This window comes from Microbacterium sp. NPDC055910, from assembly GCF_042271185.1.
GTDB lineage: Bacteria > Actinomycetota > Actinomycetes > Actinomycetales > Microbacteriaceae > Microbacterium.
The window spans coordinates 1-56,027 of record NZ_JBHJZS010000019.1 but is presented as its reverse complement, the minus strand read 5'-3'; the positions used below and the strand labels follow the sequence as shown (position 1 = coordinate 56,027).

Here is a 56,027-nt window from a genome sequence, read left to right as displayed (position 1 = left end):
CATCGTGATCACGGTCGCCTGAGCCTCGGAGGGCGCGATCTCGCCCACCTCGAGGTCTTCCGCGACGGATGCACCCTGCGAGACGACGTCGACGGTGGCGACGAACAGCGGCCAGACGCCGCGTACCTGCCGTTCGAAGGTGCGGGACTCGCCCGGTGCGATCTCGGTGATCGTCTCGGGGTCCAGCGTGCGTGCGAGCCAGCCGAAGGGACCCGAGACGGTGGCGAGCGATTCGACGCCGAGGCGCACGTTGCCGGTGTTCGAGACCTCGTAGGTGAGGGTCAGCGTGCCGGGCTCGAACGGGTTGATCGAGCCGGTGTAGGTGCCCGAGACGCTCGTCGTGAGCGCGGGGGCCATCTCGCCGGTGACGCGGGTCATGACGCGGAAGCCGACGCGGGACTCGACGCCCACCTCGCCGCCGCTGCGGATGCTGGCGGCCACGCCGGCGGGGTGGTCGCCCGGCGTCGCGTTCTCGGGCACGGTGATCGTGAAGGGAACGATCGCGTCGCCGCCCGAGGGTACCTCGATGCTGTCCTGGATCTCGATCCAGGTGCCCGCATCGACGGACTCCTGGTCCGAAGTCAGCATGTTGAACCGGCCCGTGGCCGTGAAGTAGCCGTCAGCGGCCGTGAGCTGGAACGTCACGGTCTCGCGGCTGAGGTTGCGCACGAGGAGGTGCTCTTCGACCGTCGAGCCGGGGTCGAGCTCGAGCTCGACCCACGAGCGACCGTCTTCGCCGACACCGTCGCTGGGCCGAACCATCCAGGTGATGGTGTCGTCTTGCGTGTCGGCGGCAGCGGCCGTCGCTGCGGGCGCGAACGGCACCGCGAAGAAAAGGAGTGCGAGTGAAGCGACGATCAGTCGTCGAAGAAAGCGTTGCATGAGACCTCGGGGGGAGTTTAGTCGGTCGCACGCGGAGAGGCCGCACCCGTGGGTACGGCCTCTCGCGTGTCGAGGTTTTACTCGAACAGTGACAGGGTCATCACCGAGGTGTAGCTGCCGGATGCGGCGGCCGATGCGGCGACCTTGAGGGTCAGGTCGGCGGTCGCGTCCCAGGCTCCCTGGTCGTAGGTGCCTTCCTGGTCGACGTTGGCGTAGAGCAGTTCCTGGTCGACGAGGCCGGGGCCTTCGTCCAGGACGCCGGGGACGTCGCCGCCGACGGAGACGGCGCCGTCGGTGTCCTGGGCGGTCTGCGGCGACCAGCCGAGGTGCTCTGCACCGATCGAGTTCGCACCGGAGGTGAACGCGCTGGCGGTGCCCATCACGTACCAGGGGGTGGTGGGAACGACGGCGCGGGTGTCGGTGACGGTCACGGTGGGCAGGGTGCCGGTGAACGAGCGGACCAGCGGGTCGCCCGAATCCTGCTCGGTGAGCGAGGTGTCGTTCGCGGCGACGCTCATGGCGAGCACGCCCGAGGGGTAGCGGTCGGTGACCTCGACGTTGATGTTCACCGAGCCGTCGTCGACGACCTCGTCGGCGGTGGCCACAGCAGCACCGGCCGAAGCCAGCAGCAGCGTGCCGAAAGCCATCGCGCCCACACGGGTGGCAGTCATTTTCTTCATGGGTATGTTCCTGTTCTTCGGGTCGTGGATCGGGTGATCCGGGAGTAGAGCTTGCGCTGAGCTCCCCGGGGTCGGATGCGGACACCCGACCCCGGGGAGACTATCGGGATGGGTTAACTTGCGGGGAACGCGCCGAACGGAGCGGTCTTCGTCTCGGTCACCGTCTCACCGTCGATGGTCCACGTCGTGGTGACCGTGGCCTCGCCGGCCGGAGCCGATGCGAGACGGGTGTTCATCGACACGGACACCGTCTTGCCGGGGGCGACGTTGGTGAACGTCTTGGTGCCGTAGGCGGTGGTGATGACGATGTTCGCCGGGACGTGCTCGTTGTTCGTCGCCGAGACCGACAGGTAGACCTTGCCGGCGAGGGTGCGCGGCTCGGTGCTGGTGTCGAACGTGGTCAGCGAGTCGGCAAGCTCACGCAGCGCGTCAGCGGCAGCACCCGAACCGGCCGCGACAGCGGCAGCCTCGAGAGCGGCCTTGGCCTGCGTGGTGCCGCCAGCCTCAGCAGCAGCGATCTGCGAACGCACCGTTGCCAGAGCCTCGCCCGACAGCGTGCCCGCACGCTCAGCCTGATCCACGAACGACTTCGCCACGTTGTAGCTGGCGTCGTGCGAGATCTTCGGCTGGTGCTGCGGGTTGAACTCGTCGATCTGGTACTCGGCAGCAGCCGCCAGCTCGTTCGCGCTCAGGTGCTCGCTCGGCGTGAGTGCGAGGCTGTCGAAGCCACGACCGATCTCGGAACCGAAGACGTGACCGTTGTACCAGTACGCCGACCAGTACCCGGCCAGCGTCAGGGCGTTGGGGTTGATCGGGCCGCGGTCGAAGTAGCCGATCTCGACCGGGTTGGAGCTGTCGGTGAAGTCGAACACCGAGAGACCACCCTGGTACCAAGCCTGGACCATGATGTCGCGACCCGGAACCGGAACCAGCGAACCGTTGTGCGCGACGCAGTTCTCCTGCGCCGTCTGCGGTGCGGGCATCTTGTAGTAGCTGCGGAACTCGAGCTTGCCGTCCACGATGTCGAAGATGGCGTTCGCGCCCCAGTTGAGCGGGTCGATCGCGCGGCAGCGAGCACCGCTTCCGCCGCCCCACTCGTCGGTGAAGACGACCTTGGTGCCATCGTTGTTGAACGTGGCCGAGTGCCAGTACGCGAAGCGCGGGTCGGTGACCGCATCGAGGCGAACCGGGTTGGCCGGGTCGCTGATGTCGATCAGGATGCCGTTGCCCTCACAGGCACCGGCAGCGAGGCCGATCTCGGGGTACGACGTGATGTCGTGGCAGGCGTCCGCCGCGGAGGTGGACTGCATGCCCTCACCGTGGCTGCCGCCGGGCCACAGGCCCGCGGGGCTACCCGTCGCCGGGTCGCTGAAGATGCGGGCGTGGTTGACGATCGCCGCACCGGCCGGGTTGGCCAGCGGAACCTTGATGACCTCGACGAGGAAGCGCGCGCCCAGGATGGGGTTGCCCTCGGCGTCGAGCTGCGACTCGATCGTGTTGCCGGCGACGTTCGTGCAGCCGCCCTCGACGTTCGTCGTCGTCGTGCGGACGCCAGCGGTGCCCGAGACGTAGACGTAGACGTTGTCGGCGTCATCGGCATCCTCGACGACCGTGTGCGTGTGCGAGCCGCGGCACGTCTGAACGGCCGTCACCTGGAACGGGTTGTTGATGTCACTGATGTCGAAGATGCGGACACCGCGGAAGTTCTGCGGGTCGGTGACAGGAGTGTTGCTGGCCGATCCGCAGTCGAGGCGGCCGGGGGCCGATTCGACCGACATGAACAGCAGGTTGCCGTAGACGGAGACGTCGCCCTGTCCACCGGGACACAGGAACGAACCCGTCAGCGTCGGCGCTGCGGGGTTCGAGATGTCATAGATCTGGAAGCCGTTGTAGTTTCCGTTGATCGCGTAGTTTCCGGTGTACGCCATGTCGGAGTTGTAGTTGCCGAAGCCTTCGGGCTTGGCCTGCGTCGAGAGCAGATCGACGTTGCTGGCGGCGGTACCGGCGTCGTACAGGCCGGGGGCCAGCCCCTCGCGGGGGTCTGTCGGGGTGTCGGCCGTTGCGACGGTGGCGGTAGCCGTCACCATCGACATACCGAGGGCGACGGCGCCCACGGTGGCCAGTGCGCGCGCCTTCCAGCGTGCGCGTTCGGGTCGTGTGTTCATGCGGAGAGTAGGCCTTTCAATCGTCATCGATTTGTTGCGTCATTGCGTTGGCCGAAGAGCACTCCGCAACCCGAGACCGGATCGCGGTGTGCGCTTCGCATACTTCACGAATATGCAGTTATATGTAGGGGAATCTATAGGTCTGCTGGGAACAGCGCTACCCACAATGCGATTCCCTGTCATATAACCGATGATGAATCGAACGCTCGAAGACGAGAGGTGCAGGACGATGGCGCGATGGACCCGGCTGATTTCGACGGGTGCGGCGCTCATGCTCGCGGTCGGCCTCACCTCCTGCACGAGCGAGGCTGAGGCGGCACCGACATCGACGGCGCCGGTCGTGCAACTGGGGGGTCCGGGCGAGCCGAACCGCACCCTCTCGCCCGAAGAGGCGGCCGCGATCCAGGGCCCGCCCTATGTTGAAGAAGACGTCGTCTTCGTCCGCGACATGCTGCACCATCACTCGCAGGCGATCATCATGACCGACCTCGTGGCCGAGCGCTCCGACGACGAAGAAGTCAGGATGCTCGCGCAGCGCATGGCCATCGGTCAGGAAGAAGAGATGCGCCAGATGGAGTCCTGGCTGCAGGACCGCGGCGAGCCGGCTCGCGATCCGGATGCCGGACACGATGCGCACGCCGGCATGCCGGGCCTGCTCACCGAGGCCGAACTCGACGCTCTCGCCACCGCCGAGGGCAAGGCGTTCGACCGGATGTTCCTCGAGCTCATGATCAAGCACCATGAGGGTGCCGTCACGATGGTCGTCGACCTCTACGCGTCGGGCGGTGGCCAGGAAGTCGCGATCGACACGATCGCCCGCCACGTCGAGGGCGACCAGAACATCGAGATCAAGCGCATGCAGGGAATGCTCGCCGACCGCTCCTGACGGGTCCGGCCAGGGCGCGGCATCCGATAACGCTCAGACGTGAAGCCAGGCTCGAGTCTGGGGAATGGCCAGCGCCACGGCGAGCGCGATGACCGGAAGCCACAGGGCGGTGGCGCCGGCGAGTGAGAAGGCTCCGGCACCCGCGACGGCGCCCAGAGCGATCGCCAGCCACAGCACCAGGTGACGCGCCCATGCCCACGGGGGTCCGCCCTTGAGCGCGGCGACGAGGGCGGTCGCGAACTTGACGAGTGCGCCGGTCATATAGGTGATCCCGAACGTGACTTCGCCGCCGCGGGCGAAGACGGTGTTGAGCGCGCCCATCGCCGCAGCGAGCAGCGCTCCGGTCACCCACGTCCAGCCGGGGATCGAGGTGGCAGCTGCCGCGGTCATCCCGACCAGCACGAGGATGAGCACACGGGTCTCGCCGCGCATCCGACCGCCCGGAAGGCTGGTGCCGATCATCGCACCGACGACGAACGCCGCGATGAGGAGGAGGGCGGTCCCCGCGGCGACGAGGCTCGCCCCGGCGAGGTCGACACTCGCGCGCGTCGTGTTTCCGCTCATGAACGAGACGAAGTAGCCGCCGAGGTAGACGAACCCGAAGCCGTCGACGAACCCCGCGAAAGCGGAGAGCACCGCGGCTGCCGTGAACGTGCGACGGCTCAACGATCGGACCATGCGTTCTCTCCCCACCGGGCTTCCCTCAGAGGGGAAAAGCGAAACCCCCGCCATGTAGAAGCTAGGCGAGGGTTTCTAGAGTGACTGTAATGATCACCCGTGTGGCTCCGACGGGCGTCGATCCCGTGACCTCACGATTTTCAGTCAGATTTGCGCCTCATCGCCTGGATTCGTCGGCGCTCACACTCGTGCAGTTCCGGTGATCTTTGTGATCTATGTGATCACCTCGATCGTCGTTCGCGCCGGGAGTTGTGGTCAAACTGTGGCCAAAGGGGTCAGCCGGCACGCGAACGCCACGTTGTTCCAGGAAGCTAGCCATGCGTCGAAGCTCAGCGAAGGATTCGGCCACGCGGTTGCGGAGATGCCCCAGATCGTTGAAGCCGGCGAACTTACGATTGATCTGAAGCGCCCTCGCTAGCGATTCCGTATGGTGCGCCACTTCCCGTCGTTGCATTTCATAGCTTCGAAGCGCGACCAGGGCAGCGGTTTCTTCAGGCGTCTCCGCGTTCACATCCATGAATAGTTGGTGCCCCTCGAACGGGAGGGACAGCCATTCGAGGAAGTCGATCGCGGACATCGTCGCGATCTCCTCACTGACTCCTGGAATCCCTGTCGGCTCGTAGGGACGGTGGTGGTCGACGAGGATCTGCTGTGGTGCAACGCCCAATGCTCTGGACAGCTCGAGAAGCTCGACGACTGTCAGATCGAGCTTGCGCCCCAGCTCGATGTTGCTGACGACCTTCGCGCTGAGGCGTGCGTTAGGGATAGCGGCAGCTAGCTCGCGAACGGATCGGAATCCGCGACGCAGACGCAGATCTCGGATGCGCTCACCGATCGAGCGCGCAAACGAATCTTTCCCCGATTCGGACCAATCCATCCCTCCATGGTGTCTCACACTTCAGACGTTGTCATCGTCGAAGCAAGTGCTCACAGAGAACGAGCACAACGAAACGAAGGGGACATGATCATGGATGACTCACTACTCACGCCCGCGGAAGCTGCCCTCATCGCCGGAATGACGACTGGCGCGCTGGCCCAGCTTCGCTACCTCGGCAAGGGGCCCGACTTCTACAGGCTGGGACCTCGAACGATTCGCTACGCGCGTTCTGAAGTCGTGGAGTGGATCCGCCAGAGCCGCACCACGGCGAGCGGCAGGTGACCCGGTTGGTTACTCAGATACCTGAGCTCGCGGACGCGCTCGATTCTGCTCAGCGGGCTATTCGCCGATACTGCGTCCTGCCGGACGCGGCGTCGTATGACGCAGTGACGCTGTGGGCGGCCGCATCCCACGTGGTTCCCGCCCTAGATGTTGCACCGAGGTTGGTGATCCGATCAGCCGAGAAACGATCGGGGAAGACGCGCTTGCTCGAGGTGCTGAGCCTGCTGGTCAACGACCCTGTGCGATTCGCAGACGTCAGCGTTCCGTATCTCTTCCGACGCATCGAGAAGGCAGGGGACACCCCGCCGACGTTGATGCTCGACGAAGCGGACGCGATTTTCTCAGCGGGACGGCCGAGTGAACGCTCCGAAGCCCTCCGCGGGATCCTCAACACCGGATTCCAGCGGGGTTTCGTATACGGCCGGGTCGAGAAGCCAAACAATCAGCTGAAGGAGTATCGAGTCTTCGCCCTGGCAGCGATCGCTTCGATCGGCGCACTGCCGGACACTATCGAAGACCGAGCGATAGTACTCACTATGCGTCGGCGTTCGGGAACTGAACCCGTTGAGCAGTTCCGGCTTAGGGACGCAGGGGAGTACCTCGCCGTAGTGCGCCATCGCCTGCATCGTCTGCTCACCGACCACCAAGATGAGATAGCCGGTGTCCGCCCCGAACTGCCGGTGGAAGACCGCGCAGCTGATCTTTGGGAGCCGCTCGTCGCAGTGGCCCATCTCGCAGGAGACGAATGGATCAATCGCGCCTGGGCAGCAGCAATCACCATGGTCGAGCAAGCGCGGGAGGACGAGAGTTCCGCGAACGTCGGCTTGGCGCTTCTGGAAGCCACTCGCGAAGTACTCAACTCGTACCGCGATGGCGCATGGATCGGCAGCGTCCAGCTGGTCGAAGCCCTCAGCACGGTGCCCGAATACCGCGATTTGGCGAGCGCGCTGGGAGTCGCGGGAGTCGCTCGGGTACTTCGTCCATACGGAGTCCGACCCGCCAACCATCGTGTCGGGGAGAGCGTGCGAAAGGGATATCGACTCGTCGATCTTCGTGACGCATGGATGCGGTACCTCCCCTCTGCGCTTTCGCCCGCTACAGGAGCTACGCCGCTACTTCCGCAGAGAGATCAGGAGGAAGCAGCCACGCGACAAGCTACACAGCCGCTACGCACCGCTACCCACGAAGCGAATCGAGGGCAAGGGAATGCGGAGCATCCCGCGGCAGCCTCTGTTTCCCACATCGAAGAGGTGACGCATGTGCGGTCATGAACCCTGCGGAGCAAGCTATACGGTTAGGGCCCCTAACTCGGCTTGTCTGTCCAGTCGAAGTTTCTCCCGTTCGCTGCGCTGGGCATGGAGAGCATGATGGTCGACCGCGCAAGCCAGAACCGCCGACGGCCGAACGCACCCGCCTCGCGTCAGATTGTTCACAAGGTGAAAGTTAACGAGGAGGAAGAGGCCGCACTGGTCGCTCGCTCCACGGAGCAAGGCGTGACCGTTGCCCGACTACTCGTCGAGTCGGCACTTTCACCCGAGCCCGGCGAGACGGCCACCGATCGAAGGAATGCTCTGGAGATGTTCTTCCGTATCGAGCGACTCATCTCGAACATCGCAAGCAACGTGAATCAGATCACGAGAGTAGCGAACACTACGGGCAGCACCGATCTGTCATCTCTACGCGAACACCTTCAGCAAGCGAAGGCAGCGTACGAATCCATTGATCGATGCGTCGAACGGTTCTCCTTATGACCGGGACTGGGCGACCGAAGCCCAGGAAGGTCTCTTTCTACGTCGATCTATCGCTCGATGAGCGTATGCGGGCGGCCATGCTCAACACGATGGTCGCAGAAGGACACCGCTCCCTGTCGGACTTCTTGAGCAACGCCGTGCTCTACGAGCTTGCTCGTCTTGAGGCGCGGTACAACTCGGGGGAGCCATTCGTGGTCACTGCTTCGGGCTCGGTTCCTCGGGGCCGACCGCCGGCGCTTCGGGCGCGGTCGAGAAGTGTCGGCGATTGAACACGGTCTCGTAGATGTCGTCACTGATGAGGCCGCGGCGCGCCGCGTCGGCGATCTCCGACCAGGTGCCAGGCGGATCGACGATCAGCGAGTCATACCCGTCGGTATGGCCGCCTTGCACGTAGGGGAACCGCGTGAGTTCGTCCACGAGCTGCGCCCGATCGATGAACCTGGCGGCATAGCGCTGGCATATCTCGTACGGCGTCGCGCCGGAGAATCCGTCCAGAGGCATTGTCACCATAGCGGCCGTGCGGAGTGCGCTGAGCACTGACGGCTGGGCCATCCCGAGCCATCTGGCGATCTCGCGTTGGCTGTATCCGTGCTGGTCGAACCGGCGCAGCTCGCGCCGGTAGTCCAGCTCAGCCATCTCTTTCCGATGGCGCGCGGACACCGCCGCACGGGCCCAGTCCGGAACCTCTGAGATCGCCATATCTATCACCCCTGATAGGGAATTCTATCTCGTCCATAGTGATCACTATCGGACGAGTGCTCGTCGCACGCTAGAAGTTCCGACCCCGAGCACGCGCGCGATGCTTGCCCAGCTCTGCTGCCCGGTACGCATGCGCTCGGCCTCAGCAATCCGCTCGGGCGTCATCACGCTCGGACGGCCGCCGACACGACCCTGACTGCGCGCGTAGTCGAGACCGCGGAGGGTGTTTTCCCGGATGGTATCGACGCGGAGTTGCGCGAACACCGCGACGATGCCGTAGAGAGCTCGGCCCATCGGCGTGGTCGTGTCGATCATGGGCTCGGTGAGGCTGACGAGGTTCACCTGCCGCGCGTCTAGGTCCTGCAGCGTCTCGATCAGGATGCGTTCACTACCGGCGAGACGGTCGAGACGTCGCACTTTGAGAATGTCGCCCGCTCGCAAATAGTTCAAGCACTCGAGCCATTGCGGGCGGTCCGTGGAGCGGCTCGATTCGCCGTGGTCGACGAATACCCGTTCACAGCCGGCGGCGCGCAGCTCAGCCTCCTGAGCGTCGGGGTTCTGCTCGCGCTTGGAGACTCGGGCGTACCCGACTTCGTGTGCCATGCCGAAAACGCTACAGCCGAGGTATCGGGGCGTTTAGGTTTCGGCAGGGGGTATCGGCAGGCCACGTGCCGGCGTGTCGCGCAGGTGATCGAAATCGGTGGCAAGACCGTCGAAATCGATCGATTTCGGCTGTCTCACAACTAAGGGTTAGTACCCGGCAAGTTGCGAGACATAGATGTGAGACACCGCACATCCCGGAATCCGGTCGACTGTCTCCTGATCCGATGAGACGCCCCGTAACCGTAGGGTTATGAGACATCGGCCGTGGCGCACATCGGGCGCGCGGCATCTTCGCCATGGGGTAACCGCGTTCTTAGCGGCGACAAGCGGGTCACGCTATGCTCTTTCCATGCGTTTCGCCGTTTCGTCCTGGTGGTGGCTGCACAAGCAGCCGTAACGCACACGCGCGGGCTGCACGGCAGCCCGCGAAATTCGCGGTACTAACGTCCGTGTAGCTCCCTGAGTATCGGAGCAGACATGGACTCATTCACCGCCACCGCCGAACGCATGCCGGAGTTGCGCGCCTCAATCTCGGCGCACCCCGAGCATTATCGGGTCCTTACGGGCGAACGACCCACTGGACAGCTTCATCTCGGTCACTACTTCGGGACAATCAGAGAACGAGTGCGGCTGCAGATCGCCGGAGTTGAGACTTTCGTCATCCTGGCTGACTATCAGGTCATCACCGATCGAGAGTCTGCGGGCAACGTTCGTGAGAATGTCTACGGAGCGGTCCTTGATTATTTAGCAGCGGGCCTGGATTCACAATCGACAACGATCTTCACTCACTCAGCGGTACCGGCGCTCAATCAGCTTCTGCTCCCGTTTCTGAGCCTGGTCACGGAGGCCGAGTTGCATCGCAACCCGACGGTCAAGGCTGAGCTTTCAGCCTCAGGCCGCGCGCTGAGTGGGCTACTTCTCACCTACCCGGTCCACCAGGCTGCGGACATCCTTTTCTGCAAGGGCAACCTCGTGCCAGTAGGGAAAGACAACCTTCCGCATGTCGAGGTCACGCGAACGATCGCGCGCCGATTCAACGAACGATATGGCGAGGTCTTCCCAGAGCCAGTCGCGCTCATCACCGATGTGCCCGAGCTGCCGGGACTCGACGGCCGCAAGATGTCCAAAAGCTACGGCAATGCGATCGCACTAGGTATGACGGCGGACGAAACAGCAACAGTAATCAAACGTGCCCGCACCGATTCTGAACGCACCATTGCCTACGATCCCGAGAACCGGCCCGAGGTTGCTGGCCTTCTCTCAACAGCGGCGATCGTGCTCAGCCGAACTCCGGAGGACATCGCCGCCGAGATCGGAAGTGCTGGTGCGGGCGCGTTGAAGGAGTTCACGATCGAGGCGGTGAACGAGTTCTTGCGGGAACACCGAGCACGCCGCGCTGCCCTCACGTACGCCGACGCTGCAACGGCGCTCCGCGAGGGCAACGCCCGTGCCCAATCGATCGCACAGAGCACTCTCGACGAGGTACGAGCGGTGATGGGGATGCTGTACTGAACCGGCCGCGCCTCGAATCTGCTCGCCGTCCTCGGTGAGTCCCCGACCGGGCGCATGTGTCTCGTAACCTCCCTGTCGCATAACCCATGCGCTATGAGACGCCGAAGCTTCGAGACGATCAGATGAACGTGCTCAACGCGTGCCGGTAACTGTCGCTGTTCTCACGTGTTGCAGCGGTCAGGAGAAGTGCGTTGTCGTTGATTCTGCGCGTGAATTCACCCGAACAAGGAATGGTCACGATCTTCGTCAAGCCTGCACGCCAGGCCGGTATTAGCGCTGGTAGATCGCGCCGCTCGGGTTGGGCTTGGAGTTGCGTCGTCATCCCGGCCAGGTGCGCGTCCATTCCACGTTGGAACCAGGTGCTGTGCGATTCGTCGTCGAACGCACTGTCTCCAAAGTGGTCGCGCCAGTCGGGTCCCATTATTCGGTGGAGGAGATCGGCGCGTTCGGTCGAACCGTCCGCGGTGTTGTGAAGCTCGTCGAACAGTCGGGGGTCACTATGCTGACCCGCGTGCATCACGGCGGCGTGCCAGATGCCGGGCCACGCTACCGCCCATTCGTCGCGAGTTTTGGCGGTGACCGCAGAATCCTGAACGGTCGCAGGCGTGTCCAACAGCCGCGGAGGGAGGTCTTCACCTTGTGGCTGCAATTCATGCGCCTCCCGGATCCAGAGCAGCTCCAGGAGGGTGTTGGGCCGATCCTCAACGGTGATCGACATATCGTGCGGCCACGGGTTGCCCGGCATCGGTGCGCTGGATCTCATAGTCCCCACTTTCAGTTCCACCCATCCTTGCCGTCTCACGATCGCGAAGCAACGAACCGCAGAATCGACCTAGGCCGTGTTGATAAACGCCTTCGGGTGCCTCGTGGGCGAATCTTGAACCGTGTTGCGTGATGTGATCTCGGATGAGGCGTGGGCTGTGATCGGGCCGCTGTTCCCGACTGCGAAGTCGACGGGTCGGCCGCCGGTGGATCGGCGCACGGTGGTCGAGGCGATGGCGTGGCGGTTCCGGACCGGGGCACCGTGGCGGGACGTGCCGGAGCGGTTCGGGAACTGGAACACGATCTACAAGAACTTCAACCGGTGGTCCGAGCAGGGCGTGTGGGCGCGGGTGCTGGAGAAGACGCAGTCGCTCGCGCAGCAGTCCGGTGATCTGGATTGGGTCGCGTCGATCGACTCCACGATCGTGCGCGTGCATCAGCATGGTGCGACCCTTCCGCGCACCACGGGGGGCATTGTCGAACTACAAGAAGTTCGGTGACGAGCCGCCCGATCATGCGATCGGCCGCTCCCGTGGCGGGTTGACGACGAAGAATCACCTGGTCTGCGACGGGAAGGGACGCGCTCTCGCGTTCATCCTCACCCCGGGGCAGGCGGCGGACACCAGCATGCTGCCCGCGACGCTGCGCGAGATCCGCGTCCCCGGCGCGAGGGGTAGGCCACGGTCGAGGCCGGACCGGGTGCTCGCGGACAGGGGCTACCCATCGAAGGCGAACCGGGCCGGGCTGCGCGAGCGCGGGATCGCGGCGACGATCCCGGAGCGTGAGGATCAGATCGCTCACCGACGCAAGCGGCGCGGCCGGCCGATCGACTTCGGTGACGAGCAGCGGGCCCGCTACCGCGGCCGTAACGTCGTCGAGCGGTGCTTCAACAAGCTCAAGCAGTGGCGCGGGATAGCGATGCGCTCAGACAAGCTCGCCCGCAACTACCACGCCGGCCTCTGCCTCGCCGCCACTCTGCACTGGCTCGGCAGCATGTCGGCTCCGGAGCGCATCGAGGGAGATCAACTCGCGGTCACGGTATCCTTGTGAGCATGATGACCAGCCAGGCCCGCGTCGGCCGCTCCCAGAACGGCGATCTGGTCGTGCGCTGATCCGCGCTCCTCCTTGTGTGAGTGACCCAAACTCACCCACACGACACAAGGAGAATCATGACAGCACACTTCAACCACACAATCATCGCCTCGATCGACGCTGCCGAAATGGCGGAGTTCTATCGTGACCTGCTCGAAGCCGACGACGCGCCCGCATGGGGCCCGTTCGTCAACGTCCAGATCGCCGGCGGGGTATTGCTGCAGTTCGCAGCCCCGCCGATGGAGTTCCCGCCGCAGCACTACGCATTTCTCCTCGAAGACCCGCACTTCGACCGTGCATACGCCAAGATCACTGACTACGGCTTCGATCACTGGGCAGACCCCCAGCGCTCCAAGCCCGGAGAGATCAACCACGAGCACGGCGGTCGAGGCGTCTACCTCCTCGATCCCTCAGGGCACTATCTCGAGCTGATCACCCAGCCGTACCTCTGACCCGCAGCGGGCGCGACGGAACATTCGCTCCGCCCACCCTGATGCTGACCGGGGGCGGGGCCGGCTCGAAACCCCGGCCCCGGTTTAGCAACACGGCCTAGTCCCGAAGCCGACACTTGTGTCTCGCAACCGACCTGTCGCATAAGGCATGGGTTGCGCGACACGACCTCTCAATCTGCCGGAAACCCTTGCCGTTTGATGGTTGTGACGACCGTTTGCGGCAGGCGTTCCGAGCCTTCGCGTTGGCTCGCGCCGTAAACGATCGTTTCTGGCAGGCGCCTGACTCATTCTGTCGTGTCGGCGATCCGATCCTTCCTCGCTGGCTCCGTGGCGCTATTCCGATAGCGGAAACGGAACCTCTCGTGGACAGTCGCACGTTCTGCGGACATGTACTGGGTAAAGCTTCTCTCAGAAAGGCGTCACCCTCATGAACGACCTCGATCTTGAAACCCGGCTGCGTGCCGCAGCACCGCCCGTGTCCAGTCCGATGGGGCTGGGAAGCCACACCACCCGCATCCTGCAGGAGGGCCGTGCACGACGGGCGCGTCGAATGCGCGTCTGGGCCGCAGGCGTTGCAGCGTCGGCCGTGATTGTCGGAGGTGGAACGGTAGCCGTCGCCGGCAATGGGATGCAGACACCTTGGGGCTGGACAGCGGACAACGTGTACCAGTTCCCCGGCTCGAACGGACAAACGTGCTTCGCCGGACTCCTAGTAAAGCCGGACGGTGTTGCCGATGATGCGGAAGTAGTCGTGGTCGCCCGCGAGTTCGTCGCCAGTCTCGACCTTGAAGCCCTTGACACCTCAGCAGCGACCGCAGAGTTTGAAGCGGAAAACGACCAGCCCTTCGACGATGGCACACCGGGCATCGCGCACTATACGGCAGAGGACATCGCGCAGTCGGCGATGCATCAGACGGTCGCGGAGCTTCTTTTCGAGGAGTTGGAGGACCGGGGACTGTCGACTTCGCAGGAGGAGGGTTCTGTGAGCCTCTTCAGCCAGACTCAAGGATGCCAGTGACCAGCAGGAGTGAGGCGGCGGTGATCGACGCACTGGTTCGAGACAATGCGGACGATCTGCTTCGATACTTCCAGCGCCGCCTCCTGAACGATTCCGACGCCGCTGAGTCTCTGGGTGAGCTACTGTTCACCGCCTGGAAGCTGCGGCGGCGAGTGCCCGCCGACCCGACACAGGGACGGATGTGGCTATTCACCACGGCCCACAACATCCTGCGGAGCTCCCGCCGCACGTTGGCACGTCGGTCCGCGGCGGTTGAACGCCTCGCGAACGACATGCGCCTTACGAGCACCCACACGCGGGACGACGCCGCTATCGAAGTCCGCGACGCAATCAACCGTTTGCCGGATGAGGACGCCGAACTCGTCCGGCTGATCTTCTGGGATGGGCTTGCCTCCCACGAAGCAGCCGCGGTTCTCGGAATCAACGCATCCACTGCCCGGTCCCGGCTCTCACGCGCAAAGCAACAACTGCGAGTAGCGCTGGAAGAAGACGAGCGCGAGGCCAAAGGAGTCATCGATGTACGAACCGCGCCCGTCTGATCTGAACCTGCCGGCCACTGAGCCGATCCCAATAGCAATGCCACAAGTGGCCGCCGACCCCGGCACCGTTGAGTGAGGCGTGAACTGGTGATCGCCGCCGAAAACGTCTGCCACTTCGCGGTTGTGACGACCGTTTGCGGCAGGCATTCTGCGCCCTGGCGCTGTCTCTCGCCGTAAACGATCGTTTTCGGTGGTAGCCCGGGCACGACATCAACAGCGAAGTCGAGGATGATTGAGTCGTGGAGATTGAGCTGCTTTATATCGCTGGTTGCCCCAGCTGGGTTGAGGCTGGCCGTCGTGTTTCTGAGGCGCTACGAGAAACAGGCCACGACGAATCGGAGGTTCACTACCGACTCATCCGGACGGAGGAGGACGCGGGCGCAGTCTCGTTCGCGGGCTCCCCCACGATCACCCTGGATGGCAACGATCTCTTTCCGGGGTCGGGGCGAAGCAATGACCTCGCCTGCCGTATTTACAGCACCCCTGCTGGGCTGGCCGGGATGCCAACGGTTGAACAGATTCGAGAGGCGCTCTCCGCTCATGGCGACTGACGAGGACGTTGCATGCACGTGCTGCGGGCGACATTTGCCACGCAAGAAGCTGCACTCACTCGGAGACGATCGCGCTTTCATCTGTCGACGATGCGGCTGGTGGGTGGCTCTGCGCCTACATCGCGACCGCCCGCCTGCCTAGGCGTGAACTCACTCAACGGCTGCCGACGGCGATCACGCCGAGGTAGAGGGCGAGTTGATGGGTGTCCCACCACCGCGCAACGGAATCTCACTCGGTGCTCTCATCCCCGTCGCGGATCATGAAAACTGCTCCGGTGATCGCTGCGGCGAAGATCACGATGTCGGCGATGTTGCCGATGAACCAGTTTCCGTAGGCGAGGAAGTCCACGACGTGACCCCGGGCGAATCCGGGGTCGCGGAAAAGGCGGTCGCCTGCGTGTGAGGCGGCAGCGCCGCCGAGCGCGCCGATGACGATCGCCCATCCCACGCGTTGCACTCGGAACGCGAACACGATCGCTGTGACCGTGGCGGCGACAGCGAGCAGCGCGAACACCCAGGTGAAGCCTTCCCCGAACGAGAATGCCGCTCCGGGGTTATAGGCGAGCTGCAAACCCAGCAGGTCACCGATCAGCGGGATGCGCTCACGCTCGGTGAGGGTCGCTTCGGCCCACACCTTCGTTCCCTGATCAATCAGCACGACAACCACGGCGATCAAGAGCGCTCCACCAGTGAGCTGCCGCCGCGTCGACGACAGCTTGCGCGCAGCGGGCGGATGAGCCTCTGCCTGGGAGAAGGTCATGCGAGCACCTCGAGCAGACGGACGATGACCCCAGATTCGATCAGGATGAACAGGCCCAGACCGATGAACACGGCCGGTACGAGCCAGTGCTCGACGCGCTCCAGCCCCTCCGTGACAGCCTTGTTGGTGCCGATCAGGCGGCCGGCCGCGCACCAGACCGCGACGAGGATCAGGAACACGACGATCATGATCGCGACGTCGCTGGGGGCGCTGGTGCGGAAGATCGGTGTGTAGAGGGAGATGTTGTCGGCCCCGTTGGCGATCGTGATCCCTGCGACGCCCCATAGTCCGACGGCGGTGATCTTGGAGTCATCATCATCATCGTCATCGCCGTTACGGCGCAGGCCGCGAATGAGCGTCCAGATGCCGATGCCGAGCGGGATGAGTCCGAGGAAACCGACCCATTCGTCCGGGACGATGGTGAGACCGAGAGCGGCGATCACGCTGATCACCACGAGGGTGATGAACCCGAGATACTGGCCCGCGACGATCTGCCACGGCCGGGGCTTCCCTCGACTGGAAGCGAGGAACAGCACGGTAAGCACGACAATGTCGTCGATGTTAGTTGCCGCGAACAGGCCGATCGCTGAACCGATGGTCGCGAGCATCAGCTTTCCAGTCGTGGCGTGCGGGTGCGTGCGGCACGCAGGCCGTTAAGGATCACGATGACCTCCGCGACCTCATGGACCAGGACGACAGCCGCCAGCCCCAGGACCCCGAACAGTGCCAGCGGGAGCAGTGCGGTAATGATCAGCAGTGACAGGATGATGTTCTGGTTGATGATCCGTCGACCGCGGCGGGCGTGATCGAACGCCCGCGGGATCAGGCGCAGATCATGACCGGTGAAGGCCACGTCGGCGGACTCGATCGCTGCGTCGGATCCGGTCGCGCCCATCGCGATGCCGATGTCCGCGGACGCGAGGGCCGGGGCATCGTTGATGCCGTCGCCGATCATCGCGACCGGCCCCGCCTTCGACAGTTCCCCGATCGCGGTCGCCTTATCCTCAGGACGCAGTTCCGCACGCACGTCGCTGATCCCGGCCTGCGCGGCCAGTGCACGAGCGGTGCGGGCGTTGTCGCCGGTGAGCATCGTCACGCCGACGCCTTGGTTGCTGAGTGTTCGGACAACCTCGGGGACTTCCGGGCGCAGTTCGTCGCGGACGCCGATCGCGGCGACGGGGGTTCCGTCGCGGTGGACGATGACGACGGTCATGCCCTGCTCTTCCAACTCCGCAACCCGCTCCGCGAGGTCGCCGGCGTCCATCCAGCGGGGACTGCCGACGGTGATTCTCGATCCGTCGACGGTGCCGACAATGCCGTGCCCGGCCTGCTCGGTCACATCTGCAGCTGCGGGAGTCCCCGGCGCCGCGGCAGTGATCGCTGAGGCGAGAGGGTGCGTGCTGTGCTGCTCCAGCGCGGCCGCCCATGCCAGCGCCTGCGCTTCGGTCACGCCGTTCGCCGTGAGCACCGCGGTGACCGCGGGCTCGTTGCGGGTGAGGGTGCCGGTCTTGTCGACCGCGACGTGTCGGACCGTGCCGAAGCGCTCGAAAACGGCGCCGGACTTGATGATCACGCCGAACTTGCTCGCCGCACCGATCGCGGCGACGACCGTCAGCGGTACCGAGATCGCCAGCGCACACGGAGAAGCGGCGACCAACACGACAAGCGCGCGGGTGATCCACACCTCCGGGTCACCCAGCAGCGACCCAATGATCGCGACGAGCGCAGCGAGAACCAAAACTCCGGGCACCAGCGGGCGGGCGATCCGGTCCGCCAGACGGGCACGCTCGCCCTTCTCCGTCTGCGCTTTCTCTACCAGCTCCACAATCGTCGTGAGCGAATTGTCGGTGCCCGCAGCAGTCGCCTCGACCTCCAGGGCGCCGGCGCTGTTGATCGCACCGGCCGACACCGCATCGCCGGGCTCGACCTCGACGGGGATGGACTCCCCGGTGATCGCGGAAGTGTCCAGGCTGGAGCGGCCAGAGCGCACGATCCCGTCGGTCGCGATCCGCTCACCCGGGCGGACCACCATGATCTGGCCGACCGTCAACTCTCTCGCCGGCACCTGCGCGGAGATACCGCCCTGCAGCACTGTCGCTGTCTCCGGCACGAGCTTCAGCAGTGCCCGCAGGCCACCGCGGGCACGGTCCATTGCCTTGTCCTCGAGCGCCTCAGCAATCGAGTACAAGAACGCCAGAGCTGCAGCCTCCTCCACGTACCCGAGGATGACGGCACCGATCGCGCTGATCGTCATCAACAGCCCGATGCCGAGCTTGCCCTTGAACAGCTTCCGGAGCGCACCCGGAGTGAACGTCGACGCACCCAGCAGCAGACCGACCCAAAACAGCACCAATGCCGGGATCTCGAGCCCAGACCACTCGAAGATCAGACCGGCCAGGAACGCAACGCCGGAGAACACCGGCACCATCACCCCGCGGTCTCTCCACCACGGCCGCTCGGCCTCTTCTATCTCTTCGCCCGCCGTCGCGGCAGGCTCGTGCTCGCAGCCACACGCCGCGCTCACGCGTCAGCCCCCGTCCCACAACAGCCAGCCACCGTGCACGATGAATCCACGCAGGGCGCGTGCTCATCGACCGCCAGCGTCACGTCCACAAGCGCGACGAGCGCAGCCGCAAGATGCGGGTCGGCGATCTCGTAACGAGTCTGGCGACCCTCCGGCTCCGCAACGACGATCCCGCAGTCTCGCAGACAGGTGAGATGATTCGACACGTTCGACCGTGTCAGCTCCAGCTCACGAGAGAGCACAGCCGGGTAGCTCGGTCCACCGAGCAGAGACATTAGGATTCGGGAACGCGTGGGATCGGCCATGGCCCGGCCGAGCCGGTTCATGACATCGAGGCGTGAGGCAATAGTCAGCACACACTGAACTATACAGTGATTGATGACCTATCGGAACGGCTTCACCCCAGTCCACATCTCTGGGGCCTGGGTGTAAGCACATCCGGCTCACACCCCACCGAATACGTCTACTGAAACCCGCTTACGGCGCACGTTTCTGGCATTCGATCTGGTGTGCCTTCACTCACCACGCCGCAAACGATCGATTCCGGCGGGTGCAGACCGATCAGCCCCACGCCATGCCTCGTCGAGGGCACGTTTGACGAGCCAGCAAGGGGCGAGGTCGACGGTTACTGTTGCGGAGAGCCCGGCGGCAACGACCAGAGGTAAGCGATCGCCAGATCAGCGACCTGACCTTTCACGCCCAGGATGCGTTCACCGTCGACAACGCGCGCGCGGAGTGCCGCTAGTTCTACCGGCCCGTCCTCGAACTTCCAATCTCGGGCGTCGAGCGTGTACTTCGAGTGGTCTTCGCCGAAGTACAGCCAGTGAGAGTGCACAAGATCGTGCCTGATTTCGCGGAACGAGGCAACGGTGTCTAGCCATTGGCTAACAAACTCTTGCTCTTCGGTCGCCCAGCCGCGACGTTGCATCAGACTTCGAATCGCCTTGAGCTTCTTGTCGAAGTACCTAGTCTTCTCATCGGAGTACTCCCAACCATCGAGGTCGGGTTGGTAGTGGTAGTGGCGGAGGTAGTGCAGAAACCACCAGACGCTCTTCTCAAGTGCGCTCGAGGTGACGGCAATCTTTCCGATGCAGAAGTAGAAGTCGATGCTTACCGGGAGTTCACTCGTTTCGGAGGAAGTAGTCATACTCGACCGTATCGAGGTCAACAACGAGTAGTCGGCTCTTGCCGACCCCGCTAGACGAGCAGAAGCCTGCCGTCCCGTCCCCTCCGGGGCGCCCACCGCGCAGCTGGCCGCTCGTCCCGACGCTGCGCGTTGCACGAACTCGTATTGAAACCGGGTTCCGATATGGCCGAGAGTCCCGGTCCGCGGTCGCACATACGCTGGTCCTTCTCCCGTGAACGATCGTTTCCGGATGGAATCCTGTTAGGTCACAGGAGCGTCTACCACTCGCGACTGGGCGCATCTAAGCGATTCTTGCAAGAATGCTGGGTAGATCGAGGATCGCGCGACGTATGGCGCGATAGTCGTCGTCCGGTACCTCAACCTCGCCCATGACGGTCGAGAACTCGTCACTGTCGTCTCCGCCGAGCAGGCCTTGCGGCGCGGACGTCGTGCCGAGCAGATGGACATAGCAACCGTAGTCGATCTGGAGAACATCGTACCTCTCGCCAGGCTTGTCCTTGCCGGACCATCCGCGCTTGATGATGTGGAGAATGCGCTCGTCCACGAGTCGTTGGATGAGAGGGTGCTCCGTCTGATCCTGTTTGATCAAGAATGCTCGCGCCTTGCGGCCGGAGATCACGTCGTTCAGGATGCGGTCGAGCAGGGCACGGGCGGTCGGAATGCCGTTGAGTTTAGATGCTTTAGTCGTCGTGTAGAGCTGCGACGCAGCTTCACGAACATGCGTCACACCGATCTTTGACCCACTTGCCCGAAGTCCGGCGCGTCCTACGATACTGAGCGCGTCACGGGGCACACCCTCAGCCGCGCGGATGACCTCCTGCAGCGCCGTAACTTGGGTAAAGAGAGAGCCAATTAGGTCCGCTTCAGACTCTGGCGGCTCCTCGTCCATGCTACTCAGTGCGGTTGATATGTGACGAAACAGCAGTGCCCTGAAGAAGGACAACGAGCGCTCGGTCTGTTCCTCACGGCTCCGCGCGGGGAAAACTACGAACTCGTCGAGGTCTAACAGCGGAAACAACTCGGCACCGATCTCCGCGCCGACGTAGCTGCCGCGTTCGCCAACGATGCGCCATTCAGAGCGGTGCGGGATGGCGGCAATGCGCACCGTCACCTTGGGGATGCCGAAGAACAGCTTCCGGAGCATCTCGGCGAGGTAAGGCTGGAGGTCGATAGGAACGCCGCTCCACTCGTCGATGAGTAGCCAAAACCGCCTAGCCGTATCCTCTTCAATGGCGGAGCGCATCGCCCGTGTGACGCCGCCGAAGTGGATCCGGTGTCGGATCACGCCCGTCTGTCGGGTTCGGGCCCCGTCTTCGCGGCCCGTCTCGTTCGTCGAGCTCGCACCAACTTTCAGTTTCGGCAACCCTCCCGGGGTCCACTCAGTCCCGGCGTCGACGGTCGATCCTTTAGCCGACCGATCAGTTCGGGTGTTCTCGTGCTCGGTCTCCTGGGCGATTAGTACCTCCTGGAAGTGATCGAGCATCCGATCGAGTACATCGATCTGCACTTTGATGTTGCCCGCGAATGCGGCTTCTAGCAGTTGTGTGTGAACGATGCTCAGCACGTCGACAACAAGGCGGGTCGCCCTTTCGCTGATGCTGAGGTTGGGGTCTGCATAGCGCCCCTCAGTGGAGCCGACGTCTTGCTCCATGTCGATGTAGACAACCCTGTTACCCTTGGTTCGCTCGGTTTCGGAGACGTATTTCAGTGCGTGAGTCTTGCCCGTACCCCGGCGTCCAAAGATGATTCCGTTGTCCCTCTGACCAAGGGCGGCGGTTAGCGAATCGACCTCAACGTATGTAGCGAGCACGTCGTTCTCGCTAACGAGCTCGGCGCGTTTCTCAACCTCTTGTAGCGCTCGAAGCAACGTCCTCGTATCCATATTGTGCCTCTCGCTGTGGTTCCGCCGCGGTCGCCGGGTGTCTCTTGAACTCTCTCACGAAGGCCTGGTTGTGCGGGGGAGCGCCGAGGGTTCGCGTTCCACTATTTCAGCCACGAGCAGGCTCTAGGTGACAAGGCCAGGATGGCTTCTGGCTTCTGGCTTCTGGCTTCTGGCTTCTGGCTTCTGGCTTCTGGCTTCCGGCTTCTGGCTTCTGGCGTCGAGAGCGAGAAGTGTGTGAGGGGTGTAGCGATTGAGTAGCGCCCTATCTTGCCCGCGGTTGCAACGATGTGGCGGCGTAGCGCCCGTAGCGGGTGAATGCGTCGAGCGCGTGAGCGTCGGTGGTTCGTGATCCTCTTGGAGTGGAGGTCGTCATGGGATCAGTGGAATCGTACGAGACGGCGCGAGGACGGCGATATCGGGTGAGGTATCGGCGTCCTGACCGGACGCAGACGACGAAGCGTGGCTTCAGCACGAAGCGCGAGGCGGACAACTACCTCGCAACGGTCGAGGTGTCAAAGATGCGCGGGGAGTGGCTCGACCCATCCCGCTCAAAGGTGAGCGTCGCAGACGTCGCCGGGGAGTGGATCGCCGGCCAGGTGCAGATCAAGCCGAGTACGCTCTCGGGATACCGATACACGCTTGACCGGCACATTCTGCCGACGTGGGGGAGTCGCCGGCTCGTCGAGATCGGGCATGGCGAGGTGCAGGCGTGGATCACGACCCTGGCGGAGGGACTGGCTCCGTCGACTGTGCGCCAGATCTACTTCGTTCTCGCGGCCCTCATGAAGTACTCCGTGAGGGATGGTCGGATCAATCGCGACCCGACCGATGGTGTGCAGATGCCGCGGAAGCGCGCTACCGACCGTGGGTACCTTTCCCATGACCAGGTGGCGTCTCTCGCGCGGGAGTGTGATGGACACGCGGATCTCATCGCCTTCCTCGCCTATACCGGGCTCCGGTGGGGAGAGATGGCTGCGCTAAAGGTCTCGTCGATCGACTTCTCCCGTAGGCGCGTCGATGTGAAGGAAGCTCTGACCGACGTGCGCGGAACATTAGTTCGCGGAACACCGAAGACGCATGAGCGCCGCTCTGTGCCCTTCCCTGCGTTCCTAGAGCCTCCGATGCGGGCAAGAGCCGCAGGGAAACAACCCCAGGAGTCGCTGTTCGTCTCTAGTCGTGGCCTGGAGATGCGCAACGGCAACTTCCGCAAGCGGGTGTTTCTCCCGGCGCTCAAGCGTCTTCAGGAGCGTGACGCGCGCTTCCCGACAGTGACAGTGCATGATCTGCGCCACACGGCCGCGTCGCTCGCGATCTCAGCAGGCGCAAACGTGAAAGCTGTGCAGCGAATGCTGGGCCACGCATCGGCCGCGATGACCCTCGACGTGTATGCCGACCTCTTCGACGATGATCTTGACGATGTGGCAGGTCGTCTCGACGATGCGGCTCAGCAGGGCGTGGCCAAAATGTGGTCAAGTCCTTCGCCGGGGTAAGGCAAAACCCCCGCCATGTAGAAGCTAGGCGAGGGTTTCTGGGGTGATTGTAACGATCACCCTTGTGGCTCCGACGGGCGTCGATCCCGTGACCTCACGATTTTCAGTCGTGCGCTCTACCAACTGAGCTACAGAGCCGAGTGGCATCCGAGAATGTCACTCCTGAGACGAAAGGCCCTCTCGTAAGAAAGGGCCCGTCGCTCAGAGCGACCCTGACGGGACTTGAACCCGCGACCTCCGCCGTGACAGGGCGGCACGCTAACCAACTGCGCTACAGGGCCATGCGTATTGAATTGTATGCGGAGTATGTGACCCCAACGGGATTCGAACCCGTGCTACCGCCGTGAAAGGGCGGCGTCCTAGGCCGCTAAACGATGGGGCCGAATGAACCTTGGACCGTTCAGACCCGCCGTTCACTTACCGACGCTCAAGCATACGAGATGATTCGGCAATGTGCCAATCGAAGGCGTGCCGTCACGGTCGCAGGGGGCGGGGAGGCGAGACTTGCCCGTGCGCGGCACAGATCCGACCGGCAGGCTGGGGTGCGGCATCCCCGTTGCGTCTGTGAATGATGTTGCTAGTGTGAACGAGGTTGTTTCTCTCGGCAGGAGGTTGCGGTGAACCCCGAGCAGGCCCACGACGAGTGCGGCTGCGCGCCCTCCGAGTCGGAGCGGCGCCGTCTGTGGCCGTCGCTCAGCCGGCGCTCCGCGCTCGGCCTCGGCGTGCTCGGCGCGGCCATCGTCGGCGGTCTTGCCGGACCCCTCGTCGCTCCCGCGTTCGCCGCGTCGTATCCCACGTGGGACGAAGTGCAGCGCGCCAAGGCCAACGAAGCGGCGAAGGCCGCGCAGGTCGCCAAGATCGAGAGCCTCATCTCGTCGCTCACCACAGAGGTGGCGCGCAAGAACGCCCTCGCCGAGCAGGCCGCCGACGAGTACTTCGTCGCGCAGCAGGAGTACCTCGAAGCCGCCTACCGTGTGGAGCAGCTGCAGGCCGAAGCCGATGCGCAGGCGGGTGTCGCGAAGGATGCCGCCGACAAGGCCGGCCGCGTCGCCGCTCAGCTGTACCGCAACGGCGGTGACGACACCTCGCTCGAACTGTTCTTCGCGGGCTCCGCAGCGTCCGCCGACGACCTCCTGGCTCGCCTCGGCACGATGGACAAGCTGCTCGAGCGCAACAACGACGTGTACGCGCAGGCCATCACGGCCCGCGACGCAGCACAGGGCATCAGCGACCAGGCCGAGATCCAGCGGCAGGAGCGCGATCGGCTGCAGGTGATCGCGGAAGAGAAGATGGCCGCCGCGCAGAAAGCCGCTGACGCGGCCGCGGCCGCCCTCGCCGAGCAGGAGCAGTACCTCGGCACGCTCGAGGCGCAGCTCGCCGCTCTCAAGGACAAGACCAGCAAGACGGTCGCGCAGTACGAAGAAGGCGAGCGGATCCGCAAGGAAGCCGAACGCCGCGCCGCCGAAGAAGCCGCCCGCAAGGCCAGGGAAGAGGCCGCCGCGATCGGTGGCGGCGGCGGTGGTGGCGGCGGCGGTGGTGGCGGCGGCGGCGGTGGCGGTGGTGCCGTCGGCGGCAGCGGTTGGGCGCGACCGTCGAACGGGCGCTTCACCTCGGGGTACGGTCCCCGCACGGGTCAATGCGGCCCGCAGGGCTGTGCGAGCACGTGGCACCTCGGAACCGACATGGCCGCAGGCTGCGGAGCAGGCATCTACGCCGCTTCGGCCGGCACGGTCTCGATGGCGCAGGTCTACAGCGGGTACGGCAACTACATCCGCATCGAGCACGGTGGCGGCATCGCCACCGGCTACGCGCACGCGGCGCAGCTGCTCGTCGGCCGCGGGCAGTGGGTCAACGCGGGGCAGCTCATCGCGCTCGAGGGCATGACCGGTCGGTCCTTCGGCTGCCACCTGCACTTCGAGGTCTACACCCCCGGCGGCACGACCAACCCGCAGAACTTCATGTCTGCCCGCGGCATCTGGCTCTGACCCCGGCCCCGGCCCCGGCCCCGCTCCCGTGCGCCCCGGCGCACTCCCGCCCCGTGCCTTGTGCCGCCGCCCTCTCGTTGACTTGCGTCCTATGTCGGCGACGCGCCGGGCGCCGCGCGCACAAGGCGCAAGTCGGGCCCGGGGAGGGCGGGAGGGGTGCCGCCGCCCTCTCCTTGACTTGCGTCCTATGTCGGCGACGCGCCGGGCGCCGCGCGCACAAGGCGCAAGTCGAGCCCGGGGGAGGGTGAGTGTGATCACACCCCGGAAACTGACTTGCGCCCTATGCTGACGACGCGCCGGGAGGCGCGGACATAGGGCGCAAGTGACCTCGAGGAGTGCGCGTCAGAGCGTGTTGGGCGCGACGCCCTCACCCTGGGTCTTGGTCTGGCCCTCGTGCTCGGCGAAGCGTTCGAACGCCTCGGACACGAGACGCTCGGCTTCGGCGGCGCCGGCCCAGTCGTCGACCTTGACCCACTTGTTGGGCTCGAGGTCCTTGTAGTGCTCGAAGAAGTGCGAGATCTCGTTCTTGGTCCACTCGTCGATGTCGTCGACGTCCTGGATGTGGGCCCAGCGCGGGTCCTTCGCGAGCACCGCGACGACCTTGTCGTCGCCGCCGGCCTCGTCGCTCATCTTGAGCACGGCGACGGGGCGCACGCTCGCGAGGATGCCGGGATACAGGTCGCGGTCGAGCAGCACGAGCACGTCGAGCGGGTCGCCGTCCTCACCGAGGGTGTTCTCGAAGAAGCCGTAGTTCGTGGGGTAGCCGAACACCGTATAGAGGATGCGGTCGAGGAAGACGCGGCCCGTGCCGTGGTCGACCTCGTACTTGACGCGGCTGCCCCGCGGGATCTCGATGACGGCGTCGTACGCGCCCATGCTTGTGCTCCTAGAGTCAGGGAAAAGGCCGCGACCAGCCTAGTCGCGAGGGTCCGCGGCGCAGAATGTGCACGCGGCTGCGCGGGTACCGTGGTGAGGTGACCGACCACAGACCGGGCCTGCACCCCGCCGTCGCCGACGTTCGCCGGGCCGTACGCGGCGCACTCGCGGCCGTGCCCGACGGCTCGGCCGTCGTCGTGGGGCTCTCCGGCGGGGCTGATTCGCTCGCGCTCGCCGCCGCGACGGCGTTCGAGGCCGCAGCGCGCGGGATCCGGGCCACGGCGGTCATCGTCGACCACGGGCTGCAAGAGGGATCGGGCGACGTCGCCGCCGCGGCGGCGGGTCAGGCCGAACGCCTCGGCCTGCGCGCACGTGTCGTGCGCGTCGAGGTGGGCGCCGACGGGGGGCCCGAGGCCGCGGCGCGCACCGCGCGCTACGACGCGCTGCGGGAAGCGGCATCCGAGCTCGGTGCCGGGGCGGTCCTCGTCGGGCACACCCGCGACGATCAGGCCGAGACCGTGCTGCTCGGGCTCGCGCGCGGCTCGGGGACCGCGAGCCTGCGGGGGATGGCGGTCAGCTCCGACCTCGGCGGGCTCTTGCTGCTCAGGCCTCTTCTCGGTCTGGCACGCGCGACGACGCGTGCCGCGTGCGAGGCGGAGGGGCTTCCCGTGTGGGACGACCCCCACAACGACGACCCTCGCTACGCCCGGATCCGCGTGCGCGAGACGGTGCTGCCGATGCTCGAACGCGAACTGGGCCCGGGGATCGCCGACGCCCTCGCCCGCACCGCCGCCCAGCTGCGCGAGGACTCCGAGGCGTTCGACGAGATGATCGCCGAGACGATCGAGGACATCGTCGAGCACGCCGAAGCCGGTATCGCCGTGTCCGTCGCGGCGCTCGCGGCCAACCCGGCGGCGCTGCGGCACCGCATCATCCGGCACGTCGTGGCCAGCGAGTTCCACGAGAGCCTGACGCGGGCGCAGACCCTCGAGGTCGCCCGGCTCGTGACCGACTGGTCGGGGCAAGGCCCGCTCGACCTTCCCGGCTGCACCGCGCGCCGCGAGGGCAGCCGCATCGTCTTCGCCGCGCGTATCTGACCGCCCCGGCTCCGCTGCGCCGGGTCTCCCCGGCGGATTCTCGCCGCCCGCGGTGGCGGCTGCGCGGCGACCCGCGGCAGCGGTCTTGACACCCGTGAGAGCCCCGACCTACACTCGCTGACACGCTCTCCATTCATAAGCTGAATGAATATGCAAAAGCGCGGCACGCGGTTCGACGGTGAAAGCAGGGTCCATGGGTGCGTTCTCGGAGATCGACGATCCGACCGATCTGGCGGCTATTCGATCGGCGATCGCGGCGGGGGAGCGGCCCGAGGCCCTGACGGAGCTCGGACTGAAGCGTCTTGTGATCGAAGACGACGCCTCGGCGCACGCGGCCGTCGAGATGGCGGGGCTCTTGCGCGACGGCGTCGCGCGGACCGACCGCCCGGTCGTGGCTGTGCTCGTCGACGCGACGCCGATCCTGTCGGACGGTCAGCCGCTCAAGCCCCGTGTGATCGAGCAGCTTTCACGCGAGTTCGAGGTGGCCGAGGTCGTCCTCGGCCAGCCGGGGCACCTGCACGTCGACGACGACGTGCTGCGGGTCGCGATCGATGCGGTGCGCGGTGCAGACGGCATCGTCTCGGTCGGCTCGGGCACGATCTCCGACATCGCCAAACTCGCGTCGGCGGGCGCTGGTGACCTGCCGCTCGTGATCGTCCAGACGGCGGCGTCGGTCGACGGCTACACCGACAACGTGTCGGTCGTGTTGCGCGCCGGTGCCAAGCGCACGATCGACTCCCGCTGGCCCGACGTCGTGCTCGCCGACACCACCGTCATCCGAACGGCGCCGCGCGAGCTCAACGCTGCGGGCTTCGGGGAGCTGCAGTCGCTCTTCACAGCCCCGGCCGACTGGTGGCTCGCCTCGCAGGTAGGCACCGACGCTAGCTTCCACACGACGCCTCGCGATCTGCTGCAGGAGTTCGCAGGCGATCCCGCCGATTGGGGCGCCGGGCTTGGCTCGGGTGCCCCTAGCGCCGTCGAGCAGCTCACACGCGTGCTCGCGATCCGCGGCATCGGCACGGGCATTGCCGGCTCGACCGCGTGCCTCTCCGGCGTTGAGCACCTCGTCAGCCACATGCTCGACATGCGCGCCGTCGCGACCGGCCGCGACGTAGGCCTGCACGGTGCGCAGGTCGGCGTCGCCTCCGTGGTCGCCGCGAGCGCCTGGGAGCACTTGCTCGACCAGATCCGCGCGGGGCGCGACATCACGGCACCCGGTGACGATGCACACGCCCGCGTGCTCCAGGCCTTTGCCGTGTGCGATCCGACCGGCGCTCTGGGCGCGGAGTGCTGGGAGGACTACTCCGCCAAGCGCGCCGCGTGGGCCGCCGCCGGCGACGCGCCGCTGCGGCTGCTCGACGATGCAGACGCGCTCACAGAACGGCTCGGCGGCATGCTGCCTGACCGGCGGGCGCTCGCGTCCGCCCTCGCGGTCGGTGAAGCGCCGCTGCGCGTCTCGGATCTCGGCGACTGGGTCACCTCCGACGTCTGGCGCTGGGCCGTCGCGAACTGCCTGTACATGCGCAACCGCGTGACGGTCATCGATCTGCTCGCCGAGGCAGGCTGGTGGGCCGAGAATGACGTCGCCGCCGTGATCGCCCGTGCCGAGGACGCCGTCGCGGAGGCCTCCGGAGCCACGCCGTGACCGACCTCGTGCTCGCCGTCGACTGTTCGACCACGGGTGCGAAGTGCATCGCGTGGGATCTCGACGGCCATGCGGTCGCGAGCGGTCGCAGCGAGCTGCCGCTGTCGATCCCGCATCCAGGCTGGGGTGAGCAGGATCCGCGCGACTGGTGGGATGCCACGGCCTCGGCCATCCGCGAATGCGTCGGACGGATCGACCCCGACCGCGTGAGGGCGCTCGCCGTGACGCACCAGCGCGAGAGCTTCGCGTGCATCGACGCGGAGGGCGAGGCGCTGCGCCCCGCGATGCTGTGGCTGGATGCGCGCGCGGGCGCGCAGGTCGACCGCTTCGGGTCTGCGCGCATCCACGAGCTCACGGGCAAGCCCCCGAACCCTACGCCCGCCCTCTACAAGCTGCTGTGGCTCGCCGAGCACGAGCCGGCAACGCTCGCCCGGACGGCGAAGGTCGTCGACGTGCACGGCTACCTCGTGCACCGCCTCACTGGGCGGTGGGCGACCTCAACGGCGAGCGCCGACCCGCTCGGGCTCATGGACTTCGTGAAGGGCTCCTACTCGCCCGAGGTGCTCGAGCTCGTCGGGCTCACGGAGGACCGTCTCGCCGACCTCGTGCCGCCCGGCGACCCGATCGGCACGCTGACGCCGAGCGCCGCCGACGAGCTCGGGCTCGCAGCATCCGTCGTCATCGTCTCGGGGTCGGGCGACGGCCAGTCTGCAGGTCTGGGCGCCGGCGTCACGGCACCCGGGGACGCCTACCTCAATCTCGGCACGGGGCTCATCTCGGGCATCTTCAGCCCCACGTACCGTCCGCGCCTGTCGCACCGCTCCATGGCCGGAGCAATTGCGGGAAGCGTCAACAACGAGCTCTTCGTGGGGGCGGGCACGTTCCTGGTGTCGTGGTTCCTCAACGAGATCGCGGCGGGCGAGCCCGATGGCGTTCCGCGCGAGCAGTACTGGCAGGCGCGGGCCGCCGACATCGCACCCGGTGCTGAGGGGCTCTTCGTCGTCCCTTATTGGAACGGTCAGCTCACGCCACTGTGGGACCACCGCGCGCGCGGTGTGATGATCGGTTTCGGCGGCGTCCACACGCGTGCGCACATTTACCGCGCCGTGCTCGAGGGGATCGCCTTCGAGCTGCGCTGGTGCCTCGAGCACGCCGAGCCTCACTTCGACGAGCGCGTGCGCGAGTTCGTCGCGATGGGCGGGGGTGCACGCAGCCCACTGTGGTGCCAGATCTTCGCCGACGTGCTGGGTCGGCCGCTCGTGCTCGCGGGACATGACGAGGCGACGGCGCTCGGGGTGGGGATCCTCGCCGCAGCGGGCGCGGGCCTGCACGCGAACGTGACGGATGCCGCGGCGCACATGACGCGCCGAGGGCACCGGTACGAACCCGACCCCGCGGCCGTCCGCCGCTACGACGCGCTGTACGGGGTTTATCGCGAGGTCTACCCCGCCGTTCGACCGCTCTTTCCTGCCATCGAGGAGGTGGTCGATGTCTGACATCGACGCGCTGCGCCGCCGCCCCGAGGGTTGGTTCGACGCCTACCTGTTCGACCTCGACGGCACCGTCTATCTCGGCGACGAGCTGCTGCCGGGTGCGCGCGACCTTCTCGATGAGCTGCGCGACCGCGGGGCGCGGCGGGTGTTCCTCTCGAACAACCCGACGCGCGACCCCGAGATGTACCTCGACAAGCTCACGCGCCTCGGCATCGCCGTCGAGCCCGCAGAGATCGTCAACACCGTCGTCAGCACGGTCGGGTGGCTACATGCGCAGCATCCGGGCGCCGTCGTCTATCCGATCGCCGAGGCGCCCCTCGTTCGTGCGCTCGCCGCGGCGGGCATCCAAATGAGCGACGATCCTGCCCAGATCGACATCGTCATCGCGAGCTACGATCGGTCCTTCGACTACCGCAAGTTGCAGACGGCGTTTGACGCGCTGTGGCAACACGGTCGTGCGATCCTCATCACGACGAACCCCGATCGATACTGCCCGTTTCCCGGCGGACGAGGAGAGCCCGATGCTGCGGGCATCGTCGCAGCCCTCGAGGCGACGACCGGAGTGCGGTGCTCGGCGAATATGGGCAAGCCCGGCCGGATCATGATCGACGCCGTCAGGGGCATGCTCGGCCCGGAGGTGGAGCGCGTCGTCATGGTGGGCGACCGCCTCGAAACCGACGTGCGGATGGGGATCGAAGCCGGTATCGGCACGGCCCTCGTGCTGACGGGCGACTCGCAGCTCGCCGATGTCGATCGCTGCGATCCGGGCCTTCGGCCGCAGTTCATCCTCGACCGTATCGACGAGCTCGTGCCCGTTCCGGCGCTTGCACGTCCGCAGATCGCGCCGTAGAATACCCATACACACGCAGAATAGATATTCCCACGACGGAGAGAAGGTCGACCGATGGACGGTTTGTCCGACGAGTTCCTGCTCGAGATGCAGCGCAGGATGTTGCGCATCCGCGCGTTCGATGAGCGCGCCTCCAAGATGGTCAAGCGCGGGCACATCCCCGGCACCGTGCACACCTCGATCGGCCAGGAAGCGCAGGTCGTCGGCGCCACGATGGCCCTGCGCGACGGCGACTACATGACGGGGAATCATCGCAGCCACGGACACCCCATCGGCAAGGGTTCGCCGCTCGGGCCACTCATGGCCGAGCTGCAGGGCAAAGCCACCGGCGTCTGCAAGGGCAAGGGCGGGTCACTCCACCTCGCCGACTTCGCCGTCGGCAGCCTTGGGGAGTCGGGCATCGTCGGCTCGTCGATCCCGATCGCGATGGGCGCCGCTCTGTCGTCGCAGGTTCTCGGCCGCGACTCGGTCGCGCTCGCCTTCTTCGGTGACGGCGCCGCCAATCAGGGGGTGCTCTACGAATCGATGAACATGTCCGGCGTGTGGAAGCTCCCCGTGATCTTCCTCTGCGAGAACAACCAGTACGCTCTGTCGACCCCCGCGCACACCGTCACGAGCGGCGTCATCGCCGACCGCGCCGCCGGCTTCGGGATGCCCGGTGTCCGCGTCGAAGAGGGCCAGGACGTACTCGCGGTGTATGCAGCTGTCGCGAGCGCCGTGGAGCGCGCGCGCAGCGGCGGCGGTCCGACGCTCGTCGAGGTCGTCACCTACCGCTACAACGAGCACTCCGAGGGACTGCGCCTGGGCACTGACTACCGCCCCGCCGACGAGCGCGAGGCCTGGCTCAAGAAGGATCCGCTCGTGCTCTTCCGCGAGCACCTCGTTGCGAACGGCCACACCGCCGAGGCGATGGACGCCCTCGAGGCCGACGTCATCGCCGAGGTCGACGAGGCCGTCCGGTTCTCGGAGGAAAGCCCCTACCCCGACCCTTCGGTCGCCTTCGAAGACCTCTACACCGAGACGGAGTACGCAGCATGAGCGTCATGAGCTTCCTCGGCGCGATCGGCGCCGCCCAGCGCGAGGCGATGGACGCCGACGAGCGCGTCATCATCATCGGCGAAGACGTCGAGGCCAACGTCTACGGCACGACGGGCGGTGGGAAATCCCGGGCTGAGACGGGTGACTTCGTCCAGATGTACGGGCGCAACCGCATCCGGAATACCCCCATCTCCGAGGAGGGCATCGTCGGTGCCGCGGCGGGTGCCGCCATGACCGGGCTGCGCCCGATCGTCGACCTGTCGTACTCGAGCTTCCTCTACATGGCGATGGACCAGCTCGTGAATCAGGTCGCCAAGAACCGCTACATGTTCGGCGGTCAGGCATCGATGCCCGCAGTCTTCCGTTCTGCGATGTTCTACGGGCTCAACACCGGCGCCCACCACTCCGACCGGCCATACCCGATGTTCATGAACGTCCCGGGACTGAAGATCATGGTGCCTTCGCGTCCCACCGACGCGAAGGGTCTTCTGCGCACCGCGATCGACATGGACGATCCGGTCCTCACCTTCGAAGCCTGCATCCTGTGGGGCAGCAAGGAGGAGGTTCCCGACGAGGAGTTCCAGATCCCGTTCGGTGTCGCCCGCACGGCACGCGAGGGGACCGACGTGACGATCGTCGCGATCTCGAGCTCGGTGCCCGAAGCGCTCGCCGCGGCCGAGCAGCTCGCTGCCGAAGGAGTGTCGGCCGAGGTCATCGACCCGCGCACCCTCGTTCCGCTGGACCGCGACGCGATCCTGCGCTCGGTGGCAAAGACCGGTCGCCTCGTCATCGCCGAGCCCGCGCACCGCACGTGCGGCGCCGCCGCCGAGATCAGCGCGATCGCCTCGGAAGAGGTCTTCGACGCCCTCCGTGCGCCGATCGTGCGCCTCACCGCGCCCGACATGCAGATCCCCTTCAGCCCCGCGCTGGAGAAGCAGATGTATCCCAATAAGGACGGGATCGCCGCCGCCGTGCGCCGTGTCACCGGCCTGACCGCGCCCGCGCTCGCGGACGCCTGAGCGACGAACGACAAGGAGAGAACCATGGCACGAGTGGAAGTCCTGCTCCCCCAGTGGGGCATGGGAATGAGCGAAGGCTCGATCATCGAGTGGCACAAGAAGGTCGGCGATCAGGTCACCGAAGATGAGCCGTTGGCCGAAGTCGAGGCAGAGAAGGTCGAAGAGACCCTCGAGGCCCCCGCGACCGGCACCCTGACCGAGATTCTGGTCGAAGAGGGCGACTCCGTCGAGGTGCGCAGCATCGTCGCGATCATCGAGACGGACTGACCCGCACGAGTGTGGATGGGCGAAGAAGCCCGAGAAGGAGATAAGCACATCATGGCTCGAGTCGACCCCCTAGGTCTGATCGCCGCCGCGCAGGCCGGCGGATACGCCGTCGGCGCGTTCAACATGCACAACCCCGAGACGACGCAGGCGCTCATCCGCGCGGCACAGGCCGCAGAGGCGCCGGTCTTCCTGCAGGTAGGCCGGGCCATCGTGCCACACATGGGTCTGCGCGCCGCGTACGAGATGACCCGCCGCGAGCTGGACGCGTCCGGCCTAGAAGCGCCCATCCACCTCGATCACGGAACCTACGACGAGGTGTTCGAGGCGATCCGGCTCGGATTCGACTCGATCATGTTCGACGGTGCCCACCTCGACTTCGAAGAGAACATCCGTGTTACCGCCGAAGTGGTCCGCGTCGCGCACGCCTTCGGGATTCCCGTTGAGGCGGAGCTCGGTCGCATCCCGGATGCCGCAGACGATATCCGCTGGGAGGACTACTACACGAGCGTCGAAGAGGCCGAGCGCTTCGTCGCCGAGACGCGTGTAGACCTGCTCGCGATCTCGGCGGGCGTCATGCACGGGGTGACCGGGATCGAGCCGCAGCCGCTCGACATCGATCGCATCCGGGCGATCCGGGATGCGACCGGGATCCCGCTCGTGCTGCACGGCGCGTCCGGCGTTCCGGTGGACCAGCTCTCTGCCGCGATCGAGGCCGGCGTACACAAGCTCAACGCCGACACCGATCTGCGCCATGCCTTCCGCGCTGGCGTCGAAGGTGTCTGGGCGCAGGGCGACCGGCAGTTCGAAGAGGCCATGGCGGCCGGCCGTGACCGGATGATCGCCGCGACGGTGCAGAAGATGCAGGAGTACGGTTGTGCCGGCCGGGCCGCCAGCTCCTCGACACCTGCCGAAACGGCGGTGCTGGTGTGACCGAGCTGGCCGAAGAGGGCATCGTCGAGCCGCTCAAGGGGATGCGCCGCACCGCGGCGCGCCGAATGGTGCAGGCGTGGGCGGCTCCGGTGTTTCACGTCTCGACCGAGATCGACATGTCCTCGGCACTGCAGGTTCGCACCGTCGAACCGACGGCGAACGTCACCGATGCGATCCTCCGGGCCGTCGCGCGGGCGCTGAAAGAAGTGCCCGACGTCAATGTGCACGTCGCCGAGGACGCGGTCGTGCGCTTCGAGAAGGCCAACGTCGGAATCGCCGTCGACACGCCCAAGGGTCTCGTCGTCCCCGTCGTGCACGATATCTCGGACGGACGTCTTGCCGACATCGCGCGGGCACGCGCCGACGTCGTGGCGCGCGCCCGAGATGGAGCCCTAACGCGCGACGACATCACTGGCGGCACGATCACCGTCTCAAACCTCGGCATGATGGGCGTCACTCGCTTCGACGCAATCCTCAATGTCCCTCAAGCGGCCATTCTCGCCGTCGGCGCGACGGTGCAGCGCTTCGTGCATCGCGACGGCGACGGCGTGTGGGCTCCGATCGCCGAGTTCACCCTCACGTGCGACCATCGTGCCCTTGACGGCGCGACCGGTGCCCGGTTCCTCACTGCACTCAAGAGCGCGCTCGAGGAGCCGCTCTCCTGACCCGCCGCGGCGAGTCTGCCCCGCTGCGCCCCGCACCGACGCGTTCCACGCGGCACCGGTGCGGGGTGCATGCTATTCACGGTGGCCCGCCGCCGGCATTGTCGGGCAACGAGTCGGAGACGCAGATGAATCTGGACGGCCTGCAGCACCCTCGGCTGCATGCGGCATCCACCACCGTGGTGCGCCAGCGACTCCCCCCGCGAGCCGGGGAGCGGGCCGCCGAAGACGAGGCACTGACCTCGCTCGACGTGCTTTATGCCCTTGCCGAGCACAGGGCGCCAGAACGTCTTGTGCGGGTCTTCCGCCCTGCCCCGACACTCGCCTTCAGCCGGCGCGAGAGCCTGCACCCCGGCTTCGCCGCCGCAGAGCGGGCCGCACGCAACGCGGGCTACGAGCCGATCATCCGGCCGGCCGGCGGGCGCGCCGTCGCCCTGGACCCCGACTGGGTCGTGCTCGACATCGTGACCCTCGAACCGCAGCGGCTCGACAACCGCGACGTGTTCGTCGAGCACGGCGAGGAGTTCGTCGCGCTCCTTCGTGAGTGGGGAGTCGACGCGCGGTTCGGTCCCGTTCCCGGGGAGTACTGTCCCGGTGACTACAGCGTCAACGCTCGCGGGAGCGTGAAGCTCGTAGGCGCCGCACAGCGGGTCGCGCGCGGAGTGCGCCTGTACAGCGCGAGTCTTCCGCTTCGTGTGACGGATGCCGCCGCCGACGTGCTCGCCCGGGTCAATCCTCTGCTCGAGCTCGACTGGGACCCCACGACGCTCGGCTCACTCGCCGACGAGATCGACATGACGGATGCTGCCGTCGAAGACGCCCTGCTCTCGCGCTTCGCCGGCAGCGATGTCGTCGAGCGACCCCTCGAAGCGATCCTGCGTGGCGTCTGATCCGGCCGCGCGCTGACACCGAGCACGCAAAAGGACGTCCCCGCCGGTTCCGGCGGGGACGTCCTTTTGCGTGGGGGAGCGGTGCTATCTTCCGCCGCTTTGAGCCTTCGAGGACTGGCGGTCGGTCATGACGGCCGCGACGATGACGGCACCGAGGACGACGGGCTGGAGGTTCGGCGAGACGCCCAGCAGCGACATCCCGTTGTTCAGCACGCCGATGATGAGCAGACCGACGAACGTGCCGAGCACCGAACCGGTGCCACCGGCGAGGCTTGCGCCACCGATGACGACGACGGCGATGACGTTCAGCAGGTCGGCGGTGCCGGCTGTCGGCTGTGCGGAGTCGAGGCGCGACGTGACCAGAAGACCGGCGACGGCGGCGAGGAATCCGGCCAGCGTGTAGACCACGAGCTTCGTACGGCGCACGTGGATGCCCGAGAGCCGTGCGACCTCTTCGTTGCCGCCGATCGCGTACAGCGCGCGACCGCCGGGGCGGAACCGCAGCCAGAAAGCGGCGATGAGGAAGACCGCGACGAGGATGATCCCCTGGATCGGGATTCCCAGGACGCTCATGCGGGTGATGGCGGTGAACCACGACGGGAAGCCGTTGACCGTGTTTCCGCCGGTGATGAAGACGGCCAGACCCGTCGCGGCCGACATCGTGGCCAAGGTCGCGATGAACGGTTGCAGCCTGCCATAGGTGATCAGGATGCCGTTGAGCAGACCGATTCCGGCGCCGGTCGCGAGCCCGAGCACGACGGCGAGCTCGAACGGCAGACCCGAATAGCTGTACAGGTAGGCCATCACCATCGAGCTGAGCGCGAGGACGGCGCCGACGGACAGGTCGATGCCGGCGACGATGATGACCATCAGCGCACCGACCGACATGACGCCGATCGCCGAGATCTGGGTCAGGATGTTCAGCAGGTTTCGCGAGGTCAGGAAGTACGGCGACAGGAACGACAGCAGCACGAAGATCACGACGAGGCCCACCAGTGGGCCGGGGATCTTCGACATCACGCGTCGGAAACGGCTGTCGCCGGAGCCGCCGTCGCTGGGAACGGTGCGCTGCGCGACCGTCGCTGGGCTCGGGCTCGCCGGATCGGTCGAGGTCGAGGGTTCGGAAACGCTCATCGTCTCATCTCCTGGAACAGGTTCGGGTTCAAATGTGGGCTGTCTCGGCGTGCTGGGGCAGCGCGAGACGCATGACGGCTTCGGGGGTGGCCGCTTCGCGGTCGAGGATTCCCTGCTGGCGCCCGCCCGACATGACGAGCACTCGGTGGGACAGCCCGAGGACTTCCTCGAGCTCGGACGAGACGACGATGACGGCGACGCCCTCTTCGGCCAGGCGACCGATGGCGGCGTAGATCGTCATCTTGGCACCGACGTCGACTCCGCGCGTGGGCTCATCGAGGATGAGCACCTTGGGCTTCTCGATGAGCCACTTCGCGAGCAGGACCTTCTGCTGGTTGCCTCCGGACAGGCGACCGACCGCGACGTCGGCCTGGCCGCGGATGTCAAGCTCGGCCCGGTGCTCGCGGTAGGTCTTGGCGAGCTCCTTGTGAGTGACGATGCCCCGGCGTGACAGCTGCTTCTGCCACGGGAGGGTCATGTTCTCGGTGCTGTCCCGGTCGAGCAGGAGACCCTGCGACTTGCGGTCTTCGGGCACCATCGCGATTCCGGCTTTGATGCCGTCGCGCGGGTTGCGGATGCGGACGACCTTGCCGTCGACGCGGATCTCGCCGGTGTCGGCGCGATCCGCTCCGGCGATCGCGCGGACCACTTCGCTGCGGCCGGCTCCGACGAGGCCGGCGATGCCGAGGATCTCACCGGCCCGGACTTCGAAATCGATGCCCTCGAAGGCGCCTTCCCGACCCAGGCCCGAGACCTGGATGACGGTCTTCTCGGCGGCGGGGGGAGGGGTGTCGTGGCCGTAGGTGAAGTCACGACCCACCATTGCGCGGACGATGTCGTCACGGGGCACGTCTCCGGTGTCCCAGCGTGCCGCCTCGTGCCCGTCACGAAGGCAGAGGATCGCGTCGGAGAGGCGGGTGATCTCTTCGATCCGGTGCGAGATGTAGACGATTCCTGCTCCGGCGGCCTTGAGCGCCTCGATCTGATCGAAGACTCGGGCCGTCTCGGACTTGCCGAGCGAAGCAGAGGGCTCGTCGAAGATGATGTAGCGCGGGTCACGACTGAGCGCACGCGCGATCTCGATCTCCTGCTGAGCGGCGATCGAGAGGTCGCCCACTCGCTGGCGGGGGCTCATTCGCGATCCGAGACGGCTGAGCACGGCTTCGGTGTCGGCGTGCAGGCGGTCGCGATCGATGGCGCCCCGCTTGAGCGGCAGGCGCCCGATGAAGATGTTCTCGGCGACCGACAGCTCGGGCACCATCCGGATCTCCTGGTGGATGAGGACCACACCCGACCGCAGTGCGTCACCGGGCGATCGCGGGTCGTAGACCTCGCCGTCGATCATCATCGAGCCCTCGTCGGGCTGGACGAGGCCGGCGATCATTCCCGAGGTCGTCGACTTTCCCGCACCGTTCTCGCCGACCAGGCCGAGCACGGACCCGGGCGTCAGGGTGATGTCGATGTCTTTGACGACGGTGACACCGCCGTAGCGCTTCGTCAGGCCCGTGCACACGAGACCCGTCGCGGGGGATGCTGCGCGTTCAGCCATGGGGTTGTTCCTTCCGGACGGGTGGTGCGGCGCACATTGCACCGCACCACCCGGTAGAAATACGGGCTACTTCGTGCCCACGTTCGGACCGTAGAACTTCGTCGGGTCGTTCTCGGCGACGTTGGCCTCGTTGACCAGCACGGCATCCTGGTACTGCTCGGCGGGGATGTCGTCACCCTCGCCCTCGAGAAGCGCGATGGCGTTCTCGACAGCGAGCTGACCCATCATGTAGGGCTGCTGGGCCATCGTGGCCTGAGTGAGCCCGTCGGCGATCGCCTGGAACATCGTCGGGAAGCCGTCGATGCCCACGAAGAACATCCCGTCGCGGCCGGCCTGCTGCGCAGCCTTGGCCGCACCCATCGCCATGGCGTCGCTCTCGCCGAAGATCGCCTTGAGGTTCGGGTGAGCCGTCAGGATGTTCTGCGACGCCTCGAATGCCTGGGTCTCGTCCCAGCCGGCGCTCTCCCACTGCACATCGATGACACCGGGGTTCTCGTCGAGTGCCTTCTGGCAGCCCTCGGAGCGCTGCAGCTCTGCCGTCGAACCGAGCGGCCCCTGCAGGACGGCGATCTCACCCTCGTTGTCGAACTGCTCGAACATCCAGGTGCACACCTCGTAGGCGGCCTTGACGCTGTCGGTGGCGATGAACGTGCGGATCTCCGCGTCCTCGGTCTCGGGCTTCTGGTCCACCGCGACCACGGGGACGCCCGCGTCGTTCGCGAGGCGCACGCCGGCGGCGGCAGCGGTGGCGTCCTGGGGAGTGTAGATGAGCACGCCGACCTGCTGGGTCAGCAGGTTCTGCACCTGGTTGACCTGGCGGTTGGCGTCGTTGTCGGCCGACTCGACGATGAGCTTGTACCCCGCCTCTTCGGCGGCGGCCTTCATGCCGTCGACGGCGGCGATGTAGAAGAGCGACTTCTGGTCGGCCACCGAGACGCCGATCACCTTCGAGTCGATGGGTCCGCCGTCCGTGCCTCCGCCGGATTCCGTCGTGCTGCATCCGGCGAGGCCGAGCGCGGCGATCGCGAGTCCTGCGAGGAGTGCGGCCCCGCGACGCTTGCTGTGAGTGGTCATTCGTTTCTCCTTCGAAACCTTGGTGAAGGTGGCATCTGAATAGCTATGCGAGTATCGAATGTAGATGCCGTTGGAGCGATGCTAAGCGCCGCCCCGCCGGGTGTCAAGCGTCTGGCGTGGCTGTGGGGAGGCGCGCCGAGTGGACCCCGATGGGGGGTGGTCGACGCGTAGGGATCAGGCCGCTGAGGGGCCTTTGGAGAGAAGGTAGCGAGCTGTCTCCTCGTCGGTCACGAGGACATTGATCCATCCGCCGCGGACGGCGGCGAGCACGGCGTCGTGCTTGCCGGCGCCGCCAGAGACGCCGATGCGCCGCTCGGCGCGGCGGATCTCGTCGAGGCTGACACCGAGCACGAGTTCGTCGAGCTCGCTCGCGATCGGCTGACCGTCGGCATCCATGAATCGAAGGTTGATCTCGCCGACGGCGCCGAGTGAGCGTACGTAGTCGAACTGCTCCTGCGTGAAGAAGTTGTCGCCGCCGACGAGCGGGGGCACGATGGTGCAGTTGCCGATGCCGACCAGGGCGATGTCCAGTTCGGGCATCGTCTCGAGCGCGCGGCGCGCATGCGGATCACTTGCCAGGATGGCGTCGCGCATCTGGGGTGTCGGGACGACGCCGGGAACGCGCAGGAACAGCGCTTCTGCATCGGTCAGCTGGGCCAGTCGCTCAGTGGCAACCGTTGCTTCGTGCTGAATGGCCGGTTGTCCGACGCCGCCGAGAAGCTCGACGACTGCCCGTGCCTTGGCCCGGGGGAAGCGCTGCAGGTTGGCCACGAAGCTGCGCAGCGAGCGGCTCCAGGATGTGAAGCCGATGGTCTTGCCGTCGATCGGCGCCAGCTGGAAGATCGGGGCGAGGGCCCGCCCGACGTGGTCAGTGCGTTCCCGCTCGGACTCGTCGATCGCGTCGACGATGTGCGCCTCGAGTAGACCGAAGGCCTGCTCCAGGCTCTGTTCGAGGTCGGCGTTGAGCCCCGCAGGTGGCACGACGATCGTGCGAACGATTCCGGCGTCTTCGGCTGATGAGAGCAGGCGTGAGACCCGCGCCTGAGAGAGGCCCAGTGTGCGCGCGATCTCCGTCTGCACCATTCCGCGCGTGTGGTAGAGGTGCGAGACCTTCGTCATCATGCGCTGGCCGTCGGGGTCGTTGCGGTCCTGGGGCATCGATCGCCTTTCCTGTCTCCGCCTGGGATCTGAGTCATTCTGTCAGACTGGAGCGGGCATCTCGGGTCCTCGCGGTCCCTTCGCCCCGTTCCCCTCGGCGGTTCACGCGCTACACTAGTGGAAGGTCATTCAGTTAACGACTGAATATTCACGCCATCGTCGAGGAGGCATTGTGACCAAGACTGGACAGCTCACGTACGACGTCGTCGTGATCGGCGCGGGGATCAACGGGCTCGGCATCGCCCGCGATGCCGCTGAGCGGGGCCTGTCTGTCGCACTGGTGGAGCAGGAGGACTTCTGCGCGGGCGTATCGGCCTGGTCTGGCCGGCTTGTGCACGGCGGACTGCGGTACCTCGAGCGCGGCGACATCGGCTTGGTACGCGAATCTCTTCGAGAGCGCGAGCTGCTGTTCCGGGTCGCGCCGCACCTGGTCAAGCCGGTCCGCCTCATCATGCCCTTCTACTCGCGCAACACGCGCCCGTCGTGGATGATCCGGCTCGGCATGCTCGCCTATGACGTGCTCTCGGCTGACAAATCGGTGCCGTGGCACCGCATCCTCTCGACCCGCACCGTCAAAGCCCGCTTCCGAGGAATGACAGAGTCGGGACTCAGCGGCGCCGCCCTGTTCACCGACGGACAGGTCGAATACGCCGAACGGCTGTGCACCGAGCTCGCCGTCGCCGCAGCCGATGCCGGCGCGCGAATCTTCATCCACACGAAGGCGGTCGGGGTCCTCCGCGACGGTACCGCGGTGACGGGCATCCGCGTCCGCTCTTCCGACGGTGTCGAACGCGACCTGCGCGCGCGGCTCACGATCAACGCGGGAGGGCCGTGGGTCGACGCGGTCTTGGCGGGCGACGGCGGTGCTCCGGTGGCATCCCCCCGTCTCATCGGCGGAGCGAAGGGCAGCCACATTATCGTCGATCCGTTCCCGGGCGCGCCCCGAGACGTCGTGTACTACGAGTCGCAGACGGACGGGCGCCTGGTGCTCGTCATCCCATGGATGGGGCGCTACCTCATCGGCACGACCGACATCAAGTACGACCTGGATCCGGATTCGGCGCGCGCGGACAGCTCGGAGATCGACTACCTGCTCTCTGAGGCGAATACGCTCATGCCCGAGGCCCACCTCACGGTCGACGACGTGCTTTACACCTACAGCGGTGTGCGACCGTTGCCGTACGCTCCCGACACACCGGAGTGGAAGGTGCCCCGCAGCCACATCGTCCGCGACCACGCGAAGGATGGATACCCCGGCGTCCTGTCCATCGTCGGCGGAAAGCTCACGACGTACCGGCAGCTCGCCGAAGACGCTACGGACATCGCCGTGAAGAAGCTTCGTGCGCGAGCACCCAAGAAGCCGATCAGCAGACAGCAGCCCTTCCCCGGTGCGCGTGCGGCGGATCTCGCGGCGTTCGAGCGGGCGTTCCTCGCCAACGACGTGCTCGACCGCGATACGTCGCATCGCCTATGGGCTCTGTACGGCACGCGCGCTCAACGCGTGCTCGAGATCGCGCAGGCCGACCCCGCGCTGGCCGAGCGCTTCGACCCGGAGAGCTCCGCGATCGCCGCCGAACTGGTTTTCGCGGTCGACCACGAGTTCGCCGAGACGCTCACGGACGTCTTCGCCCGCCGCACCCTGCTCGCATTCGAGCCGGGCCACGGCCTGGGCGGGGCGGAGCGCGCCGCGGAGATTCTGGCACCCCATCGTGGGTGGGACGATACGCGGCGCTCAGCCGAGATTGCGGGCTACCGTGAATGGCTCGATCACCTGCGCGTTCCCGAGCGCGCCTGACTCGAAATGGAGTCCGCCGTGACCGGCAGATATGTCGTCGCCCTCGACGAGGGATCCAGCAGCGCCCGCGCGATCGTCATCGACGACGCAGGTCGCACCGTCGGTGAAGCGTCGGCGCCGGTCGCCACGATCTTCCCGCGCGAAGGGTGGGTCGAGTTCGACCCACAGGAGATGTGGGACGCACCGCGCCGCTCGCTCGTCCTCGCGCTCGAGCGTGCCGGCATCACGGCGGCCGATGTCGCCGCTGTCGGGGTGACGTCGCACCGAGAAACCATCGTGATGTGGGACCGCTCGACGGGGGTGCCCGTCTACAACGCCGTGACCTGGATGTCGAAGCAGACCGACGACATCGTGCGAGAGTGGTCCGAGCGCGGCCTCGACGACGAGTTCCGCTCGCGCACCGGCGTGCGCAACGACTCCTTCTATTCGGCGCCGAAGATCGCCTGGCTGTTGCGCCACGTTCCCGGAGTGCGCGAGCGCGCGGAGCGCGGTGAGCTAGCCATCGGCACTCCTGACACGTGGATGCTGTGGAACCTGACGGGCGGCACGGCGCATCGCACCGAGCCCAGCGCGGCGTCCCGCACGGGGCTCATGAGCCTCGCGCGCGCCCAATGGGACGAAGAGTTCTGCGCGATGCTCGACATCCCCACGAGTCTGCTGCCCGAGATCGTGCCGTCCGCAGGCTGGTTCGGCGACGTCGCGCACGACGTGCTTCCGGCGCCGCATCCCGTTCCCGTGACCGCCGTCCTCGGCGACCAGCAGGCGGGGCTGTTCGGCCAGGCCTGCCTCGAAGCCGGCAGTGCCAAGAACACCTTCGGAACGGCTGGGGTGCTGACGGTGAACATGGGCGACGTGCCGCGCACTCTGCCGGGCATGTGCAGCAGCGTCGCGTGGCAGTTCGGCGACAAGGTGACCTACGAAGCGGAGGGCGTCGTCTTCCACAGCGGACAGACGATCCAGTGGCTCCGCGACCGTCTGGGCATCCTCTCGGATGCGGGCGACAGTGAGGCCGTCGCATCCAGCGTGCCCGACACGGGCGGGGTCTATCTCGTGCCGGGATTCGCCGGGCTGTTCGACCCGCACTGGGATCGCAACGCTCGGGGGGCCATCGTGGGCCTCACGCTCGAGTCCTCGGCGGCGCACGTCGTGCGTGCGGGGATCGAGGCGATGGCGTACCAGACACGCGACAACGTCGACAATCTGCGTCGCCATGGCGTCGAGATCCCGATGCTCAAGGTCGACGGTGGGGCGACACGAAACGATCTGCTGTGCCAGTTCCAGGCCGACATCCTCGGCATTCCGGTCTCGCGGCCGGTCGGTCTCGAGCGCACGGCGCTGGGCATCGCCCACCTCGCCGGCAGCGAAGTGGGCATGTGGGCGCGGGATGACATCCACGACCGGTGGCAGCTCGAGCGCATCTTCGAGCCACTCATGCCGGCTGAGCAGCGCGAAGAGCTGTACCGGGGCTGGTCCGATGCCGTCGCGGCGGTCCGAGGGCTGCCGCCCCGCGTCCGCGCCTAGATTGTCCGGCCGGAAGCGACATGGGCATTCCTCCCCATGGGACCGCTCGTGCGAATGAATAGTCTGGGCTCGTGCCAGATGTGCAGTACAGCGACTCCGACTTCACCACCGCGGTGACGGAGTTGCGCGCGGCGGCGGCCCGCGCAGCCGACGGAGCGCGCCCCGACAACGCCGTCGTGAAGTCCGACGTCGTCGAGGCGGCGCTCGGCGACGTCGACGAGCTCGTCCGGGCCGCGATGGACGCCCTGTCCGAAGCGGGCGACGAGCTCGCGACCGACACGGGCATCGTGCACAGCGAACTGCAGCGCACCGACGCCGAACTCGCGGGAGGTGGCGCATGAGCCTTCCCGGAATCGATCAGGATCCGGCGCAGGGCGATGCCGGCGGCATCCGCGATCTGGCGAGCCTGTTCCGCTCCCGCTCGACCGCGCAGCGCGACCGCAGCGCCGCCTCGGGCCGCGCGCTCGCCGCCCTCGGGCCCGTCATCGCCGAGAGCGCCGAGGCGCTTCGCCCCCGCATCACGGTGCTGTCCGAACGGTTCACCCGCACTTCGGATGCCGCCGATTCGGCAGCGGGGATCCTCGACGACTACGCCACCTCACTCGAAGACCTGCAGGCCCGCGCCGCCGCAGCGCTCGCCACGGCGCAGACCCGGTACGACGCGATCTGGGCGCGGCGCGGCGAAGCACTCAACCAGGCGTCCGAGACGATCGTCGGCTGGGCCCTCGGGTGGGACGACGTGTTGCCCGACTGGCTCTACCTCGACAAGCCCCACTACCTCGCACGCTGGCGGGGCGCGATCGAGTCGTACCGCACGGCGCAGTCCGCCTACAACGACCTGCAGGTCGAGCGCGACGAGCTCGACAGTGCGACCGCGGCTCGGCTGCGCAGCATCCACCTCGTCGCCGAACTTACGAACGACGGCCGGATCGGTCGCGGCGGCTATTTCGCGTCGGCGGCACTGTGGGCCGAGGACACCGACTCGATCACGGCCGAGCAGCTGGCGGGCCTCGGTGATCCGCACCTCATCCGTCAGGTGTGGGACAGCCTCGACCGCGCCCAGCGCGATGCGCTCATCGAGGCGTCGCCGAAGATCATCGGCAACCTCGACGGCATCCCGATCGCCGACCGGGTCACGGCGAACCACATCAACATCGAAGACGAGATCCGCGCCCGTCAGGCCGAGATCGAGCGCATCGAACAGATGCGCGCTGACGCGAAGGACCGCGCCTATTACGGTCACGACGGCATCGACGCCGAGTACGACAAGCTCGTCGCCGAGCAGCAGACGCTCATCGACTACTACGAGGGACTGCTGACACAAGAAGTGCGCTTCATCGACGAGAACGGTGTGCCGAGCTCGTACACGGGGTCGCGCGTCGTCGTCTTCGACCCGGCGCAGAGTGCGATCGCGACCTACCACGGGCCGATCGACCCCGAGACGGGGGACATCCCGTCGTGGGTCACGTCGGTGGCGATCTCGGTGCCCGGCACGGGCGCGAACATGACCGACTTCGCCGACGACCGTGCCGCCGATCTGTACCAGGCGGCGGGCTCGACATCGGCGGTCTTCCAGTGGGCGGGCGGGCCCTTCCCGCAGGACATCCCGGCCGCGATGGACCCCTCTTACTCCCACGCGCTCGCCCCCAGGCTGCGCGACTTCGCGGGGGGAATCGTCACACCGACGGGCTCGACCCTGACGGTGCTCGGCCACAGCTACGGCGGCGCGACCGTCGGACTCGCCGAGCAGGCCGGCCTCAAGGCCGACCGCATCCTCTACGTCGCGGCGGCGGGCATGGGCGACGGCGTCTCGGGCGTGAGCGACTTCCCGCACACCTCCGGCGTGCCGCACTATGCGCTGATGAGCCGCAACGACGGCGTCGTGGGCCTCATCCAGGGCAACGCCGGCGACCTGCACGCCCTGCACGGCCAGTCGACGCTCACCGCCGGCGGCGTCATCCGGCTCGAGACGGGCATGATCGACGGCAGCGACCTGGGCAGCACCGACATCGAAGACCACAACGTGCCGGGCAACTGGATGCCGCCCGCGATCGACAGCCACAGCTCGGTCTTCACACCGGGGTCGACGTCGTTCAATAACATGGTCGCCGTGATCACGGGCGGACAAGTCGAGCTCTTCGCCCCCGACGAGGTCATCGTCACGTCGGGTGGCGTCGTGACGATCGACGGCATCGACCTCAGCACCTACTCGCCCACCTATACACAGGTCGAGTGACGGATGCGACGACTCATCGCCGTCCTCGCGACGGCCGCCCTCGCCCTCATCCTCGGAGGTTGCAGCATGACGACGACGAGCAGACTCGACGAGTACGCCGCAGCGACCGACGCGCTCATGGCCGACACGGTCGCCGTGATCCCCGCCGACCTCGTCGACGAGGTCGGGTTCTCCGAGTCCGAACCGCGCTACGAGTCGCCCCTGGGTGCCGGGTCGGCAGAGGATGCCGCGTGGTGGCAGGCGCTCGAGAGCATCGTGCTCGTGTCGCAGTCCGACGCGTCGGCCGATGCCGCCGCCGCGATCACCGAGCACCTCGTCACCAATGGGTGGACGACGTCGCGCGTGCGCGAGACCGACGGCGGCCGCCGGATCGCCGACGGCTTCCGCCGCGAGATCGACGGGGGCGACTGGTACATCGAACTCACGTGGGTGATGACCGCGCCCGACAAGGCCGAGGTCGTCGAGGTGCTCGTCGTGAGTCCCCAGACCGTGCGCGGCGACGCCTAGACTCGTCGCATGCGGGCTGCGGACATCCAGAGCGAACTGACCGAGATCCTCCTCACCCAGGAGGAGATCCACGAGAAGCTGCAAGAGGTCGCGGATCGCGTCGCAGAGGATTACGCCGGCAAGGATCTGCTGCTGGTCGGTGTACTCAAGGGCGCCATCATGGTCATGGCCGACTTCTCGCGGGCGCTGCCGATGACGGCACCGATGGACTGGATGGCCGTGTCCTCGTACGGCACGGGCACGAAATCGAGCGGCGTCGTCCAGATCCGCAAGGACCTCGACACCGATCTGCACGACAAGCACGTGCTGATCATCGAGGACATCATCGACTCGGGCCTGACCCTCAGCTGGCTGCTCGAGAACTTCGAAGCTCGTGGTGCGGCATCCGTCGAGGTGTTCGCGCTGCTGCGCAAGCCCGAGGCCGCGAAGGTCGAGGTGCGCTGCAAGTACGTCGGGTTCGACATCCCGAACGAGTTCGTCATCGGCTACGGCCTCGACTACGCCGAGCGCTACCGCAACCTGCGCGACGTCGCGATCCTCGCGCCCCACGTCTACAGCTGACGCCAGTCGAGAGCGATGCGCGGGCCCGCGCATCGCGACCCTTCGACAAGCTCAGGGACCGGGCGGGCTCAGGGACCGGGCGGGGTCAGGGGCCGCGACAAGCTCAGGGGCCGGTGGGTGGGGTACGCCGTGGGCGAATGCACAGGATCGGCATAGCGTGCCCGCGATACCCTGAAAACACTGTCGCGGGGACACGTGCGCCCTTTTCGACGGTTCGTTCGACGAAAGGGACCGGCGCTCGCCGTCACCATGAAGGCCAAGAAGCTCACCCGCAATCCGTTCGTGTACGTCGTGCTCATCGGCGTGCTGCTCATCGTGGGCTTCACGCTCATCTCGAGTCTCGGCGGGGCGAAGCAGATCACGACGCAGCAGGGTCTCGAGCTTCTGCGCGGCAGCACCGTGACCGAGGTGACGACGACCGACGGCGACCAGCGCGTCGACATGGCGCTGTCCAAGCCCTTCGAGGGCGCGAACGACGTGCAGTTCTACTACGTCTCCGCCCGTGCCGACGAGGTCGTCTCGGCGATCAACGCCGCGAACCCCAAGGACGGCTTCAACGACGCCGTCCCGCGAGCGTCGTGGTTCGACGGCATCCTCTCGCTGATGATCCCGATCCTGCTGCTGGGTCTGCTGTTCTGGTTCCTCATGTCCAGCGCGCAGGGCGGCGGGTCGAAGGTCATGCAGTTCGGCAAGTCGCGTGCGAAGCTCGTGACGAAGGAGATGCCGCAGGTCACGTTCCAGGACGTCGCCGGCTCGGATGAGGCGCTCGAAGAGCTGCAGGAGATCAAGGACTTCCTCAAGGACCCCGCGAAGTTCCAGGCCGTCGGAGCCCGGATCCCCAAGGGCGTGCTGCTGTACGGCCCGCCCGGAACGGGTAAGACGCTTCTCGCGCGCGCGGTCGCGGGCGAGGCCGGCGTGCCGTTCTACTCGATCTCGGGCTCGGACTTCGTCGAGATGTTCGTCGGCGTCGGCGCATCGCGCGTGCGCGACCTGTTCACGCAGGCGAAGGAGAATTCCCCCGCCATCATCTTCATCGACGAGATCGACGCCGTCGGCCGTCACCGTGGCGCCGGAATGGGCGGCGGGCACGACGAGCGCGAGCAGACGCTCAACCAGATGCTCGTCGAGATGGACGGCTTCGACCCCAAGGTCAACGTCATCGTCATCGCGGCGACGAACCGCCCCGACATCCTCGACCCGGCTCTGCTGCGTCCGGGCCGCTTCGACCGCCAGATCGGCGTGGACGCCCCCGATCTTCAGGGCCGCAAGCGCATCCTTGAGGTGCACGGCCGCGGTAAGCCGCTCGCCGACAGCGTCGACCTCGAGGTCGTCGCCCGCAAGACTCCCGGCTTCACGGGCGCCGACCTCGCGAACGTCCTCAACGAGGCGGCACTGCTCACGGCGCGAAGCAACGCCCAGCTCATCGACAACCGCGCGCTCGACGAGGCGATCGATCGCGTGCTCGCCGGCCCGCAGCGGCGCACCCGCGTCATGAAGGACAAAGAGAAGCTGATCACGGCCTACCACGAGGGCGGCCACGCGCTCGCGGCCGCGGCGATGAACCACACCGACCCGGTCACGAAGGTCACGATCCTCCCGCGCGGCAAGGCGCTCGGCTACACGATGGTGCTGCCGCTCGATGACAAGTACTCGATCACACGCAACGAGCTGCAGGACCAGCTCGCCTACGCGATGGGCGGCCGCGTCGCCGAGGAGATCGTCTTCCATGACCCCACGACCGGCGCCTCGAACGACATCGAGAAGGCGACGGGCATCGCGCGCAAGATGGTGACCGAGTACGGCATGACGATGGACGTCGGACCGGTCAAGCTCGGACAGTCGTCGGGCGAGGTCTTCATGGGCCGCGACATGGGTCACGGCCGTGACTTCTCGGAGCGCATCGCCGAACGCGTCGACGCCGAGGTGCGCGCGCTCATCGAGCAGGCGCACAACGAGGCGTACGAAGTGCTCAACGCCAACCGCGACGTGCTCGACAAGCTCGCCCTCGAGCTGCTCGAGAAGGAGACGCTCGACCACCTGCAGCTCGCCGAGATCTTCAAGGACATCAGGAAGCTGCCGCCCCGCCCGCAGTGGCTCTCGAGCGAGCAGCGGCCCGTGTCGCAGCTGCCGCCCGTCGACGTGCCTCGCCGCCGCGAAGACGCGGGGCTCGCGGCATCCGTCGAGTCGGATCCGCAGGCCGCCGCCGAGAAGTCGGCGACGCGCCGTCCTGCCGGTCAGGCGCGTCCCGCGACCGCGTAGGCTCGCGGCGTGGCCGTCGATCGTGAGCGCGTCGCGGGTCTGGTCCGCGAGCTTCTCGAGGCGATCGGGGAGGACCCCGATCGTGCGGGCCTGCGCGTGACGCCGCAGCGCGTCGCCGACGCGTACGCCGAGTTCTTCTCGGGAGTGGGGCAGGATGCCGCCGCGCCGCTCGCGCACACGATCTCGGTCGCACGCGGGCCGGCACCGGACACCCTGCCGTCCGGTGCCGTGATGCTGCGCGACATCCGCTTCCGCTCGGTGTGCGAGCACCACCTGCTGCCGTTCCGCGGGCGCGCGCACATCGCGTACCTGCCCGGGGAGCAGGTCGTGGGCCTCGGCGCATTGCCCAAGGTCGTCGACATCCTCGCATCGCGCCCGCAGGTTCAGGAGCGTCTGGGCGAGCAGATCGCCGACACGATCTCGGGGTCGCTCGACACGCGCGGCGTGCTGGTCGTGCTCGACGCGTCGCACGAGTGCGTCACGATGCGCGGGGGGCAGCAGGCGGATGCCACGACCGTCACGATCGCGGCGCGCGGCGAGTTCGCCGATGCCGCGGCCCGCACCGAGATCATGGTGCTCGTGGGGGCGACGCGCGAATGACCCTCGTCATGGGGATCGTCAACGTGACCCCCGACTCGTTCAGCGACGGCGGGCGTCACCACGACGCCGATGCCGCGGTCGCGCACGGTCTGCGGCTGCTCGCCGAGGGCGCCGACCTGCTCGACGTGGGCGGCGAGTCCACACGTCCCGGCGCGGAGCGCGTCGAGGCCGCCCTCGAGCGCGAGCGCGTGCTGCCCGTCGTCGCGGCGCTCGCCGAGGCCGGCGCCATGATCAGCATCGACACCCTGAACGCGTCGACGGCGCTCGCGGCGATCGATGCCGGAGCGCGCATCGTCAACGACGTCTCGGGGGGCCTTGCCGACCCCGACATGCTCGCGGCCGTCGCCGCGACCGACACCGACATCGCCCTCGGGCACTGGCGCGGACCGTCGGCCGACATGTACGCGCGTGCGACCTACGACGATGTCGTGGCCGATGTGCTCGACGAGCTGCGCGAGCGGGTCGCGGCGGCCGGTGCCGCCGGCATCCCGCCCGCGCGCGTCATCGTCGACCCGGGCATCGGGTTCGGCAAGCGCGGCGCGCAGAACTGGACCGTGCTGCGCGCCACCGAGCGTGTCGCGGGGCTCGGGCACCGTGTGCTCATCGGCACGAGTCGCAAGGGATTCCTCGCCGAGACGCTCGCGACGGACTCGGACGCGCCGATCGGGCAGGAGCGCCGCGACCTCGCGACAGCCGTCACGAGCGTGCTCGCGGCACAGGGCGGTGCGTGGGCCGTGCGCGTCCACGACGCCGCGGCGACGCGCGATGCCCTGCGCATCGCCGCCGCGTGGGAAGGAGACGATCGATGGACGCCGTCGACGAGATCACGCTGACGGGAGTGCGCGCGTTCGGGCGCCACGGGGTGTATCCCGATGAACGCCGCGACGGGCAGGAGTTCGTCGTCGACGTCACGATGAGGGTGGATGCCGCGCGCGCGGCCGCGTCGGACGACGTGGCCGACACCGTGCACTACGGCGAGCTCGCCGAACGCCTCGTCGAGATCGTCGAGGGCGACCCCGTCGATCTCATCGAGACCCTCGCGAGCCGCATCGCCGACGACGTGCTGGCGCACGATCTCGTGCAGGGAGTCGTCGTCACGGTGCACAAGCCGAACGCGCCGATCACGGTGCCGTTCGCGGATGTCTCCGTCACGGTGCGCCGCGGAACGTCGGGATCACGATGAGCCGCCGTCTCGCGCAGGGCATCGAATCGGCCCCCGCCCCCGCCGGGCCGACGGTCGACGCCGTCGTGGCCCTCGGCGCGAACCTCGGCGACCGCGCCGCGACGCTCGCCAAGGCGATCGAGGGGCTCGCTCGCCTTCCGCTCACGGGCGACGTGCGGGCGTCTGCCCCCGTCGAGTCCGTCGCCGTGAAGCCCGAGGGTCCGGATGACGCCGCGCCCGCCTACCTCAACGCGGTCGCGCTGCTGCGCACCCGGCTCGCGCCCTCGGTGCTGCTGTCGTACCTGCACGCGATCGAGGCAGCGCACGGCCGCGAGCGTCGCGCGCGCTGGGACGACCGGACGCTCGACCTCGACCTGATCGCCTACGGCGACCTGGCGAGCGACGACCCGCAGCTGACGCTGCCGCACCCGCGGGCAGCCGAGCGCGACTTCGTGCTCATCCCGTGGCTCGCGGTCGCGCCCGATGCCGTCCTGCCCGGCCGCGGTCGCGTCGACGAACTGCTGGCACGCCTGCGGGGGCGGGCGTGAAGCGCACGGGCGCGGGCGTCCTCATCGGCGCGGCTGTGCTGGGCGCGGCGAGCGGATTCGCGCTCGACCAGGCGCTCACGGCCGCGGGCCGGCCGACCTTCACGCCCGCCGTGACGCTGCCGATCCTGCTCATCTGCCTCGCGGGGCTGGTGCTCGCCCTGGCGATCCCCATCCGCCGCGCGACGCGGGGGGCGACCGGGGTCATCGTGAATCCGTTCCGCGCGCTGCGCACCGCGATGCTCGCGAAGGCGTCGAGCATCGTCGGCGCCGCGCTCGGCGGTTTCGGCGCCGGTCTCGGCGTCTTCCTCGTGACCCTGCCCGTGACGCCCTCGCTAGGCTCGACGGGTACCGTCATCGCGACGGCCGCCTGCGGGGTGCTGCTCATGGCGGCAGCGCTCGTGGCGGAGCACCTGTGCACGATCCGGAAGGACCACGATGACGAACAGCCCGGAGGCGACGACCCCGGACTCGAACCCCGCGCACACTGACGCCGCACCCGCGACGCCGGTCGAGAGCGCGACGGCGGCGCCCGTTCCCGTCGCGGACGCGGAATCGGCTCCGAGTTCGGCGAGTGCTCCGGCCCCGGCGACCCGGGCCGAGCGGCGGGCTGCCGCCGCGGCATCCGAGGCCGAGAGTGTGCCGTACGGGCCCGACGCGACCCTCGACGAGGGCACGTTCGATCGCATCAAGGAGCCGCGCGCCGAGGGTCGGCTGCCGCTCGGCGACGGCACATGGCACCAGCTCGCACGGCAGTACGTGCGCGTGCAGCTCATCGTCACGGGGTTCTTCCTCGCGCTCGTCGTCGCCGCGATGCTCGTGCTCGGGCTCGTGCTGAACCAGGTCTGGGTGTGGATCCCGGGCGGCATCGGCACGGCGCTGCTGATCTTCACGCTCGTCATCACACCCCGTCAGGCCCGCTCGTACGGCTACCAGCTCCGCCGCGACGACCTCGTGTTCCGCCGCGGCATCCTGTGGCAGCGGGTCGTCGCCGTGCCGTACGGCCGCATGCAGCTCGTCGACATCACGCACGGCCCCCTCGACCGCGGATTCGGCATCGCCCAGCTCAAGCTCGTCACGGCCGCGGCCGCCACCGGCGTCACGATCCCCGGGCTGACGCAGGATGCCGCCGAGCGTCTGCGCAACACCCTGATCGACGTCGCCGAAACCCGCCGGACCGGACTGTGACGGGCATCCCCGCCGAAGGTCCGCCGCCCCCCGCCCGCCGCCTGGTGCGGTCGCCGCTGAGCGATGGCGAATGGCACCGGATGCACCCGCTCACGCCCCTGCTGCGCGGCGGGTTCGCCCTCGTCGTCGTGGCCGGCATCATCATCGCGAACTTCCGCGACCGGCTCATCGAGCTGTTCCTGCCCGCGATGGACGGCTACGGCGACTATTCCGGCGACCCCATCGACTGGGTGGTGTCCAACGACCTGCTGCTGGTGGCCCTGTTCGCCGTGCTCGGCGTCGTGATCCTGCTGATCGGGGTCTTCTACGTGTCGTGGCGGTTCCACACGTTCCGCATCACGGGCGATGACGTCGAGGTGCGCAGCGGCGTGCTGTTCCGCACGCACCGCCGAGCGCCGCTGGACCGCGTTCAGGGGGTCAACCTCACGCGCCCCATGATCGCTCGGCTGCTCGGGCTCGCCAAGCTCGAAGTCGTCGGCGCGGGCCTGGACTCCAACGTCAAGCTCGAGTACCTGTCGACGCCGAACGCCGAGGCCGTGCGCGCCGACATCCTGCGGCTCGCCTCGGGTGCGCAGCTCGGCGACGCCGCGCCGGATGCCGCCGGCCCGAGCGGATCGCGCGTCTCCGCCGCGGCATCCATCGTCAGTGCCGGCATCTCGGGGATCATCGACGGTGCGGACCAGTCCGACGTCGAACCCGAATCGGTCGTGCACATCCCCGTGGGGCGGCTCATCGGGTCGCAGCTGCTGAGCGGTTCGACCATCGCGCTCGTGCTCGCGATCATCGCGATCATCGTCGGATCGATCTTCGGTACGCCGTGGATCCTCTTCGGCATGGTGCCCGCCGCCATCGGCTTCGGGGCGTACTGGGCGCGCAGCATCACGCGGTCGCTGCGCTACTCGATCGCACCGACCTCGAGCGGCGTGCGCATCACGTTCGGGCTCTTCACGACCATCACCGAGATCCTGCCGCCCGGCCGCGTGCACGCCGTGCAGGTGTCGCAGTCGATCCTGTGGCGTCGGTTCGGCTGGTGGGCCGTCTCGGTCAACCGGCTGTCGGGCCGCAGCGCGACCGATGTCAATTCCGATCAGTTCGCGACGGTGCTGCCGGTCGGCACCCGTGCCGACGTCGAGCGCGTGCTCGGGCTCCTGCTGCCCGGGTTTCCGCAGGACGACTGGCCGCTCGTCATCGAGCAGGGGCTGCTGCGCCCGAGCGCCGACGACCCGTTCACCACGACACCCCGGCGGGCGCGTCTGCTGCGCCCCCTCTCGTGGCGGCGGAACGGCTTTCAGCTCACGCCGCACGCCCTCCTCGTGCGTCGCGGCGCCATCTGGCGCAAGCTCGGGATCTTCCCCCTCGCGCGTCTGCAGAGCGTCGCGATCGCGCAGGGTCCCGTCGACCGGCGCCTGCGGATCGCGAACCTGCAGCCGCACACGATCCTCGGCCCCGTCTCCGGGGCGCTCGGGATCATCGACCGCGATGCCGTGCTCGACGTGTTCGGCGAGGTGATCGCCGCGGCGAACGCGGCCGCCGCCGTCGACAGCAGTCACCGGTGGGCGGGGAGAGCGTCGGCCCTGGCGGACCAGGTCGCGGCGGAGTCGGCGGATGCCGGGCCCGGCACGTGGGCGCCCGGCGCCGGGGCGGGTGGACCGGTGGTCACGCCCGACGGCGGTGCGCCGACGTTCGCCGAGGCGGGGCCTGCCGCGGGTGCGGGGGCTGCCGCGGGTGCGGGGCCTGCCGCGGAGGCGGGGCCTGCCGAGGATGCAGGGTCGTCTCAGGGTGCGGGGCCTGCCGCGGAGGCGGGGCCTGCCGAGGGGGCCGGGTTGCCCCAGGCCGACGCGTGGGCGCCGGTCTCTGCCGTGGCGGCACCCGACCGCGTCGTGCCGGACTCCGCCGATGCCGCGGCTGTCGAGGTCAGCGCCGGCGAGGCCGAGGCGCAGGACGCGGCCGGTGCGGACGGCGAGGCCGAGGAGCCGCGCGCATGAATCGCGACGGCAGGCTCGGGGTCGGCATCATCGGCTCGGGTCGCGTCGGCCCGATCGTGGGACTCGCGCTCGCGGGCGCCGGTCACGCGCTCGTCGGGGTGACGCGCGGCTCGGACGACGCCCGCGTCGAGGCGCTCCTGCCCGGCGTGCCCCTGCTCGATCCGCTCGAGGTCGTCAGGCGAAGCGAGCTCGTCGTGATCGCCGTGCCGCACGACCAGCTCGCCGGTCTCGTGGCCGGTCTCGCCGACGTCGGCGCGTGGCAGGCCGGGCAGCTCGTGCTGCACACGGATCCGGCCGAGGGAACCGGCATCCTGGGTCCCGCTGTCGCCGGCGGCGCGATCCCGCTCGCGGTGCATCCGGCGATCGCGTTCACCGGCACGTCGATCGACCTGCGCCGTCTCGCGGGCGGCTTCGCCGCCGTCACGGCACCCGCGCCCGTGCTGCCGATCGGGCAGGCGCTCGCCGTCGAGCTGGGCTGCGAGCCCGTCGTCATCGCCGAGGCCGACCGGGCGGCGTACGCCGAGGCGATCGCGACGGCCACCGACTTCTCGCGCTCGATCGTGCGTCAGTCCACGTCGCTGCTCGCCGCCGTCGGCGTCGAGAACCCGGGCTCGTACCTCTCCACGCTCGTCCACGCGACGATCGACGACGCCCTCACCTCCGGCCCCGCCTGACCCCTTCCCGGGGGGCTGGAAACGCGGGCCCCGCCCCCGGGGGGGGGCCCCCCGGGCGGGGGGGCCGGGGGGGGGCAGGGGGGGGTGGGGGGGGC

General features: G+C 67.3%; 56 protein-coding genes, 3 tRNA genes and 1 pseudogene (1 of these 60 running past the window's edge). 38 read left to right on the top strand and 22 right to left on the bottom strand.

What is annotated here, in order from left to right:
* The 3 genes from ACFC3F_RS09625 to ACFC3F_RS09615 form a co-directional block, all read right to left on the bottom strand.
* Positions 1 to 762 carry the 5' portion of a hypothetical protein gene (locus tag ACFC3F_RS09625; protein WP_376128874.1) on the bottom strand. 171 nt of this gene lie to the left of the window's left edge, so the window shows 762 of its 933 coding nt (coding positions 1–762); it begins with the start codon at positions 760 to 762; its stop codon lies off the left edge, out of view.
* 197 nt (positions 763 to 959) lie between these two features.
* Positions 960 to 1,553, bottom strand: a complete 594-nt coding sequence (locus ACFC3F_RS09620) for a hypothetical protein (protein ID WP_376128872.1) — start codon at positions 1,551 to 1,553, stop codon at positions 960 to 962.
* 122 nt (positions 1,554 to 1,675) lie between these two features.
* On the bottom strand, positions 1,676 to 3,727 hold the full coding sequence (locus tag ACFC3F_RS09615; protein ID WP_376128871.1) for an LVIVD repeat-containing protein: 2,052 nt from the start codon (positions 3,725 to 3,727) through the stop codon (positions 1,676 to 1,678).
* Between the two features lie 229 nt (positions 3,728 to 3,956).
* On the opposite strand from ACFC3F_RS09615, the gene ACFC3F_RS09610 reads away from it, so the two are divergent.
* Entirely contained in the window at positions 3,957 to 4,613 is a 657-nt protein-coding gene (locus ACFC3F_RS09610; protein WP_376128869.1) for a DUF305 domain-containing protein, read from the top strand.
* A gap of 33 nt (positions 4,614 to 4,646) precedes the next feature.
* Here ACFC3F_RS09610 and ACFC3F_RS09605 read toward each other — a convergent pair whose 3' ends face one another.
* Together ACFC3F_RS09605 and ACFC3F_RS09600 are read right to left on the bottom strand one after the other, a co-directional pair.
* Positions 4,647 to 5,279, bottom strand: coding sequence for a YoaK family protein (locus tag ACFC3F_RS09605; protein WP_376128868.1), 633 nt, complete (start codon positions 5,277 to 5,279; stop codon positions 4,647 to 4,649).
* Positions 5,280 to 5,448: 169 nt separating this feature from the next.
* A complete protein-coding gene (locus ACFC3F_RS09600) occupies positions 5,449 to 6,168 on the bottom strand; it encodes a helix-turn-helix domain-containing protein (RefSeq protein ID WP_376128866.1) in 720 nt (239 codons plus the stop codon).
* 84 nt (positions 6,169 to 6,252) lie between these two features.
* Here ACFC3F_RS09600 and ACFC3F_RS09595 point away from each other — a divergent pair, with 84 nt between their 5' ends.
* From ACFC3F_RS09595 to ACFC3F_RS09580, 4 genes are all read left to right on the top strand, one after another.
* Positions 6,253 to 6,450, top strand: a complete 198-nt coding sequence (locus tag ACFC3F_RS09595) for a helix-turn-helix transcriptional regulator (RefSeq protein ID WP_376128865.1) — start codon at positions 6,253 to 6,255, stop codon at positions 6,448 to 6,450.
* Positions 6,451 to 6,554: 104 nt separating this feature from the next.
* Positions 6,555 to 7,721, top strand: a complete 1,167-nt coding sequence (locus ACFC3F_RS09590; protein WP_376128863.1) for a DUF3631 domain-containing protein — start codon at positions 6,555 to 6,557, stop codon at positions 7,719 to 7,721.
* Between the two features lie 93 nt (positions 7,722 to 7,814).
* Entirely contained in the window at positions 7,815 to 8,201 is a 387-nt protein-coding gene (locus ACFC3F_RS09585) for a plasmid mobilization relaxosome protein MobC (RefSeq protein ID WP_376128861.1), read from the top strand.
* On the top strand, positions 8,177 to 8,470 hold the full coding sequence (locus tag ACFC3F_RS09580; protein WP_376128860.1) for a hypothetical protein: 294 nt from the start codon (positions 8,177 to 8,179) through the stop codon (positions 8,468 to 8,470). The genes ACFC3F_RS09585 and ACFC3F_RS09580 overlap by 25 nt, the downstream gene beginning before the upstream one ends.
* Here the strand turns inward: ACFC3F_RS09580 and ACFC3F_RS09575 are convergent.
* Together ACFC3F_RS09575 and ACFC3F_RS09570 are read right to left on the bottom strand one after the other, a co-directional pair.
* Positions 8,397 to 8,837 (bottom strand): hypothetical protein, encoded by a 441-nt coding sequence (locus ACFC3F_RS09575; protein ID WP_376128859.1) that lies wholly within the window; start codon positions 8,835 to 8,837, stop codon positions 8,397 to 8,399. The two genes, ACFC3F_RS09580 and ACFC3F_RS09575, sit on opposite strands and share 74 nt — an antisense overlap.
* 108 nt (positions 8,838 to 8,945) lie before the next feature.
* Positions 8,946 to 9,503, bottom strand: a complete 558-nt coding sequence (locus ACFC3F_RS09570) for a recombinase family protein (protein WP_120227538.1) — start codon at positions 9,501 to 9,503, stop codon at positions 8,946 to 8,948.
* A 477-nt stretch (positions 9,504 to 9,980) separates the two neighbouring features.
* Here ACFC3F_RS09570 and trpS point away from each other — a divergent pair, with 477 nt between their 5' ends.
* Positions 9,981 to 11,015, top strand: a complete 1,035-nt coding sequence (gene trpS, locus ACFC3F_RS09565) for a tryptophan--tRNA ligase (protein ID WP_330194026.1) — start codon at positions 9,981 to 9,983, stop codon at positions 11,013 to 11,015.
* A gap of 118 nt (positions 11,016 to 11,133) precedes the next feature.
* Here trpS and ACFC3F_RS09560 read toward each other — a convergent pair whose 3' ends face one another.
* Positions 11,134 to 11,799 (bottom strand): hypothetical protein, encoded by a 666-nt coding sequence (locus ACFC3F_RS09560; protein WP_376128858.1) that lies wholly within the window; start codon positions 11,797 to 11,799, stop codon positions 11,134 to 11,136.
* A 100-nt stretch (positions 11,800 to 11,899) separates the two neighbouring features.
* Here ACFC3F_RS09560 and ACFC3F_RS09555 point away from each other — a divergent pair.
* From ACFC3F_RS09555 to ACFC3F_RS09535, 5 genes and pseudogenes are all read left to right on the top strand, one after another.
* Positions 11,900 to 12,764, top strand: a pseudogene (locus tag ACFC3F_RS09555) (IS5 family transposase); the annotation flags it as partial.
* A 182-nt stretch (positions 12,765 to 12,946) separates the two neighbouring features.
* Positions 12,947 to 13,321: a VOC family protein gene (locus ACFC3F_RS09550; RefSeq protein ID WP_167255895.1), complete on the top strand. Its 375-nt coding sequence runs from the start codon at positions 12,947 to 12,949 to the stop codon at positions 13,319 to 13,321.
* A gap of 427 nt (positions 13,322 to 13,748) precedes the next feature.
* Positions 13,749 to 14,339 (top strand): hypothetical protein, encoded by a 591-nt coding sequence (locus ACFC3F_RS09545; protein WP_376128857.1) that lies wholly within the window; start codon positions 13,749 to 13,751, stop codon positions 14,337 to 14,339.
* A complete protein-coding gene (locus ACFC3F_RS09540; RefSeq protein ID WP_376128855.1) occupies positions 14,336 to 14,878 on the top strand; it encodes an RNA polymerase sigma factor in 543 nt (180 codons plus the stop codon). Before ACFC3F_RS09545 ends, ACFC3F_RS09540 begins: the two co-directional genes overlap by 4 nt.
* 239 nt (positions 14,879 to 15,117) lie before the next feature.
* Positions 15,118 to 15,429 carry a hypothetical protein gene (locus tag ACFC3F_RS09535; protein ID WP_029153956.1) on the top strand — a complete coding sequence of 104 codons (312 nt, stop codon included), beginning with the start codon at positions 15,118 to 15,120 and terminating at the stop codon, positions 15,427 to 15,429.
* A 229-nt stretch (positions 15,430 to 15,658) separates the two neighbouring features.
* Here the strand turns inward: ACFC3F_RS09535 and ACFC3F_RS09530 are convergent, their stop codons facing one another.
* From ACFC3F_RS09530 to ACFC3F_RS09505, 6 genes are all read right to left on the bottom strand, one after another.
* Positions 15,659 to 16,189 carry a signal peptidase II gene (locus ACFC3F_RS09530; RefSeq protein ID WP_227991983.1) on the bottom strand — a complete coding sequence of 177 codons (531 nt, stop codon included), beginning with the start codon at positions 16,187 to 16,189 and terminating at the stop codon, positions 15,659 to 15,661.
* Positions 16,186 to 16,797, bottom strand: coding sequence for a cadmium resistance transporter (locus tag ACFC3F_RS09525; RefSeq protein ID WP_187250588.1), 612 nt, complete (start codon positions 16,795 to 16,797; stop codon positions 16,186 to 16,188). Before ACFC3F_RS09525 ends, ACFC3F_RS09530 begins: the two co-directional genes overlap by 4 nt.
* Complete coding sequence (locus tag ACFC3F_RS09520) at positions 16,797 to 18,713, bottom strand: heavy metal translocating P-type ATPase (protein WP_376128852.1); 1,917 nt, start codon at positions 18,711 to 18,713, stop codon at positions 16,797 to 16,799. The genes ACFC3F_RS09525 and ACFC3F_RS09520 overlap by 1 nt, the downstream gene beginning before the upstream one ends.
* The gene (locus ACFC3F_RS09515) at positions 18,710 to 19,069 is read right to left on the bottom strand and encodes a metalloregulator ArsR/SmtB family transcription factor (protein ID WP_319031555.1); all 360 of its coding nucleotides are present in this window, start codon (positions 19,067 to 19,069) and stop codon (positions 18,710 to 18,712) included. The genes ACFC3F_RS09520 and ACFC3F_RS09515 overlap by 4 nt, the downstream gene beginning before the upstream one ends.
* 269 nt (positions 19,070 to 19,338) lie before the next feature.
* Entirely contained in the window at positions 19,339 to 19,860 is a 522-nt protein-coding gene (locus ACFC3F_RS09510) for a hypothetical protein (RefSeq protein ID WP_376128850.1), read from the bottom strand.
* A 280-nt stretch (positions 19,861 to 20,140) separates the two neighbouring features.
* On the bottom strand, positions 20,141 to 21,742 hold the full coding sequence (locus tag ACFC3F_RS09505; RefSeq protein WP_376128849.1) for a hypothetical protein: 1,602 nt from the start codon (positions 21,740 to 21,742) through the stop codon (positions 20,141 to 20,143).
* 359 nt (positions 21,743 to 22,101) lie between these two features.
* On the opposite strand from ACFC3F_RS09505, the gene ACFC3F_RS09500 reads away from it, so the two are divergent.
* On the top strand, positions 22,102 to 23,232 hold the full coding sequence (locus ACFC3F_RS09500) for a tyrosine-type recombinase/integrase (RefSeq protein WP_376128847.1): 1,131 nt from the start codon (positions 22,102 to 22,104) through the stop codon (positions 23,230 to 23,232).
* A gap of 65 nt (positions 23,233 to 23,297) precedes the next feature.
* On the opposite strand, the gene ACFC3F_RS09495 is transcribed toward ACFC3F_RS09500, so the two are convergent.
* The 3 genes from ACFC3F_RS09495 to ACFC3F_RS09485 all read right to left on the bottom strand — a co-directional run bounded on the left by ACFC3F_RS09495 (position 23,298) and on the right by ACFC3F_RS09485 (position 23,614).
* A tRNA-Phe gene (locus ACFC3F_RS09495) sits at positions 23,298 to 23,370 on the bottom strand.
* A 69-nt stretch (positions 23,371 to 23,439) separates the two neighbouring features.
* Positions 23,440 to 23,513: transfer RNA gene (locus tag ACFC3F_RS09490), tRNA-Asp, on the bottom strand.
* 28 nt (positions 23,514 to 23,541) lie between these two features.
* Positions 23,542 to 23,614, bottom strand: a tRNA-Glu gene (locus tag ACFC3F_RS09485).
* A 235-nt stretch (positions 23,615 to 23,849) separates the two neighbouring features.
* Between ACFC3F_RS09485 and ACFC3F_RS09480 the strand changes: the two genes are divergently transcribed.
* A complete protein-coding gene (locus tag ACFC3F_RS09480; RefSeq protein WP_376128845.1) occupies positions 23,850 to 25,217 on the top strand; it encodes a peptidoglycan DD-metalloendopeptidase family protein in 1,368 nt (455 codons plus the stop codon).
* Between the two features lie 342 nt (positions 25,218 to 25,559).
* Here the strand turns inward: ACFC3F_RS09480 and ACFC3F_RS09475 are convergent, their stop codons facing one another.
* On the bottom strand, positions 25,560 to 26,093 hold the full coding sequence (locus ACFC3F_RS09475) for an inorganic diphosphatase (RefSeq protein ID WP_376128843.1): 534 nt from the start codon (positions 26,091 to 26,093) through the stop codon (positions 25,560 to 25,562).
* A 65-nt stretch (positions 26,094 to 26,158) separates the two neighbouring features.
* Here ACFC3F_RS09475 and tilS point away from each other — a divergent pair, with 65 nt between their 5' ends.
* The 10 genes from tilS (at position 26,159) to ACFC3F_RS09425 (ending at position 35,984) form a co-directional block, all read left to right on the top strand.
* The gene (gene tilS, locus ACFC3F_RS09470) at positions 26,159 to 27,190 is read left to right on the top strand and encodes a tRNA lysidine(34) synthetase TilS (RefSeq protein WP_376128842.1); all 1,032 of its coding nucleotides are present in this window, start codon (positions 26,159 to 26,161) and stop codon (positions 27,188 to 27,190) included.
* Positions 27,191 to 27,383: 193 nt separating this feature from the next.
* Entirely contained in the window at positions 27,384 to 28,835 is a 1,452-nt protein-coding gene (locus ACFC3F_RS09465; RefSeq protein WP_376128840.1) for an iron-containing alcohol dehydrogenase, read from the top strand.
* Positions 28,832 to 30,331, top strand: coding sequence for an FGGY-family carbohydrate kinase (locus ACFC3F_RS09460; protein ID WP_376128838.1), 1,500 nt, complete (start codon positions 28,832 to 28,834; stop codon positions 30,329 to 30,331). The genes ACFC3F_RS09465 and ACFC3F_RS09460 overlap by 4 nt, the downstream gene beginning before the upstream one ends.
* Positions 30,324 to 31,178 carry an HAD-IIA family hydrolase gene (locus ACFC3F_RS09455; protein ID WP_376128837.1) on the top strand — a complete coding sequence of 285 codons (855 nt, stop codon included), beginning with the start codon at positions 30,324 to 30,326 and terminating at the stop codon, positions 31,176 to 31,178. The genes ACFC3F_RS09460 and ACFC3F_RS09455 overlap by 8 nt, the downstream gene beginning before the upstream one ends.
* Before the next feature lie 54 nt (positions 31,179 to 31,232).
* Complete coding sequence (locus ACFC3F_RS09450) at positions 31,233 to 32,216, top strand: thiamine pyrophosphate-dependent dehydrogenase E1 component subunit alpha (protein ID WP_376128836.1); 984 nt, start codon at positions 31,233 to 31,235, stop codon at positions 32,214 to 32,216.
* Entirely contained in the window at positions 32,213 to 33,235 is a 1,023-nt protein-coding gene (locus ACFC3F_RS09445) for an alpha-ketoacid dehydrogenase subunit beta (RefSeq protein WP_376128834.1), read from the top strand. Before ACFC3F_RS09450 ends, ACFC3F_RS09445 begins: the two co-directional genes overlap by 4 nt.
* A gap of 24 nt (positions 33,236 to 33,259) precedes the next feature.
* Positions 33,260 to 33,502, top strand: coding sequence for a lipoyl domain-containing protein (locus ACFC3F_RS09440; RefSeq protein ID WP_376128832.1), 243 nt, complete (start codon positions 33,260 to 33,262; stop codon positions 33,500 to 33,502).
* Between the two features lie 51 nt (positions 33,503 to 33,553).
* On the top strand, positions 33,554 to 34,432 hold the full coding sequence (locus tag ACFC3F_RS09435; protein WP_376128830.1) for a ketose-bisphosphate aldolase: 879 nt from the start codon (positions 33,554 to 33,556) through the stop codon (positions 34,430 to 34,432).
* Positions 34,429 to 35,097, top strand: a complete 669-nt coding sequence (locus ACFC3F_RS09430) for a 2-oxo acid dehydrogenase subunit E2 (protein WP_376128828.1) — start codon at positions 34,429 to 34,431, stop codon at positions 35,095 to 35,097. The genes ACFC3F_RS09435 and ACFC3F_RS09430 overlap by 4 nt, the downstream gene beginning before the upstream one ends.
* 125 nt (positions 35,098 to 35,222) lie before the next feature.
* Entirely contained in the window at positions 35,223 to 35,984 is a 762-nt protein-coding gene (locus ACFC3F_RS09425) for a lipoate--protein ligase family protein (protein WP_376128826.1), read from the top strand.
* A gap of 84 nt (positions 35,985 to 36,068) precedes the next feature.
* Here ACFC3F_RS09425 and ACFC3F_RS09420 read toward each other — a convergent pair whose 3' ends face one another.
* The 4 genes from ACFC3F_RS09420 to ACFC3F_RS09405 form a co-directional block, all read right to left on the bottom strand.
* Positions 36,069 to 37,118 carry an ABC transporter permease gene (locus ACFC3F_RS09420; protein ID WP_376128825.1) on the bottom strand — a complete coding sequence of 350 codons (1,050 nt, stop codon included), beginning with the start codon at positions 37,116 to 37,118 and terminating at the stop codon, positions 36,069 to 36,071.
* 28 nt (positions 37,119 to 37,146) lie between these two features.
* Complete coding sequence (locus ACFC3F_RS09415; protein ID WP_376128823.1) at positions 37,147 to 38,667, bottom strand: sugar ABC transporter ATP-binding protein; 1,521 nt, start codon at positions 38,665 to 38,667, stop codon at positions 37,147 to 37,149.
* A 66-nt stretch (positions 38,668 to 38,733) separates the two neighbouring features.
* Entirely contained in the window at positions 38,734 to 39,741 is a 1,008-nt protein-coding gene (locus tag ACFC3F_RS09410) for a substrate-binding domain-containing protein (protein WP_376128821.1), read from the bottom strand.
* Positions 39,742 to 39,915: 174 nt separating this feature from the next.
* A complete protein-coding gene (locus ACFC3F_RS09405; RefSeq protein WP_376128819.1) occupies positions 39,916 to 40,899 on the bottom strand; it encodes a sugar-binding transcriptional regulator in 984 nt (327 codons plus the stop codon).
* Positions 40,900 to 41,071: 172 nt separating this feature from the next.
* On the opposite strand from ACFC3F_RS09405, the gene glpD reads away from it, so the two are divergent.
* From glpD to ACFC3F_RS09330, 15 genes are all read left to right on the top strand, one after another.
* Positions 41,072 to 42,694 (top strand): glycerol-3-phosphate dehydrogenase, encoded by a 1,623-nt coding sequence (glpD, locus tag ACFC3F_RS09400; protein WP_376128817.1) that lies wholly within the window; start codon positions 41,072 to 41,074, stop codon positions 42,692 to 42,694.
* An 18-nt stretch (positions 42,695 to 42,712) separates the two neighbouring features.
* Entirely contained in the window at positions 42,713 to 44,215 is a 1,503-nt protein-coding gene (locus ACFC3F_RS09395) for an FGGY family carbohydrate kinase (protein ID WP_376128815.1), read from the top strand.
* A gap of 71 nt (positions 44,216 to 44,286) precedes the next feature.
* Positions 44,287 to 44,556 carry a hypothetical protein gene (locus tag ACFC3F_RS09390; RefSeq protein WP_376128813.1) on the top strand — a complete coding sequence of 90 codons (270 nt, stop codon included), beginning with the start codon at positions 44,287 to 44,289 and terminating at the stop codon, positions 44,554 to 44,556.
* A complete protein-coding gene (locus ACFC3F_RS09385) occupies positions 44,553 to 46,451 on the top strand; it encodes an alpha/beta hydrolase (protein ID WP_376128812.1) in 1,899 nt (632 codons plus the stop codon). Before ACFC3F_RS09390 ends, ACFC3F_RS09385 begins: the two co-directional genes overlap by 4 nt.
* A gap of 3 nt (positions 46,452 to 46,454) precedes the next feature.
* Complete coding sequence (locus ACFC3F_RS09380; protein ID WP_376128810.1) at positions 46,455 to 46,958, top strand: hypothetical protein; 504 nt, start codon at positions 46,455 to 46,457, stop codon at positions 46,956 to 46,958.
* Positions 46,959 to 46,967: 9 nt separating this feature from the next.
* Positions 46,968 to 47,519: a hypoxanthine phosphoribosyltransferase gene (hpt, locus tag ACFC3F_RS09375; protein WP_376128808.1), complete on the top strand. Its 552-nt coding sequence runs from the start codon at positions 46,968 to 46,970 to the stop codon at positions 47,517 to 47,519.
* A 249-nt stretch (positions 47,520 to 47,768) separates the two neighbouring features.
* The gene (ftsH, locus tag ACFC3F_RS09370) at positions 47,769 to 49,778 is read left to right on the top strand and encodes an ATP-dependent zinc metalloprotease FtsH (protein WP_376128807.1); all 2,010 of its coding nucleotides are present in this window, start codon (positions 47,769 to 47,771) and stop codon (positions 49,776 to 49,778) included.
* Between the two features lie 9 nt (positions 49,779 to 49,787).
* Positions 49,788 to 50,378: a GTP cyclohydrolase I gene (folE, locus tag ACFC3F_RS09365; RefSeq protein ID WP_376128805.1), complete on the top strand. Its 591-nt coding sequence runs from the start codon at positions 49,788 to 49,790 to the stop codon at positions 50,376 to 50,378.
* Complete coding sequence (gene folP, locus ACFC3F_RS09360) at positions 50,375 to 51,211, top strand: dihydropteroate synthase (RefSeq protein ID WP_376128803.1); 837 nt, start codon at positions 50,375 to 50,377, stop codon at positions 51,209 to 51,211. The genes folE and folP overlap by 4 nt, the downstream gene beginning before the upstream one ends.
* Positions 51,184 to 51,561, top strand: a complete 378-nt coding sequence (folB, locus tag ACFC3F_RS09355) for a dihydroneopterin aldolase (protein ID WP_376128801.1) — start codon at positions 51,184 to 51,186, stop codon at positions 51,559 to 51,561. Before folP ends, folB begins: the two co-directional genes overlap by 28 nt.
* Complete coding sequence (folK, locus tag ACFC3F_RS09350) at positions 51,558 to 52,088, top strand: 2-amino-4-hydroxy-6-hydroxymethyldihydropteridine diphosphokinase (protein ID WP_376128799.1); 531 nt, start codon at positions 51,558 to 51,560, stop codon at positions 52,086 to 52,088. Before folB ends, folK begins: the two co-directional genes overlap by 4 nt.
* The gene (locus tag ACFC3F_RS09345; RefSeq protein ID WP_376128798.1) at positions 52,085 to 52,576 is read left to right on the top strand and encodes a DUF3180 domain-containing protein; all 492 of its coding nucleotides are present in this window, start codon (positions 52,085 to 52,087) and stop codon (positions 52,574 to 52,576) included. Before folK ends, ACFC3F_RS09345 begins: the two co-directional genes overlap by 4 nt.
* 196 nt (positions 52,577 to 52,772) lie before the next feature.
* Positions 52,773 to 53,273: a PH domain-containing protein gene (locus ACFC3F_RS09340; RefSeq protein WP_376128878.1), complete on the top strand. Its 501-nt coding sequence runs from the start codon at positions 52,773 to 52,775 to the stop codon at positions 53,271 to 53,273.
* On the top strand, positions 53,270 to 55,258 hold the full coding sequence (locus ACFC3F_RS09335) for a PH domain-containing protein (protein ID WP_376128797.1): 1,989 nt from the start codon (positions 53,270 to 53,272) through the stop codon (positions 55,256 to 55,258). Before ACFC3F_RS09340 ends, ACFC3F_RS09335 begins: the two co-directional genes overlap by 4 nt.
* A complete protein-coding gene (locus ACFC3F_RS09330) occupies positions 55,255 to 55,932 on the top strand; it encodes a DUF2520 domain-containing protein (protein WP_376128795.1) in 678 nt (225 codons plus the stop codon). Before ACFC3F_RS09335 ends, ACFC3F_RS09330 begins: the two co-directional genes overlap by 4 nt.
* Positions 55,933 to 56,027: the final 95 nt, after the last annotated feature.

Excerpts from the sequence above, each read along its gene's own strand:
- trpS (WP_330194026.1), top strand. The coding sequence starts at position 9,981 with ATGGACTCATTCACCGCCACCGCCGAACGCATGCCGGAGTTGCGCGCC.
- ACFC3F_RS09505 (WP_376128849.1), bottom strand. The coding sequence starts at position 21,742 with ATGGATACGAGGACGTTGCTTCGAGCGCTACAAGAGGTTGAGAAACGC.
- ACFC3F_RS09575 (WP_376128859.1), bottom strand. The coding sequence starts at position 8,837 with ATGGCTGAGCTGGACTACCGGCGCGAGCTGCGCCGGTTCGACCAGCAC.
- folP (WP_376128803.1), top strand. The coding sequence starts at position 50,375 with ATGACCCTCGTCATGGGGATCGTCAACGTGACCCCCGACTCGTTCAGC.
- ACFC3F_RS09440 (WP_376128832.1), top strand. The coding sequence starts at position 33,260 with ATGGCACGAGTGGAAGTCCTGCTCCCCCAGTGGGGCATGGGAATGAGC.
- ACFC3F_RS09445 (WP_376128834.1), top strand. The coding sequence starts at position 32,213 with ATGAGCGTCATGAGCTTCCTCGGCGCGATCGGCGCCGCCCAGCGCGAG.
- ACFC3F_RS09380 (WP_376128810.1), top strand. The coding sequence starts at position 46,455 with ATGCGACGACTCATCGCCGTCCTCGCGACGGCCGCCCTCGCCCTCATC.
- ACFC3F_RS09420 (WP_376128825.1), bottom strand. The coding sequence starts at position 37,118 with ATGAGCGTTTCCGAACCCTCGACCTCGACCGATCCGGCGAGCCCGAGC.
- ACFC3F_RS09615 (WP_376128871.1), bottom strand. The coding sequence starts at position 3,727 with ATGAACACACGACCCGAACGCGCACGCTGGAAGGCGCGCGCACTGGCC.
- ACFC3F_RS09455 (WP_376128837.1), top strand. The coding sequence starts at position 30,324 with ATGTCTGACATCGACGCGCTGCGCCGCCGCCCCGAGGGTTGGTTCGAC.
- ACFC3F_RS09580 (WP_376128860.1), top strand. The coding sequence starts at position 8,177 with ATGCGTCGAACGGTTCTCCTTATGACCGGGACTGGGCGACCGAAGCCC.
- tilS (WP_376128842.1), top strand. The coding sequence starts at position 26,159 with ATGTGCACGCGGCTGCGCGGGTACCGTGGTGAGGTGACCGACCACAGA.
- ACFC3F_RS09425 (WP_376128826.1), top strand. The coding sequence starts at position 35,223 with ATGAATCTGGACGGCCTGCAGCACCCTCGGCTGCATGCGGCATCCACC.
- folK (WP_376128799.1), top strand. The coding sequence starts at position 51,558 with ATGAGCCGCCGTCTCGCGCAGGGCATCGAATCGGCCCCCGCCCCCGCC.
- ACFC3F_RS09415 (WP_376128823.1), bottom strand. The coding sequence starts at position 38,667 with ATGGCTGAACGCGCAGCATCCCCCGCGACGGGTCTCGTGTGCACGGGC.
- ACFC3F_RS09620 (WP_376128872.1), bottom strand. The coding sequence starts at position 1,553 with ATGACTGCCACCCGTGTGGGCGCGATGGCTTTCGGCACGCTGCTGCTG.
- ACFC3F_RS09550 (WP_167255895.1), top strand. The coding sequence starts at position 12,947 with ATGACAGCACACTTCAACCACACAATCATCGCCTCGATCGACGCTGCC.
- ACFC3F_RS09610 (WP_376128869.1), top strand. The coding sequence starts at position 3,957 with ATGGCGCGATGGACCCGGCTGATTTCGACGGGTGCGGCGCTCATGCTC.
- hpt (WP_376128808.1), top strand. The coding sequence starts at position 46,968 with ATGCGGGCTGCGGACATCCAGAGCGAACTGACCGAGATCCTCCTCACC.
- ACFC3F_RS09475 (WP_376128843.1), bottom strand. The coding sequence starts at position 26,093 with ATGGGCGCGTACGACGCCGTCATCGAGATCCCGCGGGGCAGCCGCGTC.
- ACFC3F_RS09545 (WP_376128857.1), top strand. The coding sequence starts at position 13,749 with ATGAACGACCTCGATCTTGAAACCCGGCTGCGTGCCGCAGCACCGCCC.
- ACFC3F_RS09600 (WP_376128866.1), bottom strand. The coding sequence starts at position 6,168 with ATGGATTGGTCCGAATCGGGGAAAGATTCGTTTGCGCGCTCGATCGGT.
- ACFC3F_RS09405 (WP_376128819.1), bottom strand. The coding sequence starts at position 40,899 with ATGCCCCAGGACCGCAACGACCCCGACGGCCAGCGCATGATGACGAAG.
- ACFC3F_RS09385 (WP_376128812.1), top strand. The coding sequence starts at position 44,553 with ATGAGCCTTCCCGGAATCGATCAGGATCCGGCGCAGGGCGATGCCGGC.
- ACFC3F_RS09510 (WP_376128850.1), bottom strand. The coding sequence starts at position 19,860 with ATGACTACTTCCTCCGAAACGAGTGAACTCCCGGTAAGCATCGACTTC.
- ACFC3F_RS09465 (WP_376128840.1), top strand. The coding sequence starts at position 27,384 with ATGGGTGCGTTCTCGGAGATCGACGATCCGACCGATCTGGCGGCTATT.
- ftsH (WP_376128807.1), top strand. The coding sequence starts at position 47,769 with ATGAAGGCCAAGAAGCTCACCCGCAATCCGTTCGTGTACGTCGTGCTC.
- ACFC3F_RS09330 (WP_376128795.1), top strand. The coding sequence starts at position 55,255 with ATGAATCGCGACGGCAGGCTCGGGGTCGGCATCATCGGCTCGGGTCGC.
- ACFC3F_RS09585 (WP_376128861.1), top strand. The coding sequence starts at position 7,815 with ATGATGGTCGACCGCGCAAGCCAGAACCGCCGACGGCCGAACGCACCC.
- ACFC3F_RS09570 (WP_120227538.1), bottom strand. The coding sequence starts at position 9,503 with ATGGCACACGAAGTCGGGTACGCCCGAGTCTCCAAGCGCGAGCAGAAC.
- ACFC3F_RS09525 (WP_187250588.1), bottom strand. The coding sequence starts at position 16,797 with ATGCTCGCGACCATCGGTTCAGCGATCGGCCTGTTCGCGGCAACTAAC.
- ACFC3F_RS09530 (WP_227991983.1), bottom strand. The coding sequence starts at position 16,189 with ATGACCTTCTCCCAGGCAGAGGCTCATCCGCCCGCTGCGCGCAAGCTG.
- ACFC3F_RS09595 (WP_376128865.1), top strand. The coding sequence starts at position 6,253 with ATGATCATGGATGACTCACTACTCACGCCCGCGGAAGCTGCCCTCATC.
- ACFC3F_RS09410 (WP_376128821.1), bottom strand. The coding sequence starts at position 39,741 with ATGACCACTCACAGCAAGCGTCGCGGGGCCGCACTCCTCGCAGGACTC.
- ACFC3F_RS09450 (WP_376128836.1), top strand. The coding sequence starts at position 31,233 with ATGGACGGTTTGTCCGACGAGTTCCTGCTCGAGATGCAGCGCAGGATG.
- ACFC3F_RS09435 (WP_376128830.1), top strand. The coding sequence starts at position 33,554 with ATGGCTCGAGTCGACCCCCTAGGTCTGATCGCCGCCGCGCAGGCCGGC.
- folB (WP_376128801.1), top strand. The coding sequence starts at position 51,184 with ATGGACGCCGTCGACGAGATCACGCTGACGGGAGTGCGCGCGTTCGGG.